The following is a 57,671-nucleotide window of genomic DNA, read 5'->3' on the forward strand; positions in this document are numbered from 1 at the left end:
GCTAATCTCGGTTGGTCATCGCCACGACCAATAATTAAGTATTTGACATCGGGGAAAATTTGCAAAATTTGCGGTAATGCCCGAATTGTCACATCAACACCTTTATATATATCTCCCGACCACAGTCTAGCTACTGTCAGCAAAACTCTGGCATTATCTAAGCCATACTTGGCTATTAATTCTGGCTGTTTGGTTCCTGGTGTAAATTTATCGCCATCAATAGCACAGGGTAGTATTTTTACTTTGTTTGTATCGATAAAATTAGCCGCACAGCAGCGATCGCGACTGTAACGGCTAATTGTCCAGATCCCTGATGCCGATCTGAGTGCCTGACGTTCTCTATCGGGTAACGGTTCCCAAACTTCTTTGCCGTAAGTTAAGACTGTGTAAGGAATTCCTAAAGGTTGGCAAAGAGTTTGCACTAGTTTGGCTAAATTGATGTGACCGCAAAAAACATGCTGAGGACGTTGTAGCAGCAGACACTTCAATAGCGCCAATGTCATTTTTAATCTACCCAGCTGGGGGGATTGGTTTTGAAAACCATGAAATCGCAGTTTTTCATCCCAACCATGTGCAGAGTCTGGGCGATCGCGTAGCACGAATACCTCTGCTTGATAGGTGGGATTCAATTTTTCATAGGCACGGAAAATATCTTTAACGTAGGACTGAATACCACCCTCATGTACAAAAATTTCTAAAAACACAAATACATGATTGGCTTGGCGATTAACTTGAGTATTTAAATTAAAGTTTGCGCTCACTTTAGCGATCGGCATTATTAAGTAGTATTTTTTAACCAGAATTTTAGTGATGGAAAATCCAAAACTAAAACCATCCCACCCTCAAAAAGGATGGGATTTGGCGTCAACGGTCAACCGTCAACCATCAACAATTCTAGTTGACTACTATTTTTACTTAGAAGTGGTATTAATGGCGACAGTAAGATTAGGGGTTAGTCTCAGCCAGATAATTGCTGCGGAATTAATTAATAAGCAAGTAATTGCTAAAGCTAACAAGATATAAGTCGGTAGCATGACTACACCGACGAGAAACCAGCTATAGACATGCATTACCATTACTAAAGCAAAAATACTGGCAATTCCCGCCGATAGCCATAGGTGATGTGATGGGCGACGGAATGCAGCCAGAAACATTGTCAGAATTGTGGTTAGTAAGTTGGCTGGCACCAAAAATGCGCAAATACTGATGCAGTTGGCGCGGGAGAACTCAGCTAAGGTATGGAAATCGAGCATCAATGTGTGGGGATAATGTTCGCATATACTAACAAATTTAATATATTTAAATTTAATATATTTATAAATAATTGAACTTACCTTAGCATCATAATGCAGTGAATACATCAAATATGTTACATAATTTAAATTAATCTCTGCAATTGTGAATAGTTAATCAGGGGTATGGTGGGTAATGCCCACCATCGTGAAATTAACCCATTAAAATCACTGTATCGATGACATGAATTACGCCATTATCTGCTTCGATATCGGCTGCTAAGACGGTGGCGTTTTTCACTTCAAAACCATCAGAACAGTCAATTTTAATTGGTGAACCTTCGACGGAAGTTACTGTTCCTAATTTCTCTAAGTCAGCCTTGAAGAGCTTTCCAGGCACTACATGAAATGTCAAAATCCGTGCTAATTGGGGAATGTTTTGCACGAGAGTTTGAATAGTTCCTGGTGGTAACTTAGCAAAAGCATCATCATTTGGTGCAAAGACTGTGAAGGGGCCAGGACTTTTTAATGTTTCTACTAAACCTGCAACTTGGACAGCAGTTACTAGGGTTTTAAAAGAGTCAGCCGAAACAGCAATATCAACAATATCAGCCATATTTTTCACCTGAATATGCGTATGTTATCTTAAAGGATAGTAAACTATTTTTAAGCTATATTAAATAAATTTAGCGGTAAATAGGGCTGTAAGTATATAGTGCGATCGCCCTATGATTGTCATAGATGAATCTCTGTGTAAGCAAAATGTCCGAGCGTAGTTACGCCATTCTAGGAACTGGTGCATTAGGTGGCTTTTATGGTGCGAAATTGCAAAAAGCTGGTTTAGATGTCCACTTTTTGCTTAAGAGTGATTATGAATATGTCAAAGATTCTGGTTTGGTGGTGGAATCTGTAGATGGTGATTTCACCCTACCCCAAGTTAATGCTTATAATGATGTGACAAAAATGCCTCAGTGCGATGTGGTAGTTGTGGCACTGAAGACGACACAAAATCATTTATTACCACAGATGTTACCACCCGTTGTCAAAGCGGGTGGGGTGGTGTTGATATTGCAAAACGGGTTAGCTGTGGAAGAAGAAGTTGCAGCGATAGTTAGCAATGTGACTATAATCGGTGGCTTGTGTTTCCTTTGTTCTAATAAAGTCGGTGCTGGACATATTCGCCACCTAGATTATGGACAAATTACCTTAGGAGAATATACGTCAGGTTATCAGGCTTGCGGAATTACCGAGAAGATGCAGCAAGTAGCTGATGATTTTATTCATGCGGGTATTTCTATAGAATTAACGGAAGATTTATTATTAGGGCGATGGAAAAAGCTGGTGTGGAATATTCCTTATAATGGGCTATCTGTGATTCTTAACGCCAGAACTGATGAATTAATGGCTTATGAGCATACGCGCAAATTAGCGGAACAGTTGATGTATGAAGTTGCTGCTGGGGCGAAAAGTTGCGATCGCATTATTCCCGAAAGCTTTATTCAATTGATGCTCGATTATACTGTGAAGATGAAGCCTTATCGTACCAGCATGAAAATTGACGCTGATGAAGGGCGTCCTTTAGAAGTAGAAGCAATTTTTGGTACTCCATTACGCAAAGCTCAAGCTGCGGGTGTATATTTACCGCAGATTAACTGTTTATATCAGCAGCTTAAGTTTTTGGATGGGCGGTTGATGGTTGATGGTTGATGGTTGATGGTTGACGGTTGACTGTTGATGGTTGATGGTTGATGGTTGACGGTTGACGGTTGACGGTTGACGGTTGACGGTTGACGGTTGACGGTTGACGGTTGACGGTTGATGGTTGATGGATAAAAAAATCTCTCGCATACCCGAAATAACGCCCGCAGGCTCAAAGCCACTGGCTCACGCTACAAAGCCCACCTTTGTGGGCTAAATTTTCTTAGTCCACAAAGGTGGGCTTTGTTCAATTAGCCGCACCCTTCCAGGGTGACGGCGGTTTATTGGGTAAGTGAGGGGTTGGGAGTGAGGATAAATAGGGATTAAGGGTAATTGCAATTTGTCCAGGTTGTATTCCAAGGGGTTTTCTCAAGGTTTCAATCCCTAATAGGGATTAAGGGTAATTGCAATGACCTACAAGTAGCACCAGGCGCGAATACTTCACCATGTTTCAATCCCTAATAGGGATTAAGGGTAATTGCAATTCTTAGTGATTTTTACATCACGCTTTGGGTTTCTGGGGTTTCAATCCCTAATAGGGATTAAGGGTAATTGCAATGGCTGCATTCTCTCGAACTGGAGACAGCCCCACTTGTTTCAATCCCTAATAGGGATTAAGGGTAATTGCAATGCTGCGCATTTCGCTTAAACCTTGAAAAATTTTCCGTTTCAATCCCTAATAGGGATTAAGGGTAATTGCAATATACTGACTTGCTGAAGATTTTGAAAGCTACTAGTTTCAATCCCTAATAGGGATTAAGGGTAATTGCAATGCGTTTTTGTAATTTTTAGAAATTGTAGTCTACAAAGTTTCAATCCCTAATAGGGATTAAGGGTAATTGCAATATTGCTTTTTTAAATCTTTTACCCGTATATTAGAGTTTCAATCCCTAATAGGGATTAAGGGTAATTGCAATATGGTCTTAAAAGCTGAGGGTTACAATCAGGATTCCTGTTTCAATCCCTAATAGGGATTAAGGGTAATTGCAATTTGCTCAACTCGTCATAATCGCCGCTTTGTTTGATTGTTTCAATCCCTAATAGGGATTAAGGGTAATTGCAATATAAAGAAGGGTAATAGAAATCACTCACCGCAAGTTTCAATCCCTAATAGGGATTAAGGGTAATTGCAATATCAGAGGCAGAAAGCCTGTTACTCATGTTGTCGGGTTTCAATCCCTAATAGGGATTAAGGGTAATTGCAATCTGATTGAGTAGTAATAATATAGCTGCGTTCTAAGTTTCAATCCCTAATAGGGATTAAGGGTAATTGCAATTTCAAATCTCCAGCAAGCTTTGAGTTGTGCTGGAAAGTGTGTTTCAATCCCTAATAGGGATTAAGGGTAATTGCAATGCCTAACTCAAACCAGTGGCTACGGTCAACATAGTGTTTCAATCCCTAATAGGGATTAAGGGTAATTGCAATGTTAGCTCTGTTGCTAAATCTGGGTTTGAGCCGCGTTTCAATCCCTAATAGGGATTAAGGGTAATTGCAATCGCGGAAGCCTAAAAGCTAAGTGATATGAGGTTTTCAAGGTTCTGTTGCGCGGATAGGTGAATCATAACATACACCAGAGTAAAAAAGCAAAGCCAAAAATTCTCAAAGCCATACTGTGTAAGCCGCGCGGCTGACGAAATAGCAATTAACACTTGAAAGTCTTACACAAAAAGAATTTCGGTCATTTTTGTGGAAACTGTTTTTGCAACACCTACCCAGTCGCGCAAATTTTGTAAAAGGAATTATGCGATCGCTTCAGATGATTTAATTCTTGTTCCAGGCCATATCATCGTGAGCTTGGTTTTTTGTGGTCAGGCTTGCTGATTATCCCCATTTTCTCAAACCTAAGCACAAATTTCAATTGTGGTTATTGATTATGCGATCGCATTTGCTGCTTTTGATACTACAATTGCCATTTTCGATAATACAATTGCTGCTTTTGATACTACAATTGCCATTTTCGATAATACAATTGCTGCTTTTGATACTACAATTGCCATTTTTGATAATACAATTGCTGCTTTTGATACTACAATTGCCATTTTTGATAATACAATTGCTGCTTTTGATACTACAATTGCCATTTTCGATAATACAATTGCGATTTCCAATAATACAATTGCTATTTCTGCGATATCTCAAGCAGGCTAATACCAATTTCATGTGAAGTTGCACATATTTAGATCCCCCTAAATCCCCCTTGAAAAGGGGGACTTTGATAAATTTCTTCCGGTTCCCCCCTTTTTTCAAGGGGGGCTAGGGGGGATCGAATTCTATGCAGCTTCATAAAGAATTGGTATAAGCTGACTCAATTAGCGATCGCTGTTAAAGCATAATCCCAAAAAGACTAATAAATGAGTAAAAACACCGATAAATTGGGAAATATTGCTTTTTAGGTGAAATTAATTCCCAAAATCTACCCATCTCAGCTATAAGGTCATTCTCTTATCTTAAAAGAGTACCTTATATAAAGAGAATCTAAAATGCCTTTGAGAACTCGCGGTTCTGCTGCTGTTGACAAAGCCCAACGTCGTCTCGCCCTGCTAAAATCCATTGATAAAAATCTCGATTTAGGACATGGATTAACCATTGAAGCTTATAGCCGCTTAATTGATAATACCCGTGCTGCATTGGAGTCTCATAATACACTCCTGTCCAATCTTGAAGAATCGCGTAACACTGTGACTCAGATGGATAAAGCACTCTCGGAACTATCAGAACGGATGCTCAGTGGAATTGCGAGTGTATATGGTAAAAAAAGCATGGAGTATTCCAAAGCTGGTGGATCTAGTCGCAAGCGGGGGAAAACCGCTGCTTTACCAGTTCCCGTTGTTGTTGAGACACCAGAATTTCAACCAGTACCAACTGCACTTATCTCGAAACCAACTAACGGGCGAGTGAAGAATTAGGGATTTCCAAATAAAAAAAATATACAACTTTTCTTGTTGGGTGGGGCGTTTCACCCTGCCCATAGACTTACTCTTGTTTTCCTCCATAATACCAATTCTTCAAAATGCAGCAACAGATTCAAACTCAAAGACCCTTGCTACATATGGCTTTATTGATTTTGAATTTTGAATTTTGAATTGGTATAAGGCGATCGCTCTCAGTGCAGATTCACGATAAAATTTGACAATCTTGTCACAACAGCATCAAAAAACCACTTTTTCTGAATCAATAATAATTACTAATTTATCATTCCGGCTTCCTCCGTAAAACTAGCAGCGAAAAATAGTAAAATACTCTCAGCAGCCATTTTCACCTTAAACAGGTATTTTTCGTGGAATTTTGGGAAAATATACGTTTCTTAATGGTCAGCAGTCTGACTTACTTGACTCTGGCTCACTTTAGCTTGGCTAAGGCACAAATAATTCCCGATAATACCCTTGGCACTGAAAGCTCAGTTGTCAACCCGGATACAATTAAAGGCATTCCCAGTGACAGAATAGATGGGGGTGCAATTCGTGGTAGTAATCTCTTCCACAGTTTCAGTGAATTTAATATTGACTCAGGAAGAGGAGCATACTTTACCAATCCCAGTGGAATTGAGAACATTTTGACAAGGGTGACGGGAAATAATGCTTCTCAAATTCTGGGAACTCTGGGGGTATTGGGTAACGCCAATCTATTTTTGATCAATCCCAATGGCATAATTTTTGGGAAAGATGCAGTTATAGATATTCGTGGTTCTTTTACTGCTACTACTGCCGATGGCATTAGATTAGGTGAAAATGGGTTATTTAGTGCTACTAATCCTCAAAGTAGTAACTTATTGACAGTCAAACCAGGGGCGTTATTTAGCAATGCATTAAGTAATCAGCAAGCGACGATTAATAATCAAGGTAATTTAACAGTAGATGCTGGTAAGAATATAAATTTATTTGCGGCAAATGTGATTAATACAGGCACATTAACAGCACCATTCGGGGTAGTACAATTAACAGGTACAGAAAATTTAATCACTAGAGGAAATATCGCTACAGCTACATTATTCCTCAATACTAAAAACCTGACTATTGGTGAAAACAATAATGCCACAATCGATAAAACTACCTTAGAGGGTTTGTCTGGAAATACAAATCTGATATTGCAAGGAACTAATGATATTACAGTTGATTCTCTGACTAATAGCACTTTAAATTTAGCTGATGGTAGCGGTAAAATCGCATTTATTGCTGATGCCGATCGCGATGGAATTGGTAATTTTCAAATGAATGCTGCCGATACTATCAAAACCAATGGTAGAGATATTAGCATTTCGGGAGCGAATTTAACATTAGGCAATATTGATACCTCCTTGATGAAAGGCGGAGATATTGCAGTTGATGTAGATGCTGGGGGTGATATTCCTGCGAGTGGAACTGAAGGAACCGCTATTTTTACCTTCACAGTATCAGATTCACAACCAATAGAAGATTTAGATGTACAGTTTTCCGCATCACATACTTGGGATAGTGACCTAGGCGTTAATCTCACTTCACCATCTGGGACAACATTGGAGTTATTTAATCGTATAGGAAATGATGGCGATCACTTTCAAGATACTGTATTAGATGATAGTGCAGATACGAATATTAATAATGCTTCACCTCCCTTTCAAGGGAGATTTAAACCAACAGGGGTAGGGGGTTTAGCATCTTTTAATAGTGAAAATACTACAGGAATTTGGCAATTAACAGTTAGAGATTGTTGTGCAGGAGATTCAGGTATTTTGTACAAAGCAGGGGAAACTGCACCTTGGGGAACTGCTGAGGGGACAAAATTAATGTTTCGCACTCCAGTTATATCTGGTAATAGCGGTGCAATTACTCTCAATGCTACAAATGGTAGTCTTAATGTTGGCAATATTAATGCTGGAAATTCGACTACTGGTGGTGAAGTTAATCTATCAGCGACGGAAAATATTAGTCTAAATGGCAGTTTGACTGCTGTGAATAATCTGAAAATTTTGGCAGATATTGATGCTAATAAAATCGGTAATTTTCAGATGGATGCTGCCGATACTATCAAAACAAATGGACGAAATGCTGAGATTGCAGGTGTGAGTTTAACTGTAGGTAACATTGATAGTAGTTCCCAACAGGGTGGAGGTAATATAACTTTAACTGCTACAGGAGGTGATATCACTACAGGAAGCCTTAAATCCTCCTCATCTTCATATTCAGGAAACGCAGGCTTTGGCGGAGCCATCACTGTGACTACCTCACAGGGTAATATCTCTACACAAGTAATTGACTCCTCCTCATCTTCATATTCAGGAAACGCAGGTGATGGGGGCGCGATCGCCCTGACTACTACACTGGGTAATATCTCTACACAAGTAATTGACTCCTCCTCATTGTCACCTTTCGGAAACGCAGGTTCCGGGGGTGCGATCGCCCTGACTACTACACTGGGTAATATCTCTACGCAAAACCTGAACTCCTCTTCATTTTCAGTTTCAGGAAACGCGGGATCTGGGAGTGCCATCACTGTGACTACCACCATAAAAGGAGATATCTCTACACAAGTAATTGACTCATCCTCATTTTCGGTTTCAGGAAACGCAGGTTCTGGAGGTGAGATCGCCCTAACTAGCACACAAGGTGATATATCTACACAAGACCTGAAGTCCTCCTCATTTTCAGTTTCAGGAAACGCAGGTGATGGGGGTGCAATCACCCTCACTACTACACAGGGTAATATCTCTACAGGATACCTTGACTCCTCCTCAAAATCAGAGTCACCAAACGCGGGTGATGGGGGTGCAATCACCCTCACTACTACACAGGGTAATATCTCTACAGGATACCTGAACTCGTCCTCAAAATTACTTTCATCAAACTTAAGTGATGCGGGTGCGTTAGTCGCAGGCTTTGGCGGAGCCATCACCCTCACTACTACACAGGGTAATATCTCTACAGGATACCTTGACTCCCAATCATATTCATTGTCACCAAACGCAGGTGATGGAGGTGCGATCGCTCTGACGACCACACAGGGTAATATCTCTACAGGATACCTTGACTCCAAGTCATTTTCACGTTTAGGAAACGCAGGTGATGGGGGTGCGATCGCTGTGACGACCACACAGGGTAATATCTCTACAGGATACCTTGACTCCTCCTCATATTCACGTTTAAGAACCGCAGGTGATGGAGGTGTGATCGCTATGATTACCTCAGGGGGCGATATCTCTACACAAAACCTGAACTCCTCCTCATCTTCAATTTCAGGAAACGCGGGTGATGGGGGTGCGATTGCTATGACTACCTCAGGAGGCGAGATCTCTACACAAAACCTGAACTCCTCCTCATCTTCAATTTCAGGAGACGCGGGTGATGGGGGTGCGATCGCTATGACTACCTCAGGAGGCGATATCTCTACACAAAACCTGAACTCCTCCTCATCTTCAATTTCACGTTATCTAAATGGAGGTTCCAAAGGTGCGTTAGCCGCAGGCTTTGGCGGAGCCATCACCCTGACGACCACACAGGGTAATATCTCTACACAAGACCTTGACTCCTATTCATATTCAAGTTCAACAAACGCAGGTGATGGGGGTGCATTTGCCGCAGGCTTTGGCGGAGCCATCGCCCTGACTACCACACAGGGTAATATCTCTACAGGAAACCTTGACTCCCAATCATATTCAATTTCAGGAAACGGAGGTGATGGGGGTGCGATCGCCCTGACTACCAGACAGGGTAATATCTCTACAGGAAACCTTGACTCTCAATCATATTCATTTTCAGAAAACGCGGGTGATGGGGGTGCGATCGCCCTGACTACTATACTGGGTGATATCTCTACAGGAAGCCTGAGTTCCCCGTCATTTTCATTTTCAGGAAACGCGGGTGATGGAGGTGCGATCGCCCTGACTACTACACAGGGTAATATCTCTACAGGCGACCTTAACTCCTTCTCAATTTCAGTTTCAGGAAACGCGGGTGATGGAGGTGCGTTAGCCGCAGGCTTTGGCGGAGCCATCGCTCTTTCTACCACACAGGGTAATATCTCTACACAAACACTTAACTCCTTCTCATTTTCAGAATCAGGAAACTCGGGAACTGGTGGAATAATTACTCTCAGCGCCAGAGATGGGAATATAATAAATGATAATTTTAATACTGCAACATTGAATTCCTTTTCTGTTTCCACAAACGGAAATTCCGGAAAGGGTGGTAACGTTACTTTAGAAGCTAAAAATAACATTACAGATTTAGATATCTTAACTCTATCTTCTGCTGACAAATCTGGAGATGTTCAAGTTAACGGTTTTGGAGATTTATCTTTGACCAATACTAACATCATCACCAGTAAACAGGTGACAATCAAGCTTCCAATTGGAGAAATTACCCTAGATGTTGGTGGAGTAGGTCAATCAGGAAATGTAAATATTACCAGCACAGGTAATCTCACATTTCAAGATACTCGCATCGAAAGCGACACCAAAGGCGACAACCCCGCAGGAAACGTCAACATCTTTAGTCCTGGTACTGTCGCCTTCAATAATAGTAAAATCGCCAGTAACACCAGCAGCATAGGCAACGCTGGCAATATTCAAATTAATGCTAACAACTTAACCCTCACAGATTCCTCAGAAATCTCTGCTAACACCACAGCAGAAGGTTTTGCTGGAGACATCACTCTCAATACTCCCACTTTAACAGTAGCCAATGGCGGCAAAATCTTCGCCACAACTTCAGGTAACGGTAATGGCGGTAAAATTACTGTCAATGCACCAAATGAAGTTAATCTCGGTATCGGTGTGCAAGACTTCGCCCCCATCCTCTCGGTTGAAACTAGCGGCGCAGGTAAAGCTGGAAATATCATTGTCAACACTCCTAGCCTCACCATATCCGACACCGCCCGCATCACCGCCACCGCCACTGCAACAGCTACCAACATCCAAGGCGGTGGCAGCATCTCCTTAAACGCCTCTAAATTAGACCTAGCAGGCATTGTGGGAATTTTTGCCGAAACCAAAGGACAAGCCCCCGCAGGGACATTAGAACTTAATCCCTACGCAAATCAGCCTAATTTAGATATTACCCTGTTCCCCAATTCAAAAATATCTGCTTCCACATCTGGTATTGGTAATGGCGGCGATTTAATTGTCAAAGCCCCCGAAACAATTAATATTAGCGGACAAGGAACATTAGCTGTAGAAACTTTTAGCACTGGGAAGGCAGGTAATATTGAAATTACCACTCAAAACCTGAATTTAACAGATGGTGTCACCCTTTCCGCCGCCACTTCTGGTATTGGTAATGCAGGGGATATTGTACTCAATACCCCAACTTTAAACCTGACTAATGGTGGTAAAATCTTCGCCTCAACTTCTGGTACTGGCGATGGCGGTACAATTAGCGTTAACGCCCTAAATTCTGTAAATATAGGTAAAGGTGTCCAAGACTTTGCGCCAATCATTTCTGTAGAAACCACTGGCGCAGGTAAAGCCGGGGATATTATTTTCAATACTCCTAGCCTGACAGTATCCGACACCGCCCGCATCACTGCAACAGCCACTGCAACAGCTACCAACACCCAAGGCGGTGGCAGTATCACCTTAAACGCCTCCAAATTAAACTTAGCAGGCATTGTAGGAATTTTTGCCGAAACCCAAGGACAAGCCCCCGCAGGGACATTAAAACTCAATCCCTACGCAAATCAACCCAATTTAGATATTACCCTGTTCCCCAATTCTAATATTTCTGCTTCTACTTCTGGCAGTGGTAAAGGTGGTGACTTAATTCTCACCGCACCGGAAAATATTAACATTACTGGTAAAGGAAAATTAGCAGTTGAAAGTACAGGTATAGGCGATGCAGGTAATATTCTTATTACTACCCAAAACTTAAATATTAATGATGGCGTGAAAATCTCCGCTTCAACAATGAATGGTCAAGGCGGTAATATCAACATTAATGCTCATACCTTAACTGCTAATAACGGTGGACAATTTCTCACCACTACATCTGGTACAGCCAAAGCCGGAAATATTAACGTCCAAGTCCGGGATAATATCACCTTAGATGGCACAAATACCGGACTATTTGCCAATACAGAAAAAACTGCAACAGGCGATAGTGGCAATATTACCATTGACCCAGAAATTTTTACTATTAAAAACGGTGCAGGTATCGGCGTCAATAGTAATGGTAGCGGTAAAGGCGGCAATATTTCCCTGACTGCTGGGACTTTAATTTTAGACAATAAAGCCTTTATTAATGCCGCTACTACTAGTAATAATGGCGGCGAAATTAAATTAGATATTCAAGATTTCTTATTTCTGCGGCGTAATAGCAACATTACCGCCACAGCCGGCACAGATTTTGCAGGCGGTAATGGTGGTAACATTACCATTAATAGTCCTTTCATTGTTGCCGTTACCCAAGAAAACAGCGATATTACAGCCAACGCTTTTAGCGGTCAAGGTGGCAATATTAACATATCTACTCAAGGAATCTTCGGTATAGGATTCCAAGCACAACAGACAGCACAAAGCGATATCACTGCTAGTTCGGAATTGGGCATTAGCGGTAATGTAACTATCAATACACCAGAAGTAGATCCCAGTAAAGGCTTAGTGCAACTCAGCGCCAATCTGCTGGATGCTTCTAGACAAATTGATAACTCTTGTCAGCCTGATAGTAAACAAAGCGCCAGTTCATTTACGATTACGGGAAGAGGTGGTTTACCTTCTAATCCCTATGAATATCTGCAAACAGATTCGGTAGTCAAAAAATGGGTGAGTGTAGATAATAATCCAAATTCTCCGGGCAATAGTCAGGGTAGTATGAATGAAAATCCTTCCCCACCGGAGATTGTGGAAGCGCAGGGATTAATTAAGGGTGACAACGGCGATATCTATTTAGTTGCACAAGCTTCTCAAGTTATACCCCATAGTCCGACGTTAACAGCTGCTGCTTGCGCGAGTTCTCGGTAACGGGTTGAAAGTGCGATCGCTTTTGATAGTTTCAATTAAAGCATTAAATTTCTTGGTTAGTTTATTGAGGGTGGAAATTTAAACGCAAAGGCTCGCAAAGTTAAGCGCAAAGGTACGCAGAGAATGAGCTATGAATTGATGAAATATTGTACTAAGTTTGCTTTGAATTGTCTTTTAAACTGCAATGAAATTTAAAAATAAACTATACTCTTTTTTGGCGCTGGTGGTAGCAACTACGATAATATGCACCCATGTTTCACCAGCTATGGGTAAATTTGTTGCTAATAATCCCATAAATGCACAAACATCAATCTCTGTCGCTAACTCTAATTTAGAACAGGGGAAAAAATTATATGATGCTGGCAGATTTGCTGAAGCTGTGAAATTTTTACAGCAAGCAGTCAAGGAATATCAACAGCAGGGCGATATCCTCAGACAAGCGGCAACTTTGAGTAATTTATCTCTAGCTTATCAAGAACTGGGGGATTGGAATCAAGCCCAACAAGCAATTACAGCCAGTCTCAATTTATTAACAGCGAATTCAGAAAAGACGGCAAATTTAGGAGTTTTCGCTCAATCGCTAGATGTGCAAGCTAGTCTGCAATTAGCTAGAAGACAAACAGATTTAGCTTTGAAGAATTGGCAACAGGCAGCAGAGATATATACCAAAATTAAAGATAATAGTGGCGTAGTGCGATCGCAAATCAATCAAGCCCAAGTTTTACGCATCCAAGGTTTTTATCAAAAATCCATAAAATTACTGAATCAAGTACAGCAGCAGTTACAATCGCAACCAGATAGTTTAGAAAAAGTTGTCAGTTTGCGATCGCTTGGTGATAGTCTGCAATTAGTCGGTAATTTATCAGCAGCGCAAAAGGCTTTACAGCAAAGTCTCGAAATTGCCCAACGGTTACAATCTGTCGAGCATGTAGCAGCCAGTTTATTAAGCTTGGGGAATAATGCTCATGCTGAAGGTAAAATCACAGAAGCGCTTGCTTTATACCAACAAGTAGTTAAAATATCTCCCTCACCCCTAACTAAAGTCCAAGCACAGCTCAACCAACTGAAATTAATGATTGAAGATGGTAAATTGGCTGAGGCACAAACTTTATTACCAGAAATTCAATCGCAAATCGCCCAACTTCCCACCAGCAGTTTAGCCATCTATGCGCGGATTAACTTTGTCCAAAATCTGCTGAAATTAGGGGGAGAAAATTTAACACTTAAGAATTCCCAACTCATAGCTAGCGCCATTCAACAAGCACGCGATTTAGGCGATAAACGCGCAGAAGCTTATGGAATCGGTACTTTAGGACATTTCTACGAACAAACACAACAGTGGAATGAAGCACAAAAACTCACCCAGCAGGCTTTATTTTTAACCCAAACTCACAACGCACCAGAAATAGCTTATCGCTGGCAATGGCAATTAGGTAGGATATTCAAAGCACAAGGAAATATTCAAGATGCAATTATTGCCTATGATGCGAGTTTAGCAACCTTAGATACTCTCCGCAGTGACTTAGTAACTGTTAACCAAGATGTGCAATTATCCTTTCGTGATAGTGTCGAACCAGTATATCGAGAATCAGTAGAAATACTACTACGCTCTCAAGCTGATAAACCGGATGAAAAAATTCTAGAAAAAGCCCGCCAACGCATTGAAGCCTTACAATTAGCCGAATTAGATAACTTTTTCCGCGAAGCTTGTTTACAAGGTAAAACAGTATTACTAGATAAATTAGTAGACGAAGATAATCCCACCGCCGCTATTTTTTACCCGATAATTCTGCCAGAATCACTCCAAGTAATCGTCAAAATTCCTAAACAACCCCTGCGACATTATGCCACCAAAATACCTCAAGCAGAAGTCGAGACAATAGCAAATCAACTACGATTTAATCTCAATCAACAATATACTAGCAAAGCTACAAAACAACAGTTACAGCAGCTTTACAGTTGGCTAATTCAACCGATTGAGTCAGAATTACAAACTGCTGGCGTCAAAACTCTAGTGTTTTTGCTAGATGGAGCTTTACGTAATGTGCCAATGGCAGCTTTGCATGATGGTAAAAAATATTTATTAGAGAAATACGCTGTTTCTCTTAATCTGGGTTTGCAACTCCTCGATCCTCAACCCTTAGCTAACCAAAAACTCAGAGTTATTACCGCCGGATTAATCAATTCTCCCCCAGGATTTTCTCAATATCCACCCTTACCTGCCATTGAACAGGAGTTTGAGTTAATTGCTAAAACCGGAGTAGAAACAACCAAGCTTCTAGAACAGCAATTTACCAGTAAAGCCTTAGAAAGCAAAATTAACTCTGCTAACTTTAACATAGTGCATATAGCCACCCACGGTGAATTTAGTTCCAGGGCTGAAGATACCTTTATTTTGGCTGCCGATGGTCTCATTAATGTTACCCAATTCGATAAAATTTTGCGCAGTCGCGAAGGTAGTAAATCTAACAGCATGGAACTATTATTTTTAAGTGCTTGCCAAACAGCTACCGGTGATAATCGCGCCGTACTCGGTTTAGCTGGGGTTGCAGTTCGCGCTGGGGCAAAAAGTACGATCGCTTCTCTGTGGGATATTAATGATGAAGCGACAGCTAAATTTGTTGGTCTTTTTTATCAAGAACTTCAGCAAGGTAAAGTTAGCAAAGCTGAAGCCTTGCGCCTTGCCCAGCTAAAGTTATTGAAAGATCCCCAATACAAAGCACCCCGCTTTTGGTCTGCTTATGTACTTATTGGTAATTGGCTGTGAACTACTGCATGGGGTTAATCTAAAATCCAAATTCCAAAATTGATTCACCTAACGCCCACCTAAAATTTCCGAGATGGCGCTGACAATATCTAAATAAAAATTACCACTGACAGCGCGGAATAACTCAAATTTAGAACCAGGTGCGCCAAAAAATGGTCTTAAAAACCATCCTAATTGTACGCCGACAAACCCATATAAAAATAACCAGGATCTTAAAATAGTTGTGCGGGTTTTCTTTCCGACTTCATCTTGTTTAGAAAGTAACTGCATCCCTTCATAGAGAAACTTAATCCCAAAAATACCTGTGATACCAAAAATTAAGACATTTAACAGTTTAAAAAATTGGTAAGAATTGGGCGCAGTAATCATAAAAAATAGCGTCACGGGAGCCAAGCTAAATAACAGCACGCTAATTACTGATACAGCCGTGAGCAATACGACAAAATGCTGTTGGAAACTACTGCGAGAACCAAAAAGAACATTAAAAAAGAAGAGAGTAGGAAAACAAATTATCAGCGTTAATAAATAAAAAGCGGGAAGCTTGATTGCACTAGATAAAGCTTGTCCCCAACTGTGAGATGCGCCGATAATTGCGCCGTAAATTGCAAAACAAATAGAACTGGAAACAAACAAGGCGCTGGTTTTACTTTGTAACCTAATTCCCTGGCTAATTTCCTCTAAGAAACCTTGGCGATCGCGCAGTAAACTGATGAGAATCGCAAACTGTTGATTTTTGTAAGATGGCTTCTCAAGCATGTTGATAAATTTATTAAGTAAGTTGGTGTTAAAATTTGTCTTGAGGAGAAGGTAGATGGCAGCACTTCGACAAGCTCAGTGACTTGGCAGATGGTGAGAATATTGAGGTACTAAAGAAAAATACTCAATTATTCATCCCTAGCCCCTAACCCCTAACCCCTAGCCCCTAACGAATTCCTAAGAGATAACCGATAGCTTGTAAAACGCTGAGGTAAAAACTACCTTCTCTATCTCTAAATAGTTGAAATACAGAACCAGGTGTACCAAAAAAAGGCCTGAGAGTCCATCCTAATTGACTACCAACGAAAGCATACAAAAATAGCCAGGAAAAGATAATCTTCCGGCGTGTTTTGGTACTTTCATCATCATTTTGTTCTAATACCACGCTTGTAGCTTGATATAAAGAAGAAATGCCGATAAATCCAGTAAAGGAAAATATCACAACATTGAGTAAGATTAAAAATTGATAATTATTGGTAGTGATTAAGAAAAACAGCGTAATCGGTGCAAAGCTAAATAACAAGACACTCGTTACAGATACTGCTGTTAATACTAGGGCGAAATGCTGCCCGAAAGTGCGCTTGGAACCGAAAATAATATTAGAAAAATACAGCGTGGGTAAACAAATCAGCAGGGTAATTAAATAAAGCGCTGGTAGTTTTACTGCTGAAGATAAAGCTTGCATCCAGCTATGATATGCGCCAATAATACCGCCATAAATAGCGAGAAATAGGGAACTGCAAACCAACAGCGAAATGATTTTATTTGGTAATCTAATCCCTTGAGTAATTTCTTCTAAAAAATTTTGGCGATCGCGTAATAAGCCAATCAGGACTGTAAAGTATTTTATCCCTGAAGATTGTCGTTCAATCATCTTAATCCTCACACCAGTTTCTTGAGAAAAACGCGAGCGATCTTTCAGCAGATCGTCGCGTTATTAGTTTTGTTAAGTTAGCTGTTAACTTAATTTTCTTGATAATCCTTACCAGAGCCATATTTCCAGCCATCAACCAAACGACGCCAATAATATTGTTGTTGTTTTGGTAGAGACTTCACCCATGTTTCTAACATTGTACTCAAGGAAAACAAGGCAGTATAAACACTTAAATTAATGTAATGCACCAGCCAATCTAATAAATTTAGCAGACCGACTTGGGGAATTATTTTGGCAATTAATCCCGGATTTGCCAAAGCTGTTTTTACAAGTGTTTGAGTTAAGGCTTTAAACTGCACGATATCTTGCAAAAATGGCTTGAGTACGGGTGTACCTAACTTTTGCATTTCTGCAAACACAACTGCAAGCAGTTGGTTAATTTGCTCTGGCGGAATATTTTGATTTACACCTACACTCATCGCTTTTTGAAATAGCCAGGTAACAGCTAAACTTGGCTGATAAGGTTGGAGTAAACTCAACGCATTTGCAGATAATTGATCGGTTTGTAATGCTGCTTCAATCCCCAAAGTTAACCGTTTGAGGTGACGCACCATCGCCCCAAAACCACCAAAACTTAAAGGTGATTGACTACCGCTACTATCACCTACTGGGAGAATGCGATTCCAAGGAGTTTTGAGGGGACTTTGGCGATATGTAGGAAAGAAGCCATACAGTGCCCGTTGAAACTTTAACTGATTTAATTCCACACCCTGATATTCTGGTAAAAGGCGGAGATATTCGGCAAATAAATCTTCTAAACCTATACGTTGTGGGTGCGCATCCATGTAGGTAAACAAGTAAGTTGTTCTTCCATCCCTAGCGGGAAAAGCTTCCCAGAAGTACTGGCACTGATTCTGCAAGGATGTAAATGATAACAACAAGTCACCGGAGTTATTTTCCAGAAAACCTTGAGCGCAACTTCCCACAACTAAGCATAAAGCATCGGGTTTTTCTCCTTGACGGGCTTGCTGGGCAATTGGCGAAAAATGTCCCATCGCATCGATTAATAACCGAGTTTTCAGTTTGTTATTTACCATCACCCCATTGGGATGAACCACAGCTTCAGTTAACGGGGTGTTTTCCCACAATTCACCCCCAGCAACTAAAAATTTGCTTTTTAATGTGTCTAATAGATAAACAGGATCGACACCTATATTGAGAACATCCTCTACCCAAATTTCCGTACCACCTGGAAAGCTAACTCTAGCTGGGTTATATTCAGTAGCGATCGCTGTTTCTAATTCTTCATGAGTTAGCAGATTTAATTCTACAAACACCTCTAACTCTTGACGCGAGATATTCCACTCCTGTTCTCTACCCCGCAGCATCCCCCGTTCAATTAATCCGACTTTCACACCCCCAACAGCTAAAGCGCAGCCAATTAAAATTCCTAAAGTTCCACCGCAGACAATTACATCCCAGTCTACGCTATCTAAAAGTTGATTATTCTCCTTAACTACCGATGGGATTGGTGCTTTATCTGCTCTTAGGGATGCTAGAATGCGATCGCTTTTACGTAAACCAGCCATCACATCCCCTGGTAATTGGGAAAGAATATCTTCAGTGATGCTCATAAACCCTCTGTAATGCTTAACTTCAGCATAGAGGGTAAATGAAAAACTCCACCCACAAGGGGATGGAGTTTTTGGGCATTGGGAATTGGGCATGGGAAAGAACATACCAATGCCCTAGCGGCGGGGCGGCTATCCCTTTCCACCCACAAGGGGATGGAGTTTCCCGCCGCTTTCAATGGAATCTTCTTATATCTTTGCCAGATCAAAAGTCAACAGTCAAAAGTCCAATGAATCATGACAAATGACTAATGACTAATAACTAATGTTCTATCTTCAGTAGGGTTAAACCACGGATGTAACTTTGTTACCGTTATTTGTGACATAAAACAAAGAAAAATCACAAGCGGAGTTTGTAATGACATACACCCAAACTGGCGATCCAACTATCAAAGAACATGTTCAAGCTTGGCGACAATTAGATGTAGATCAACAACTGGCGTTGTTTTGGTTCATCTACAAAGAAATGGGTAAAGCAATCACACCAGCAGCACCCGGCGCTAGCACAGTTTCTCCAGAAATTGCTGAAGGTTTGTTTAATCAAGTTAAAGAACTATCTCACGAAGAACAACTACAAGTTCAACGGGATTTAATTAACAAAGTTGATACCCAACTTTCCCGCCAATATGGTTCTCTTGGCGAAACTACCAAGTTACTATTTTGGTATCGTTTATCTCAAGGTATGGATAACGGTACTATCATTCCCATACCTGATGATTATCAACTTCCCTCACAAGCTAAATCTTTGTTAGATAGAATTAAAAATCTAGCTTTTGAGCAACAAATTACCCTTTTCCGCGATTATGTTGCACCAATGGGTGCTGAAGCCAAAGCTGGCGCTGGGCTGTAAAATTAATTTTTTACTTCTGCTTTAGTACTTAACACAAAACAAGCTTCCTATAGCTTTACTATAGGAAGCTTATTATATATCGACTTACTTAAATAACGAATAGAAATAAGTCCACAGAAATTTTTTGCTCTCAATGGCGATCGCCATTTTTTTAATTGAAAAATTCTCACTCTATCTTAAATATTAAATTCCTCCATAACCTTGCTAAATTTAGGTTATATATCAATACAGTTCAGTTAGCGCCAAAAACATTAAGCTGCGTAGGTTGGGTTGAGGAACGAAACCCAACATTTCCAGGAGTTTGTTGGGTTTCACTTCGTTCAACCCAACCTACAATTATCCTTAACTGAACCGTATTGGGTTATATATTGGTTAAATTCCGTAAGAAATTGAATGAAATCTTGCTCAATAAATATACTCAAACAATTTAATAAATACCAATTTGAAAAAGAATGCGACAGATAAACAGACTTAAAATCTTGTCCAGTCTGAATTCTTAATTTTGAATTAATATAAGTATTTTTTCCTAAAAAATAAAATCCCCACATAATTGAATGTGAGGAAATACGTGTGAGTCGTTACATAAGTGTCCTACCAAACATGAGTTTAAAATTAGTCAATCAATTCAATATCTACCTAAAGCATTAATTAAAAAAATTGAAAGATTGGATTTACTTCTATTGTTTTAGCTGACAGACTAAGCCCGCATTTCTCACAAACAGTAGGGGCGGGTTCACAGATATGCTCGAATCATTCACGAATATTTCGCTCAACCCGCCCCTACTCTGGACTCTGAACTGAGGTTGCAATAATTGGTGAGAAATCCGGTTAAGGATTGATTAATAAGATAGGAGATATCAGAGTCAATATTTTTATGTACTAATTGTTACATATATATGATACTGACTATTTAAGCCTTTAGATAGATAGTTAAATATACCAAATGGACGAATCGAATTTACGGTTAGCAGGACAATAATATATATTGCTGGTATATTACTTTTTAGCCTACCCTGGGGTAACTCAGGGTTTTATATTGCCTAAAAGTAGATTCATGTAAGTGTAAAGAAATATTACAGAATCTCGCTAAATATTTGCTTCAGGTTGGGGTGCGTTTCCAAAGCGTCAGCATATTTCTTAACACAAGCTTTGTTAGTTTCAGTAGCATCACGGGAAAGATAATACCAGTCTGGCCAAGGTATATATTATGATTACGTTTTTTTACCTACTCCAGGCTGGCGATCGCTAATTCTGGAGATTAGGTATGATAGAAAATTTAATCCACTTAACTAAGCAAAATACAGATGCAATGGTAGACATAGTATTTGGATTTTACTTGGATGGAGACGCTATCGACAGGCAACAAATCGAACGAGAATTAATAGACTTAGGGACTAAACATAAGCTAGAGAATGGCAGAGAATTAGTCCAGAAGTTGCGAAAATTAGCAGCAGATAGAGGATTATAGCAGGGCATTGGCAGAGGAATAATAAACAATCGGTGTAGATAACCTACACCGATTGCTAATACATTTGAATTAAACATTCTATGTGTCTTATGCCAATGCTGAAGCCTGTGGTTTTGCAAAAATCATGCGTCCTGCTGTAGTTTGCAAAGCACTGGTGACTACAACTCTTAGTTCACCGCCTACATAACTACTACCTTCTTCCACAACTACCATTGTGCCATCATCTAAGTAGCCAATTCCTTGGCTTGGTTCTTTCCCTTCCTTGAGAATTTTCAAGTCTAGGTTATCACCAGGTAAATAGGTGGGACGGACAGCGTTAACTAAATCGTTGACATTCAATACTGGGACTTTCTGCACGCTAGCGACTTTTGATAAATTGTAGTCGTTAGTTAGCAGTGTGGCATTGATTTCTTGGGCAAATCGCACCAGCTTGGCATCTACTGTGGGAATATCTTCGTAATCTGCTGGGTTAATCAGAATGCGATCGGGATAAGCTTCTTTAATGCGGTTGAGAATTTCTAGTCCTCGTCTTCCCCGTACCCGCTTTTGGTCTTTGCTAGCATCGGCTACTTGTTGCAGTTCTTGCAAAACAAACTGTGGGACAATAATTTGTCCTTCCAGAAAGCCGGTTTCTAAAAGTGCTTCAATCCGACCATCAATAATGCAGCTAGTGTCCAAAACTTTCGTATTGGCAGGTTTGAGAGTTCCTTCCGCTACCATAGTTTCTACGGTGTTGGGATTAATAAATCGCAACAAACCTCGCCCGTGAGTATCAGCCAAATTCATCCCGGTCACAGACAGAATAATACTGCCGACCACTGCCACTAAAGGCTTAATAAAACTAAAATCCGTAGGGATAGGTAACAAAAATAGCGGGGCTAGCATGAGGTTGGCTAACAATAGCCCGATTACCAAACCGATCGCTCGCGTTAAAATCATTTCCAGAGGCATTTCTCTGACTTGTGCTTCTAAGCGACGATATGTAGTTTGGAAACTCAGCCCCACTGCACCGCCAATAATAGAGGCAAAAACGGCAACAACTAAGCGTAAAGCTTCGAGATTTGTTACCCGGTCTAGCGAACCATTAGGTAGTAGTTCAATGCTATAGAACCCTATTCCTGCTGCTGCTAGGATAAATGAGAGAATAATAATTGCATCTAGCATGGTTGTATGGTTTTCCTGCAACTGTATTAACCGACAGAGTGTAAGTAATTTTTATTTCATCGGCAAATTAGATTGATAAATGTTTACTTAACTCTAGGGGTTTAAGCAGGCAATATCTGCAAATATTATAACGAAATAGTTTTACCTTCATATTCTTAATTGTTTTGTTGTAAAACGATAAAACTTGTAAATAAACTACTAATTTTTATTGTCGGTAATTCTTTGGATGATTAATTTTAATATTTTTGACAATGGATAAAAAACTTAATTTGTATAGTATTGCCAGTTCTGCTTACGTGCATATTCCTTTTTGCAGACGCAGGTGCTTTTATTGTGATTTTCCGATATTTGTTGTGGGCGATCGCGCGCGTGGGGAAACATCGGGTACTATCTCTCAATATGTGGAACTGCTAATTCAAGAAATCAGCATCACCCAGTCGTTTGGTCAACCTTTAAAGACAATTTTCTTTGGTGGTGGTACTCCTTCCTTATTGGCGGTAGACCAGTTACAGCAAATATTAGCAGCACTTGAAAGGCGTTTTGGGATTTTACCAGGGGCGGAGATTTCAATGGAAATCGATCCTGGGACGTTTGATTTAGCACATATAGCTGGTTATCGCAGTTTGGGGGTAAATCGAGTCAGTTTAGGCGTACAGGCGTTTCAAGCAGAGTTACTCAAAGTAGCAGGGCGATCGCATACAATTGCAGATATTTTTGCAGCTGTAGAGTTAGTCCGCAAAGTCGAGATACCCGAATTGAGTTTAGACTTAATCTCTGGGTTACCGCATCAGTCTTTAGGAGATTGGCAAGATTCATTAACAAAAGTAGTGGCGATCGCGCCTACCCACATCTCAATTTATGACCTTACCATTGAGCCTGGTACAGCTTTTGGGCGTTACTACCAACCCGGTGCGAGTCCCTTACCCACAGATGAAACCACAGTCCAAATGTACCAAATGGCACAGCAAGCTTTAACATCTGCTGGTTACGAACATTACGAAATCTCTAACTACGCTCAACCAGGTCATCAATGCCAACATAATCGAGTTTATTGGGAAAACCGTCCTTATTATGGTTTTGGTATGGGTGCGGCTAGCTACATTGACGGAAAACGCTTCACTCGTCCCCGGAAGACTAAAGAATATTACCAATGGGTAGAAGCAGGTTGCGTAGTCGATTGTGAAGTCACAGCAACTAATGAAGTTTTATTGGAAACTTTTATGTTGGGACTACGTCTAGCAGAAGGGATGAGTTTAGCAGCCTTAGCCGTGGAATTTGGAACCGAGAAAGTAGAACAGATATATCAATTTTTACAACCCTATTTTGATAAAGGTTGGGTAGAAATTGTTAATGGCAGATTGCGTTTAACCGATCCTCAAGGCTTTTTATTTTCTAACGTAGTTTTAGCAGAATTATTTGCCGAATTTGGTGAATGAACAGCGAAGCTCATGAGCAAAATAAACCTATTAATCGCTGCAATTACATAGGTAAATATCATAGTTAAAAAGCTCATGAACATAGTTCATATTTAGCTTTTTCTCAGTTCAATATATTGTTTTTTAATCGACATATTCAGCCGTTGAATGATTATATTCAATGGCTCTTTTTAATTGCTGATAAGCTGCACTGCGATCGCTATTTTTTTGACATTTTCATGAGAATTTACTCATATTTCCTTAATTATATTATCATCAATTACTGTTTAAAATTAATTTAAGGTAAAGTTAATAAAAAGTTCGCAATCGCTTTTTTTACTAGGATGCAAACCAAGTAAAAAAAATGAACCAAATAGAGCATAAAAAAGCAATGAAAATAGATGGCAATGAGCTTAATGGCACCACAATTAAACAACAATTAGCTAAATTTTTACAATATTTTCGCCGCGCAAATCCTGGGCACAAGAAATCACTAATGGCACTGTTTTTAACATCTATATCTAGTGTTATAGTATTTTTTCCTGATGACTTATCTATCAAAGGACGGGTGACTGTATTTGTATTTCTGCTGACTGTAATTTTGTGGTCAACAACTTCAATTAATGCTGGTTACATCGCCCTATTTTCAGTACTTTCACTGCTGTTAACTGGATGTATTTCCCAAGAACAATTTTTTGCATCTTTGGGTTCAGACGTTATCTGGTTAATGATAGGTGCATTTATTTTGGGAAGCGCAGTTAAGCAAACTGGTTTAGCCACCAGACTAACTCAAGCAGTCGCAGCTAAAGCCCACAATATTAGTAGTTTATTTTGGTTGCTAACTACAGTCTTAATTCCCCTATCTTTTTTGATTCCCTCTACCTCTGGACGTGCTGCTGTCACCCATCCAATTTTTCGCAGCATCGCCAATACCATAGAGGATAGACGTACCCGTCGCGCTCTAGCATTGTTGATGCCTTCGATTATCTTAGTATCTACAATTGCTTCCTTAACTGGTGCCGGTTCTCATTTAGTGGCTAAAGATTTATTAGCAGAAATTTCTGGAAAAGATATATCTTTTAGCCAGTGGTTAATTTACGGCTTACCCTTTGGAATTGTCGCCAGTTATGCGTCTTGTTGGGTAATCATGGGCTTATTTCTCGACAAAAAACGCTGTCAACAAAAGTTAAATGTTGAATGTTTACAACCAACACCTCTATCTCTACCCGAACGCAAAACATTATTCATTGTTTTATTCATGTTGCTGCTGTGGATTACCGAACAATGGCATGGTTTAGAAATTGCTACCGTCACCATCATCGGAGCCATGATTCTTACTGCACCTAATCTTGGTGTCATTAAGTGGAAAGATGCAGTCAAAGATGTTTCTTGGAATCTGATTATTTTTGTCGGTGCAACCTTGGTTTTAGGACGTGCATTAATTAGTTCTGGTGCATCGGAATGGATTATTGAGCATGTCTTTCGCTTCAGTGAAATCAACAACGCCAATTCTCAGTTTCTCATTCTGCTACTGCTCACGATCATTAGTCTAACTTCTCACATTTATATGACTTCCCATACAGCCAGAGCCGCAGCTTTAGTTCCTCCCCTGCTGTACCTCGCTAGCAGTCTCGATATCAATCCCGTTGCTGTCTTATTTCTTAGCACCTTAGGAATGGACTATTGTCTCACCTTCCCTGTCAGTTCCAAAGCGCTGATGGTTTATCAAGACGCAGACACAGATGGTTTTAAACCAACAGATTTACTCCGGCTAAGTTCAGTGATGATTGTCATTCACCTCGCTTTAGTTCTCTTATTTTATTACACCTGGTGGCGTTGGGTAGGTTTATCCTTCTAAGTCAACAATTGTGGAATTTTCAATTATGAATTGCTGACTCCCTACTCCCGATTTAATAACAAAAAAAGCGGCTGGATTGCCGCAGGAAATTATAATGACACTAAACATTCTCATCGCTCCTTCTGGATTTAAAGAAAGTCTTGATGCAGAACAAGTAGCTGATTGCATAGCTACAGGTATCGCTAGAGTTTTACCCGATGTGAATATTTACAAAGCACCCCTAGTAGATGGCGGTGAAGGCTTTACCAAAACCTTAGTAGCTGCTACAGGCGGGACATTACATCATCTACAAGTAACTGGCCCTGTGGGACAACAAGTACCATCTCACTTTGGCTTTTTGGGTGGAACCACGAAAAAAACTGCTGTCTTAGAAATGGCTGCTGCGGCTGGGTTGCGCCTTGTACCCGCCGATATGCGTAATCCTATGATGACAACTACCTACGGTGTAGGGGAGTTAATCAAAGCAGCCTTAGATGCTGGTGCAGAACGCATTTTAGTTGGTTGCGGTGATTCTGGGACTAATGATGGTGGTGCGGGAATGGCTCAAGCCTTGGGTGTCAAGCTATTGGATGAAAATGGCGAGGAGTTAGGTTTGGGTTGTGGAGAATTAATTAAACTCAAACACATTGATTTTTCTGAGCGCGATTCGCGTTTAAATCAAGTCCAAATAGATGTGGCTTGTAACTGGCATAATGTCCTTTGTGGTGACAAGGGTGTAGCCAGAGTTTTCGGCCCGCAAAAAGGCGCATCTCCAGCCACAGTAGAAGCAATGGCTTCAGCACTAGAACATTACGCCGCAGTCATCAAAACAGATTTAAATATGGACGTGCGACTCATCTCAGGTGGTGGTGCTTCCGGTGGTTTAGGTGCAGGTTTACATGCTTTAATTGGCGCTAAATTACACTCACGCTATGATATCGTCATGCAGTATTTGGAATTAGATAATCTGATTCCCAACGCTGATTTAGTGATTACAGCAGAAGGCTGCATTGATTTTCAGACCCCACGCGGTAAAATTCCTGCTGAAGTAGCCAAGCGTGCCAAGCGTTATAATTTACCTGTAATTGCCCTAGTGGGAACTATTGGTGAAGGTGCAGAAATTAATTTCCAACAAGGAATTGATTATTTTAATAGTATTTTGACTCATCCTTGTCAATTGAGTGAAGCTCTTTCTCAAACTGCAACCTTGTTAACAAATGCTGCTGAACAGGTAGGACGGTTGCTATTAGTTGGTCGGCAAATTAGCAGTTTTAAAAATCCAAAATTCAATATGCCATACCAAAAACCAGCAACAAAATTCAAAACTAGAGCTAGTTACCTGGCTAGTTGCAATAATCTGTAATTAGAAGTTTTAGCAAGTTTTATTTTACTTTGAATATACCTGCTTCCAAGTAATCCATATAGGTAGGGGCACAATAATATTGTGCCCTTATAATAATATCTAATCGAATCACAAAATTTTCATTGGCTGTAAACACTAACAGCTAACAAATGACAAGACCAGCACAGTTAAAATTATGCATAACCAACCAGAACAATTTGCTAGTGATAATAACTCGGGAATTTGTCCAGAAGCTTTAGAATACATGCTGCAAGCCAATCAAGGGAGCGCTCCTGCTTATGGTAACGATGTATGGACGCAAAAAGCTACGGATTATTTTCGCGAACTTTTTGAAATAGATTGCGAAGTATTTTTTGTTTTTAATGGTACAGCTGCAAATTCCCTCTCTTTAGCTGCACTTTGTCAGTCATACCACAGCGTTATCTGTCATGAAACATCCCATATAGAAACAGATGAATGTGGCGCACCAGAGTTTGCTTCTAACGGTTCTAAGTTACTATTAGCTAAAGGTGAAAATGGCAAATTAACGCCAGAAGCGATAGCGGCGTTAGTTACCAAACGTACTGATATTCATTATCCCAAACCCAAAGTAATTAGTATTACTCAAGCAACTGAATTAGGTACTTTGTATACAAAAGAAGAACTTTTAAGTATTAAAGAAACTGCCCGTAAATATAACTTAAAGATTCACATGGATGGCGCGCGTTTTGCCAATGCAGTCGCTGCTATGAATCAAAGTCCTGCTGATATTACTTGGAAAAGTGGTGTCGATGTGCTGTGTTTTTGTGGCACAAAAAATGGTATGGCTTTAGGCGAAGCGATTATTTTTTTTAACAAAGCTTTGGCAGAAGATTTTGATTATCGGAGCAAACAAGCAGGGCAATTAGCTTCCAAAATGCGGTTTATTTCTGCGCCTTGGTTGGGATTATTAGAAACTGGGGCATGGCTAAAAAATGCTCGCCATGCAAATCAATGTGCTGCCTATTTAGAAGAAAAATTATTAAATATAGATGGCGTTGAGATGATGTTTCCCAGAGAAGCTAATGCTGTTTTTGCGAAATTACCAGAACAGGTAATTCAAATTTTAAAAGATAAGGGTTGGCAGTTTTATACATTTATTGGTGTCGGAGGAGTCCGTTTTATGTGTTCTTGGAATACTACATTAGCGAGAATTGATGAATTAGTGAATGATATTAATTTGGCGTTGAGCAAATAGGTTTATTAATTTATGATTATTGGTCTTACTTATCTGGCTTTTTTTGGTGTCATGGACGAGGTGATCATAATAATTGTCTGACTTCGGTAGGATAACTATGGTAGGTATCGAAAAATTATCATGAAGGTTGACTGTAGGGAAGAAATTATATTTGCTAGCTAGAGTGAAGCTTTCCTATGCCAAAATGAAAGTAACTAATACCTTAAGGTGAGCGATCGCTCTGAAAGCTAGATAAAGGATTGACCTGAGCAATGGCAGACGAAACCAATCAAAATCAAGCGGGAGAGGTAGCTCCCACCACCGATGAACCAGTAGCGACAAGCCTCCCTACTGCCAACACGCCAGATCCCAAAGCAGCAAACCCAGAAACTAACCCTAATGCTGCTAAAACCACCACTGCACCCAAGCGCGAGAAACCCGCCGCTAAAGCAGATGGAGAAGAAAAACCCGCTGCTAAAGCCGCTGCTAAAAAAGAAAAAGCCCCAACAGTGGAAGATAAGCCGTTTGTAGAGTTCATCCAGCAAGAATACTTACCTGCTGTGCAAAAGGCGATTACACAGCAAGGTGTCTCAGATTTACAGCTATCTTTTGCGAAACAAAAAGTACCCATCACTGGCTTTGAATCCGCAGAAGAATGCTGGCAATTGGTAGGTAGTTGGCAAAATGGTTTTCGCCAATTTAACCTTTATTTTCCTGATGAAGATATTCAAGGGAAAAAAGGATTTTCTTGTAATGAAGGCAAGAAACCTAGCACTCTTGAATCCTTCTTAATTGATGAACGGAAAATCACTCTTGACTTGTTGGTATTTGGTTTAGTACAACGCTTAAATGGTCAAAAATGGCTAGGTAGAAATTAGTCATTTATTGGGCATTGGGCGTTGGGCATTGGGCATTGGGCATTGGGCATTGGTCAATGGTCATTTAGTATTTAGACAACTGACAACTGACAACTGACAACTAAATTTAAAGCTCATGAAAATGATAGGTAACGGCTCCAGTGATGGGGTCGTTATCTATTCTGACGTACCCTGATTTAAACATTTCCTTGAGGCTCTTTTCTACTTCCGCAAAGCTGACTCCTGTTGCTTTCACACCTTGGGTAACAGTGAGAGTACCTCCATTTTTTTCTGCGGCTTCGATGAGTTTCACCATGAGTTGGTTAGCAGTAGGACGATAAGTTGATGTTGAAACTACTGGCTGGTTTAGCGGTACGCCATAGGGAGATACTCCGGCTTTGAGTCTGAGTTTCTGTTCGTATTCGTCTACCATCCGCGGAATGAGAAACAAATCCACGAACTGTCCCACACCACATAAACCACCGCTAAATAACCACAAAAAACCGGTTAAGATTTTGCCATTGTATAAACGGTGCAGTCCTCCGATGCCTAAAAAACCTACTGCACATAATAGGTAAGAAGTAATTAGAGGATTATTGTTACTACGATTAATTTCGTTTCTGAAGATTTCAGCTAAATTATTTAACTGAAATGTATTGGTCTGGCTATAGCTGCGAGGGTTATTTTTGGGTAAAGACGCTGCATAGGGATTAGCAATTTGTTTTTGCACAAATTTGCCATAGTCTTCTACATCGGCGCGCGTTCCTTGGAAGGGATTACCGTGATTAACCTCCTGACACAACCTGTTAGCATTGTTGATCCGAAACCGCGCCTCGTAGCTGAGATTGCCATACTTTTGCATCAAATCGATTAATTCTTGCCAGTTTAGCGCTTGTCGGTCTTGCAGTTTGCTATAAGTTTCCGCCTCAATTGCAGAATTTGCTGCTAGCCATTGCCGAAAATAGTCTGCCAAAGCACCGTGAAAACTAACCAAAGCATAACCCAGTAATTCCGGGTCGTTGCCAGCTTTTTGGAGTCGCTCCCAGCCTATGCGCAGCTTATCCGAATAATTACTCATTTATAATTTTTTACTATGGTTGTCCTACAAAAATTTTACTGTTTCGCTCAGGTGGATTTGTGCCATTGCACTAGGGGGTCGGATCGTGTCTTTACCTATGACATAGACTAGCGATCGCCAATTCTGGGTTCCGGTAAGATTGAAGTATTGTTGCAACTCTTAACGTTTCTTCTACCTGTTTTGATCCAGCAGCTTGGTAGACTGAATTTTATACGAATGGTTTATCGAAAAATTGCGTCAAAACCCCGTCCTAAAAGGATGAGTTTGATGTGGTACATTTTGGATTAAGAATACCGCAGGGCTTGCGGGAAGGTAAAACCTAAAGTCTGTGGAGCGAACATAAGACCGAAAAACGCTTCGAGCGTTGAGGCAGTTGCGAAATACCCGTAAGGCTTGCCTTGAGCGTAGTCGAAAGGGAAAGAAGCAGAAACCTAAGTCGTGAGTCTTAGGAATCACCGTTGCTTAAGCCACGGTGAGGATGTCAATGTCATCTAGTTGCGCCTTAAGAAAGCCAAATCCTTGGCTTTCTGGTGTACTCAAGATAATAAAGACAAAAGAGAAATTAAGACATGGTAGATTCCCTCAAAAAACCAGGCTTTGACGAATTGCGACCAGGGATTAAAGTCCCCGCAAAAGAAACACTTTTAACACCCCGGTTTTATACCACCGACTTTGATGAAATGGCGCGGATGGACATCTCCGTCAATGAAGACGAGTTAATAGCCATTCTCGAAGAGTTTCGTGCAGACTACAACCGCCATCATTTTGTTCGGGATGCCGAATTTGAACAATCCTGGGATCATATTGATGGGGAAACTCGCCGTTTATTTGTTGAATTTCTAGAACGTTCCTGTACAGCCGAGTTCTCCGGCTTTTTGCTGTACAAAGAACTGGGACGGCGCTTAAAAGATAAAAGCCCTGTTTTGGCTGAATGCTTCAACTTGATGTCACGGGATGAAGCGCGTCATGCTGGCTTTTTGAACAAAGCAATGTCAGACTTTAATCTCTCTTTAGATTTAGGGTTTTTGACAAAAAGTCGCGCTTATACCTTCTTTAAGCCGAAATTTATTTTCTACGCTACTTATCTTTCAGAAAAAATTGGTTACTGGCGCTATATCACCATTTACCGCCATTTAGAAGCGCATCCAGAAGACCGGATTTATCCAATTTTCCGCTTCTTTGAAAACTGGTGTCAGGATGAAAACCGTCATGGTGATTTCTTCGATGCAATCATGAAATCCCAGCCGCAAATGCTCAACGATTGGAAAGCTAAGCTATGGAGTCGCTTCTTCCTATTGTCAGTATTTGTCACCATGTACCTCAATGACATCCAGCGCCAGGACTTTTATGCGTCTATTGGCTTGGATGCGCGGGAATACGACATCTATGTCATCAAGAAGACTAATGAAACAGCAGGAAGAGTCTTCCCGTTGATGTTGGATGTAGATCATCCAGAATTTTATCAGCGCTTGGATGATTGTGTAGAGAAGATGGCAAAATTAAATGCGATCGCTAACTCCAACACTCCGAAATTCCTGCAATTTTTCCAAAAGTTGCCCGTTTTTGCCTCCCTTGGTTGGCAGATGCTAAAGTTATACCTGATTAAACCGATTGATGCGGTTTCTGCTCAAGGTATGGCTCGTTAATTGATAACGGTTTTGCTAGTTTTTTAGTGGTTCTGTGGGAACACAGAGCCACTTTTTTTGTGCGGATACCTGACTTCTCAAAAAATTGGGGATCTATTGAATAAGTACTTAGAAGTGTAGCAATCCCAAAACCCTTGCGATTGCTACGCTTCGACAACGCTCCGCGAATGCGTCTACACTTCACTTCGTTCTGTACTCTGCGAGAAGGCGTTCCGCCAATGCAATGACAAATGTATATTTAATTTTGCATGACTAATTACCGGTTTAATTGTCGCCAAAGGGGAAATCCCGCCCGTACATTTAAAATTTGTATATTTATTTGGAATTCCTAAATTACCCTCAAGGGTAATATTCGGATTTGGGTAAAAATAGTTAAGTTAAAAAGTAGGGAAAATGTCAATAATAAAAATATTTATGGGTCAAATATATAGATAAAAAACTATGTCTAATATCAATAAACCTTATCTAGGATGGGTAATCACAATCGCCTTATTATTAGGTAGTGGTATAGCAATTTTTGCTAACCGGACATTATTTTTGAATTCATCCAACCAGGAACTAACAGCCGCTAGGAAAAAGTGGGAAGCACAAAGTATTAATCATTATCAAGTAACTCTCAATTATCCTAACCATAATTGTCAGCAAGAGGTAGAAATTAAAGATAACACAGTAATTGCTGTGAAGAAAAATACTTGCCAAACAATTCCTTTGAAAACAATTACCCATTTATTCACAGAGATAGAATCGGCAGTTAATGCGGAAAAATGCGGCCCCAATGGCTGCGCTTGCGACGGGCCAGTGGGTATAGATGCTAACTACGATCATAAATATGGATATCCAATTAAATTTGAATTTAAACTCAAGCCTGAACAGCGCTGGCAATATTTTGATTACTGGAAAAATCAATTGTCTGGGGGTTATTGTACCTTAGTTGGCTTTGTGGGTCACAAAGTTGAGGTGAGCAGCTTGACAACGATTAGATAATGAGAAGAAATCACAAATAACACTCTTAATAGTAACAATAAAGTAGTAGGATTAATTTTGAGAAATAAGCGTAAGGGGGAAAGTATATGCTCCAAAAAATCGTTATTATTGGAGCAGGCCCGGCTGGACTTTTACTTGCCCATTATTTGTTGCGTCGGGGCAAGTATGACGTTGAAATTTACGAGCAACGTTCCGATCCGGGTTTGGTGAATGGTTCGCCAGAACGTACTTTTCCCATCTCACTTCAGGAACGGGGGAGAAAAGCCATCCGCTCAATTGCAGGTTTAGAAGAGGCGATCGCAGCTGCTAGCGTATTCTGCAATGGAACTAAAATGTATCGCCAGTCAGGTAAAACTCGTGAGATCCCTCGTTCAGTACCAATTCTCACTATCGATCGCAATCGTCTGGCGACAATTCTCTTGGAGCATTTGACTAAAACCTACTCTGGCGAAAAACTCAAGGTTAAATTTGGTTGTCAATGCTTGCAAGTGGATCGGAAAGCTAAAACTGTGATGTTGCAGCCAGCACAGGGCGAGGCTTTTACTCTAACTTATGATCGCTTGGTAGCAGCAGATGGGGCGCGATCGCGGATTCGAGAATATTTAGCCCAAGATGCAGGTTTGCATTGCGAACAAAGCTATGTATCTGATGCCTATAAAACAGTAATGCTACCGCGATTTAATCCGGCACTGGGTTTAGAGTTGGAAGCCGACAAACTCCATGCATGGAATCTCAACAAAACTCGGATGATGATGGTACCCCAACCAGGCGATCGCCTCAATGGAGTGATTATTTTTGATGCCCAGCAAAATCCTCTAGCAGAATTATCTAGTAAAGAGGAGGTATTAGCATTTTTTAAAGCTAAATTTCCCCTTGTGGGGCAATTAATGTCACTAGATGAGGCAGAAGCCTTATTACAGCGTCCGGTGGCGCGGTTGGTAACCGTAAGTTGCGATCGCTTTTATGAGGGCGATAGTATTTTGGTCATTGGTGATGCGGCTCATGCAGTATCCCCATCAATTGGGCAAGGCTGCAATGCTGCTTTAGAGGATGTACTAATTTTTGAGCAGTTTTTGGCACAGTATCAAGATGATTGGGCGCAAGCTTTACCTGCCTTTTCTGCGCAACGAGTTCCTGAAGCCCATGCATTGAGGGAATTGTCTGATTACTCGTTACCACCCACCAAAATTTTAAGAATTGAGTTTATCTTCCGGTTGATGACGGGTAAACTCCTCCATAAATGGTTTCCGCAGTGGGTGACGCCATCTATATTCGATTTGCTACAAGATGAAAATTTATCTTATTCCCAGGTGTTGAGTCTGAGCCAGGGTTGGATTAACAAAGTCAAGCGATCGCGCTCGCAAATCTCATGATAATTCGCCATTTGCAATTAATACATTTTAGATTAGATGTAGCAAAACTATGAACAATTTATATTAATATGACCCATGATTATGCCAATAAAGACATAGAATCATTAGTCATTGGTAAATGGCAATATGAATATGAAGGTTTTTCCTATTATGAAGAATATAAGAAAGATTTTACTTATGAAATAACGGTAAAAGGACAAAACTTAATTACCATGTCAGCCCTCGGTATATTAGGTTCAAAGTTTACGGGACGCTGGTATTTAAAAGATAGGACATTGCATCTCAGGCATAAGCGCCAGCCCAATTCATCCTTAAGTTCAGATTTCCTAAGCTTCAAAACCCCATTTGCTGATATTTTCCACAAAATTCCTCTGCTTCCCAATATCGATAAACGGGAGATATTTTCTATCGATAAAAAACATATGTCTATTCAAGTTAAGCGTAATTCATACATAATTATCTTTCGTGAAAGTTGAAAGCAATTAAACGAATTTGACTGAAAGAAACGCCAAAAAATACAATTGTGAGTTGTCGGTACGAGGTTTTCCCATCTCTACAAGTTTCAGCGCGTTCTCCATACCAGGCTCATCGGGAGCAAAATCCGGAAAATTAGCGTCATTTACAGAAATAGTTACCAATATTGTAGATATATAGAAATGAAGAAGGCCTTATTACATAAGCTGCCATTGTTATTGACATTCTGCCTATTTACTAGCTTATTACCTGCTTCTGGATCGGTTTTCTGTTCTGCATCTGCCTATGACGACTACAAAAGAACAGGTAGAGATTATGGCACAGATGGTAGTAAAGGTAGCGATGGGCGACCTGGTAGAACTGGTCGCAACGGTGAAAACCAAACTATTTTTGTGGATGGTTCGCCTGTCAATCTTGATTTATCAGGTCAAAATGGTGAGGATGGTGAAGACGGTCAACGAGGCGATCGCCCTTACTGTCGTAATCAACCAGATGATGTATCCCACGATATCCATGCACCGGATGGCGGTGATGGTGGTAGAGGTGGTAGAGGCGGTGATGGGGGAAATGGTGGTTCCCTGACTGTCTATTACAATAACTTGGAAGATTTACGCAAAATTTCTATCCGTGCAACTGGCGGTGAAGCTGGACGCGGTGGGCGGGGTGCTAACGGCGGTCAAGGTTGTAATTGTCGCCGCCGTAGATGGGAAATTAAAACTTGTACGGGAACTCCTGGTAGCTCTGATTACAAGTGTACGGAAAAAACCTATAGATGCCATGACGGTCAAGATGGGCGTACTGGCGATGATGGTAGCGATGGTAATAGAGGTAGCTTAGGAACTTTAAGTATTATCAAAGGTAAAGAATCCTTAGCTGGTGATACTCCCACTTTAAAAGTAGCAGTTGCGGAATTGCCAACAAAGCAATTCAACCTTTCTAAGAATAAGTGGAATATCAAGACAGGGGCTACTGCTTTACTTGCGCCTGGTTCGGCGATCGCGGATCAATACCGAGAATTTGACCAACGCTTGGAAGGAACTTTTCAACTAGTTTGGCAAGATAGGCAACCAATCGCCAGCTTTGCTAATCAAGTTGCCACTTTGACTTTAAATGATAATAAACAAGTTGAAGTTATTTTTGCAGAAGATTTATGGGTTGACGGTAGCAGTAAAACTGAGGCGAACTTGACTACCTTTACAGTGAATAATGCAATTGCTAAAAAGGATGTGACACGTTTAGCAGTAGCAGAATTTGCTGGTGCAGAACAAAATTTAAATTTAAAAATAGTAGATTTAGCCGCCAAATCTCATGCCCTGCAAACTCAGTTTCGCGTTAAATTCCGGGCACAAGATAATTCTTCCGGTTTATCTGATTTCCGCACTGTATATGAAGGCGATATCCCCGCCGAATTTGTGACTCGCGATTATAATCGTTTTATTCTCGCCTTAGGTAAACTACCAATTCCCGCAGCTGCCCTCAATCCTGGGGTCAACGTTGATATTGAAGTCGTCGCCACTCGTTCCTTAGGAGGACGTTCAGCCAAGCAAAGCATTAATTGGCAAGGTCAGATTCGTAGAAGATAGGATTTGTTGACGGTTGACAACTAACAACTGACCACCGAGCACTGACTAATTATTGAAATATTTTATATATATGGCTCAGAAATATTACCAAATCTAAATTATGATTTTAGTTATTAATTATTTATTTAGATTTGTATGTCGCTTCCTGTTCTGACTCAGCGCGTTCGCAGTCTGTGGCAGCCAAGAAGAGGTTTAGCGATCGCCGAAGCATCTGTTATCGGTCTTGTTGCTGCCTTATCGGCGGTATTTCTGAAAGTGGGATCGGGATGGTTGGGTACGTGGCGAGTCCATAGTACCCAAATGTTACCAGCATGGGTGGCTTTACCATTGGTGGGTATGGGTTTTGGGTTTCTCTCTGGCTGGTTGGTGCAGCGCTTAGCACCGGAAGCTTCCGGGAGTGGGATTCCCCAAGTAAAGGCAACCCTGGCTAATGTACCGATGACGCTGTCTTGGCGCGTGGCGGCGGTGAAGTTAATCAGCGCCATTATTGCTTTAGGTTCGGGGATCACCTTAGGGCGACAAGGCCCGACTGTTCATGTCGGTGCAGGTTTGGCGGCCGGTATGAGTCGTTGGGTTCCCACCTCCCCAGATCACCGCCGACAGATGATTGCTGCGGGTGCGGGTGCAGGTTTGGCGGCTGCGTTTAATGCGCCTATCGCTGGTGTATTGTTTATTGTCGAAGAGTTACTCCAAGATTTATCAGGAATCACTCTCGGTACTGCTATTATTGCCTCGTTTATTGGTGGGGTAATATCTCGGTTGTTGGGCGGACGCAGTCTAGATTTGAATTTGCCTTTAACCGAATCCATTAGTCAATTTTCCCTGCCGGAAATTCCCTTTTTCTTACTTTTAGGTGTCTTAGCAGGGTTATTAGCTGCCTTATTTAATCAAGGTCTAGTTTTTAGTATTAAAATTTACCGGAGATTACATGTCAGTTTACCGCTACGAGTCGCCTTAGCTGGTTTTATCTCTGGCTGCGTCGTGGCAATGCTGCCACCATCTTTCCGTGATAATACAGGGCTGAGAGAATATTTAATTACTGGACAAGCTAATGCTTTATTAGCGGCGATCGCCTTTGTCTCCCAATTCGTTCTCACCTTGGTAGCATTTGGTTCTGGCGCGCCGGGAGGGTTGTTTGCGCCCAGCCTCATCTTGGGTTCCTGTTTAGGCCATATTATCGGTGTGTTTGAGTCCCAACTTTTGGGCGGAGGTTCACACACGACCTACGCCTTAGCGGGAATGGGGGGATTTTTTAGCGCTGTTTCTAAAGTCCCAATTACGGCAATTGTGATTGTCTTTGAAATGACTACAGATTTTAACCTGGTGCTACCTTTGATGATCGTCTCTGTAACTTCTTACTTAGTAGCAGAGAAGGTTGTACCAGGTTCGCTGTATGAAAAACTTTTAAAGTTAAACGGTATTACCTTAGCTGCAAACGTTCCTGTCGAAGGCATCATGACCACCTTAACAGCTAACGAGGTGATGCAACAACGAGTAGAAACTCTTGATGTGGAAATGACTAGTGATGAAGCCATCCAAGCATTTTCTCGTTCCCACCATCGGGGTTTTCCCGTAGTTGAAGAAGGTAAATTAGTCGGAATTATTACCCAATCGGATTTACTCAAAATCCGCGATCGCAACTTACCCAACGATACTGCGATTAGAGAAGTGATGACCCCCAAACCAATCACAGTGACACCACAACACAATCTGCGGAACGTGTTGTATTTACTCGATCGCTATCAAATTAGCCGCTTACCAGTAGTAGAAGGACGAAAACTCATTGGGATTATTACCCGTGCAGATATTATCCGCGCGGAAGCCGACCATCTCAATTGCGAGAATGCGACTATGGGGCCGCAACCTGAACCTTCTTATGTAGTTTATCAAACGCGATCGCCCAATATTGGCAGAGGCAGATTATTAGTTACAGTTGCAAATCCGGAAACAGCCGGGACTTTATTACAAATGGCCGCAGCCATTGCCCGCGATCGCCATTATGAAATAGAGTGTGTCCAAGTTATCTTAGTATCGCGCCACAGTTCGCCCACAGAAACCGAAGTCAGAACTGCAAAAAGTCGCCGCTTACTCAGACAAGCCGAAGTCTTAGCGAAAAAGTGGAAAATTCCCCTACATACACAAATTCGTGTTGCTCACGATGTCGCCCAAGCAATTTTAGAAACAATCAACGAACGACACATTGATTTAATTTTGATGGGTTGGAAAGGTAACACATCTACCCCAGGGCGGATTTTTGGCACAGTCGTCGATACTATTATTCGCCAAGCTACCTGCGATGTTGTCTTAGTCAAATTAGGTCAACAGTCAACAGTCAACCATCAGTATACTTTTAACCGTTGGTTAGTACCAATGGCTGGCGGCCCCAATGCAACGATGGCGATTAAATTACTCCCCGCTTTGGTGACATTAGGGAACGATCCGCAAATTCGCCTCACGCGGGTATTTAAACCATCGGAGTTAGCACCAGACATGACAGTTTTAGAACAAGCTATTCGTCAGCTAATTCGCCGTCGTAAGTTATCTAGTACTGTAGTTGCTTCCCCAGTTAAAGCTGATTCTGTTTCCCAAGGTGTAATTAACCTCGTGAAAACCGAAGGCTATGATGTAGTAGTTTTAGGTGCTTCGCGAGAAGGATTACTACAACAAGCAATTCAAGGTAACATTCCCGAAGCGATCGCTTCTGGTGTAGAAAGTACAGTAATTTTGGTGCGAGGTGCAGTGAATAGTTAGTGCATAGTGCGTAAATTTGAGCCTTTCAGGCTGACACTTGCACCTTTTCACAAGAAATATCTCTAAATAGCTAAGCTAATGCGCGTCTAAATTGCATAACTACTCATAAGGGCTGTCAACTGTCAACAACCCTCACGATGGATTGTGCAACTTAAAAACAGAATAGCCTATCATGAACTGCGTAAAACTTTCTTCCCCGTTAACCGTCAACATTCTACTGTTGGTTGCACATTGCGAATTTTTGTGTAGAATGATAATCGTTATCAAAAAGCCTATAGCATTAACCAGCAACCATGACTAACATAGCCACAAATATAGCAACCGACACCGAAATAGTTGCTATTCCTAAGCGAGGAATGCCAGTTACAATTATTACAGGATTCCTCGGTAGTGGAAAAACAACGCTGCTTAACCAAATTCTCAAAAATAAGCACGATTTAAAAGTAGCTGTCCTGGTTAACGAATTTGGTGATATTAACATTGATAGTCAGTTGCTCGTATCGATGGATGAAGATATGGTAGAACTGAGCAACGGCTGTATTTGTTGTACCATTAACGATGGATTAGTTGATGCTGTTTATCGCGTTCTCGAAAGAGAAGAACGTATAGATTATCTAGTAATTGAAACTACTGGTATTGCCGATCCTCTGCCAATCATCCTGACATTTTTAGGTACAGAACTGAGAGATTTAACGCAGCTAGATTCTATCATCACCGTAGTAGATTCTGAGGCATTTACCCCCGAACATTATGACAGCGATGCGGCATTAAAACAAATTACTTATGCCGATGTTATTTTGTTAAATAAAACTGACTTAGCAACAACAGAAAAGGTAGAAGATTTAGAAGCTTACATTAAGCAACAAAAACCCCAAGCCAGAATTCTACACACTCAATTTGGTGAAGTAGCATTACCCTTAATTTTAGATGTTGATTTAACGCCAGTAAATGAGTATACTGCCCAACTAGTAGACGAAAGCGAACATCATCATCATCATCACGACCATGACGACCATGACGACCATCATCACGAGCACAAACATCACTCTCACCACATAGAAAATGAGGGATTTGTAGCCATATCTTTTCAGAGCGATCGCCCCTTTGATGTCCACAAATTTGAAGATTTTCTCACAGAAAAGCTACCAGAAAATATTTTGCGCTCTAAAGGTTTACTTTGGTTTAATGATAGTGACTTAAGGCATATTTTCCAACTCAGTGGAGCGCGTTATCAATTACATGCAGATGAATGGACATCTCCACCGAAAAATCAGTTAGTTGTCATTGGTAGAGAGTTAGATAGGAGCCACATTAACTCTCTCCTAAATGCATGTTTAGCGTGAGCATTTTAGAACCCCAACTTCTTTAAGAATCCGGGGTTCTGGAAGAAAATCAGAATTTTGTAACAACCAGCAATCAATTTATCAACAATGACTTTATCAATTCCTCCCGAACTAATCTCCGCTTCTCAAGAAATGCTAGCTTTACGCAATCAGCAATTACCCAATGTTACAGAATCAGAAATGATTCAAGCCGTGCGTACCTTGTTGATTGGTTTAGGAGAAAATCCCGACCGTGAAGGGTTAAAAGATACGCCCAAAAGAGTTGTCAAAGCCTTACAATTTCTCACCAAAGGATATCATGAATCCTTAGATGAACTGTTAAATGGGGCAGTGTTTACCGAAGATGCTAACGAAATGGTGTTAGTCAGAGACATCGATATTTTTAGCTCTTGCGAACACCATATATTACCAATAATTGGTCGCGCCCATGTAGCATACATTCCTAATGGTAAAGTCATCGGATTATCAAAAATCGCCCGTATTTGTGAAATGTATGCACGCCGTTTACAAGTTCAAGAACGTCTAACTTTACAAATTGCAGATGCATTACAAGGTTTACTCCAACCCCGTGGTGTAGCAGTGGTAATCGAAGCAACCCACATGTGTATGGTGATGCGTGGTGTACAAAAACCTGGTTCTTGGACTGTTACCAGTGCGATGCGCGGAGTATTTGCAGAAGATCCTCGCACTCGTCAAGAATTTATGAATTTGGTACAACACAATCCGAAGTTTTAAGTTGACTGTTGACTGTTGACTGTGAACTGTCAACAAACTGTAGGGGCGGGTTTTGTGAAATTTTCATACCGAAAACAGATATGTCGGTTAAACCCGCCCGTACAACAATAGTCATGGAATATTTTTTTACTTGTAAGACCTTAACTCGTCATCAATCATGAATTACTTTAAACTATTATGATAATCATTATCATAATTTAAAAAAACAAATGCAAGATACTCCACCATCCATACCCCAAACAATTGACCTAGCAATTATTGGTGCTGGCCCTCACGCTTTAACGTTGGTAACGCACCTGTTACAAAAACGCCAAAATATCAGGGGTAAATTTTTGGTATTTGACCCTAGTGGTACATGGATGACTAATTGGGAACGCCAATTTGCAGCTTTAGAAATTCCTCATTTACGTTCCCCCGCAGTTCATCATCCTGACCCCAATCCTTTCGCGTTGCGGAAATTCGCAGAATCTCGTCCTTGTGAATTATTCCCTCCCTATGATTTACCAGGAACTAAGTTATTTGGGGATTTTTGTCAGGATGTAATTTCCCGCTTTTCCTTACCACACCAAGTAATTCCTTTGAAGGTGATGCGCATTGAACCGCTGCGTCATCTGATTCGTCCCCGCTTGCGTTTGTGGTTGCAAAATGGACAATCAATTGTGGCGCGACGGGTAGTATTAGCAACAGGTACCGCTAAATTAAACTTCCCCGACTGGGTGAAGGAAATTGAGCAATTGTATCCTCAAGATAGGCTTTGTCATTCCCAAACCGTAGATTTACGTAAATTACGCTTCATGGGAGAGAAAGTCTTAATTATTGGTGGTGGTTTAACCAGCGGACATTTAGCCGTGGGTGCAATTTCCCGTGGTGCAAAAGTTGATTTAATGATGCGCAGACAGTTACAAGAAAAATTATTTGATGCGGAACCAGGGTGGTTAGGGCCGAAGTATCTCAAGGGATTTTTTGCAGAACCAGATTATGCACAGCGCTTTACCATGATTAAACAAGCGCGTAATGGTGGTTCTATGACACCAGCAATGGGAATGCAATTGCGGCGACAGGTGCGTCATGGTAACCTCAAACTTGATGAAAATTGTCAAGTAGTTAAAGCTGAGTGGTTGGGTGAGAATTGGCTAGTTAAATGTAGTGATGGTAGTCAGCAAGAATATAGTAGAATTTGGCTTTCTACTGGTACTCACTTTGATGCTACATCTGAGCCATTATTACAAGAAGTTTTGCAAGCTTATCCAACTCCGATAGTTAAGGGTTTACCAGTTTTAGATGAATATTTGCGTATTCCCGGTTCAGAATTATTTATCATGGGTGGGTTAGCAGCTTTACAAGTAGGCCCAACCGCGAGAAATTTGTCAGGCGCAAGAATGGCGAGTGAAAAGATTGTTCCCGCAATTGTCAAGCCGAGTCTGGCGCTGTCTCACTTGAAAAGTGCTTAATTTTTTTAAACCAATAAAAACGATTATCATTCTGGTATGATACCTTTAATTACCGTTGTTGCTGGGCCTGTTGGCTGTGGAAAAACCACTTGGATTGAGCAACAGTTGAGATTACAACAGAGAGACAAAGTATTGTATTTTAGTCCAGGTACGGGGGCTGTTCCAATAGATCAAACTCGCCTTGCGGCTGAATTTCCCACGGTGAAGGTTTTTAATGATAGCGAAAGAGTTGAGTTTTTGAATCAACTAGTCTTAGCTGATGCGGTTTATCTAGAATTGGGGTTTTACTTGGAATTAAGCGCAGTTACCCAGATTTTAGATAATTTACATTATCAGGCGATCGCAATTCTACCCCCAAACCTACAAGATTCAGAATGGCATGAATGGGCTAACAAAATTATACCAGGAACAAATATCTCCAATACTGCAACACAAGCTAGACTCTGGCGCGCGTCAAGCACTGGCGAAGTTTTGGATGAAAGCAGTTTAGAAGAGTTTTGGTATGAACTGACACATGGTGCTTATGGTCAAGTCACCCGTGCAAAAGGCATTTTTAATATTGCAGATGGGCGGTATTTATATGCAGATTATGTTGCTGATGTTTCCACAAAAGATTTTCTAGAATTAGACTTACCTCGTCATTTAGAAGGGAGACCACAACGTTTTAGTGGGATAGAAGTTTTTGCTCAAGACTTAGATGAAGGTACTGTAGCTCAAACATTGGGAGATTGCTGTCTATCTGACATGGCAATTTTAAATTACCAAGAACAAACTAAACAATTACTGGCAGAGGAAATAGAAGCGTGAAAATAGCGGTAATATCATGTATTCATGGTAACTATGAAGCCTTAGATGCTGTTTTATTAGATATAGAAAAACACAAAGTTGAGCAAATTTATTGTGTTGGTGATTTAGTCGGATATGGCCCCCATCCAAATGCAGTTGTAGCACAAATTCGTTCTTTAGATATTCCCACTTGTGCTGGTTGTTGGGATGACGATATTGTGGAAGGCTTGAACGCTTGTGAGTGCAGTTATCCCTCATTATTAGCTGAGAAACGCGGACATTTAGCTCATGAGTGGACTAACAAAGAAATTCATCCAGAAAACCGCGAATTTCTTGCCCAATTACCTTACAGTTTGCGTTACGAAAACCTAGTTTTTGTACATGGGAGTCCTCACAGTAATCATGAATATTTATTACCAGAACTTGATGCTTTTGTGGCGTTAGAAAGGGTACTATCTGTCAATGCAGATGTGCTATTTTGCGGTCATACTCATGTCCCTTATATCCGCAATTTGGATGCAGGTAAATTACAAATTTGCGTCCAAACTGAAGGCGAAAAAGCCCAAGACAAGAGTTTTAATACATCCTTAAAACGAATTATTAATGTTGGTTCAGTAGGAGAACCAAGACATGGGCGACCCAATGCAACTTATATAATTTATGACACAGATACTCAAGCCGTAATCTTGCGTGAAGTCCCTTACGATTATCAAAAAACTTGTGCGGCGATTATTGAAAAAGGGTTACCAGCAATTTTTGCTTGGCGTTTAGCGCGGGGTTTAGAGTTTGCGGAACGAGCTGACGACCCGACCCATGTGTGTACGCGGTGAGGGGGATAAGGGAAGGGAAGGGGGACAAGGGAAGGAGGACAAGGGAAGGAGGACAAGGGGGACAAGTAATTTAAAATCTAAAATCTAAAATCTAAAATTGTATGAAATGGGCTATTTTGAGTGGAATTGAGGGTAATTTGGCGGCTTATGAGGCTGTGATGGCTGATATTAAACGTCAAAGTCGGTTAATAGAGGCGTTGTATATTCTGGGTGATTTAGTCGGGCCGACAGCAGAATCGGAACAGTTGGTAGAACGGGTGCGTAAACCTCGCCGTGGTGAGTTAGCACCTCTGGTTTGTAAGGGATGGTGGGAGGAACAATGTTTGATTTTGCATGGTTTGGCTGGGACGGGAGAACCTACGGAGTTAATGGCTAAATATGGTGGAGATACAGCCAAATTACTTTGGGATAGTGTTTCTCGCCAAACTATTCAATGGATGAGAAACTTGGATTTTGGTTTTTTTGAACTGGATTGTTTGCTAATTCACGGAACAACGGTATCTGTAGAGGAGGAATTGACACCAGATACTTCTCCGATTGTAATGTGCGATCGCCTGTCACGAATACAAGCCCATAATTTATTCTGTGGTCGTTCTGGTTTAGCTTTTCAATACGAGTTACAAGCAGGTTCCATCACCACAGGGGTTACTACCCTTGATAATTCCCCTGTTTCCCAAACTGTCAACATTACCCCCAGCCAAGTTATAGGTGTAGGTAATGTCGGACGCAATCCAGGGAAAGCCATCTACACTCTCTACAATTCCAGCACCAACATCGTGGAATTTAAAACTATCCGCTATGGTGTTAGTAAGGGGTTTGATAGAACTTTTCACACTACAAAAGGTAGTGCACATTAACCCCCATAAAAAAAGGAGCCAACTTGTGGCTCCTCAATCAACAACAGGTTTTGAAAACTTGATTACTTCACAGTTACCTTACCGCCAGCTTCTTCGATGCGCTTCTTAGCATCTTCAGCAGCTTCCTTAGCAATACCTTCCTTAACCGGCTTGGGTGCAGCTTCCACCAAATCTTTGGCTTCTTTCAAACCTAAACCAGTGATTTCACGAACAATCTTCAGTACAGCAATCTTCTTGTCAGCAGGTACAGATTCGAGAATTACGTCAAATTCGGTCTTCTCTTCAACTGCTTCAGCAGCAGGTGCAGCACCAGGAGCTGCCATCATCATCATACCGCCAGCAGGTGCAGCTGCACTGACGCCAAAAGCTTCTTCGATTTGCTTAACTAATTCAGCAGCTTCTAGCAAGGTCAAAGATTTCAACTGTTCTAAAATGTTATCGGTTGTAGCAGACATCGATATAACTCCTATGATGTTTGATTTAGTTATTTGTCAATAGTCAATAGTCAATGGTCAATAGTTAAAAACCACTTTACTTTGGACTGTGACTGCGACGCACTGAGTGCAGTCGAAGTGTTGACTGTCTATTCGCCAGCACTATCGGCACTATCGCCTTTCTCTGCATCAGCAACTGCTTGCAATGCACGCGCCAGTGAACCAGGAACTTCGTTGATACCCACAGCAATCTTGGTAGCCAAAGCGTTGATGGCTCCAGCAATTTGACCCATGAGTTGTTCCTTAGATGGCAAGTCTCCTAGAGCCTTAACATCAGGTTCTTTCAGCAAGCGACCTTCCATTACACCACCACGAAGTTCTGTCTTCTTGGTGGCTTTTTGGAAATCTTGGTAAGCCTTAATCGCTGAAGAGAAATCTTCTTTAACTAGCAAAAAGGCAGAAGACCCATTGAGCAGTTCTGACAGTGGTTGCCATTGCTCTTGATCTTGAATGGCAATACCCATCAGGGTGTTCTTTGTCACCTTACACACAGTACCGCTGGGACGCAGCCGCCGCCGTAAGTCTGTGATTTCAGCAACAGTTAACCCCTGATAATTAATTACCAGTGCCAGAGTTGACTGACTCAAAGTTTCTTTGAGGTCAGCTACTATTTCTTGTTTATTTTCTAGCGTTCTACCCATCTTTATTTCACCTCCTAAGGCAAAATCATCGATTTTCCCTACTTTTGCGTTTTGTTTTGACCAACCGAAACAATAAACCCCAGCTGTGACAGCCGGGGTTTATTAGCAAGTCTCTTGCTGCCATAGTCATCACACTATCACTAGCGGTACTTGAGGCAATTTAGAGCTGCAACCTCGGCAGGATATTAAGCCTTAGGCCCCTGCTGTCTTTGGCTGTGTTTATTTAATTGGGCATTGCGCATTGGGCATTGGGCTTTGATTTCCTAGCCCCTAATCTCTAGACCCTATTATGCTGCTTCGGTCAGTTTCAAATCCCGTAGGGCACCGATATCGACTTTAATAGAGGGCCCCATTGTGGAAGACACATACACTGTGCGCCAATAACGACCTTTGGCTCCTGAAGGACGGTTACGGTCAATTGTCTCTTGCAACGCCTTCAGGTTGACTAACAAATCTTCTGGCGAGAACGATGCCTTACCAAACATAACATGGACGATGCCTGTTCTGTCAGCCCGGAATTCTAATTTACCAGCTTTGAATTCTGCGATCGCACTGGCTACATCAAATGTCACGGTACCACCTTTGGGTGATGGCATCAAGCCTCTAGGCCCAAGCAATTTACCCAGCTTCGCTACCTGTGGCATGACATCTGGTGTCGCAATTAGCTTGTCAAAGTCCATTCTGCCTTTTTGGATCTCGTCAATCAGCTCTTCTGAACCAACGACATCCGCACCAGCAGTACTTGCTTCGTTAACTTTTTCACCCCTAGCAATTACTGCCACACGTACTTCTTGTCCTGTACCTTTGGGCAGTGCTACAGTTGTCCGCAATTGTTGGTCTGTATACTTTGGATCTATCCCTAAGCGAATGTGCGCTTCCGCAGCTTCGGGAAATTTTGCTGTTGCTGTTTCTTTCAGCAGCGCTAGCGCCTCTAAAGGTGCGTAATCTCTATCTTCTACTTTGTCTTGCAATGCCTGCAAGCGCCGTGATATTTTTTTTCCCATTCTTCTCTCCTGGGGTACTTCCGAAGCTTCGCCTCTCCCCCGATAAATTTTTGTCAATTGTCAGTTGTCAGTTGTCAGTTGTATTTTCTTCTACTCATGACCAATGACTAATGACTAGTCTGCTATAGTTACGCCCATATTCTTGGCAGTACCTTCCACAATCTTCATCGCCGCTTCGATATCGTTGGCGTTGAGGTCGGGTAGTTTAGTTTGAGCTATTTCTTGTAATTGCGCTCTGGTAATGTTCCCAACTTTCTTTTTGTTGGGTTCATTGGAGCCACGCTCGATTTTCGCTGCCTTGCGAATTAGTACTGATGCGGGTGGGGTTTTAAGTACAAATGTAAAACTCCGGTCTTCATAAACCGAGATTTCTACAGGAATTACCATCCCAGCTTGGTCTGCTGTTTTGGCATTGTACTCTTTGCAGAACATCATGATGTTGACGCCATGCTGACCCAAAGCTGGGCCTACTGGCGGTGCTGGGTTGGCTTTTCCAGCATTCAGGGCCAATTTAATGACCGCTACTACTTTCTTTGCCATTTTTATTTAGCTCTGTTTCTCTACCTGATTAAATTCCAACTCTACTGGTGTATCTCGTCCAAAAATCGATAGCAAGGCTTTGAGCTTACTCCGTTCGGGAGAAACTTCAATCACCTCGCCTTCAAAGTCTTTAAACGGCCCAGAAAGCACAACTATCTTATCACCAGTCGCCATATCAATTTTCAGAACTGGCTCCTGTTCGCTGGTTTGTTTGAAGATGCGCTCAACTTCTGAATGACCTAGGGGTACTGGCTTAACGTGACCGCGACCTTTACCAGTGCCGCGTTTTTGTTCTGCTCCCACAAAATTAATTACATGGGAAGTGTTGCGCACTACCTGCCAAGTATCATCATTCATCACCATACGCACCAATACATAACCAGGGAATACTTTTTCCTCTGTTGTTTGGCGACTGCCATCTTTACGGATTTTCACCGCTGGCGTGTGCGGAATCTCGACTTGGATAATTTTATCAGCCACATCAAAAGTTTGAATGCGCTGTTCCAAGTTTGTCTTGACACGTTTTTCACAGCCTGAGGCTACTTGCACCGCATACCACCGTGCTTCTTTGAGCGCTGCTTCTGCGGCTTCCTCTGACTGCAACGTCTGGTCATGTGGTTCGTCTGTTGCAAAAGTCATCAGAACACCTGTTTTGCTGCCCACCCAAACAATCCATCGACCAAATAGATCAAAGATGCGGATAATGTCACCATCAATAAAACAGCTGCTGATTCGCTCACCAGTTGTTTCCGACTAGGCCAGACAACTTTCTCAAGTTCTTCTTTGGTTCCTTGAAAAAAGTTAGCTAAGGCTGACCCATTTGTGTTTTCTGGGATTTCCGCTTCATTTTTTTTGGCCACAGCCGTTTATCCCCCCGTTGTCTCTAGAGCTAGAAGCTACTAATTTTGATTCAGGTTTACAGCTTGAGTCAATCCCAACTTAAATCTGGAAGCAAAAAAGCTGCAAAATAATTATACCCGAAATCACAACTACTAGCTGCTATATTAGCAGCTGTATTGATATTTCGGGCTGTGTTTTTTGCTTTTGAGCGCGCCCTGGAGGACTTGAACCCCCGACATCAGGTTTTGGAGACCTGCGTTCTACCAACTGAACTAAGAGCGCACAAGCTGTCTTTGAGTCAGTTATTGCGTTGAACTTATTTATTTAGTTTAACGCAATTCCGGATCTAATCATACCTTACTTTTATCTGGAACGCAAGTGAGCGGCAGATGCCGCTTTTTGATGCTCACTTCTCCCATACTTCGTATACTTCGTAATTATAAATTACAAAGCGCGATCGAAGCGTTGCTTGATCCGAGTGGCTTTACCAACACGTTGACGGAGATAGTAAAGTTTAGCACGACGTACTTTACCACGGCGCATGACTTTAATACTATCAATCCGGGGAGAATGTAGCAGGAATACCCGCTCAACGCCTACCCCTTGAAATACCCGACGGACTGTAATTGTCTCGTTGATACCACCATTACGTTTGGCAATGACTACGCCTTCATAAGGTTGGACGCGGTATTTCTCGCCTTCTTTAATCTTGACACCGACTTTAACTGTATCGCCCACATAAATATCGGGCAGATTAGATTTTAGCTGTTCCCCTTCAATGGAACGGATGATTTCTTGAGCGTTCATTGCCTATCTGCTTTAAAAAACTCACGATCATCAATCATAAATCTATTCCAGCCTGAGAGTCCAGTAGTTGGCAATGGATGATTTTTTCTTTTGTTAATAGTACAGATAACAATTATTACATAAATGTTATAACTGATTAAATTATACAAAAGTGATATAAGTTACATGGTTTTACTCGTAATTAAGCGATTGACAAAGTGAGGAAATGACGAATAAGCAAGATATTAGTAGTGATATTTCTTCTACTGACCACTGACCACTGACTATTAATTATTGACAAAATTATGAAATTTAGTGTCGTTATAACTACTTATAATCGCTTAAATTTACTCAAACGAGCCATTGCATCAGCTCTCAACCAAACTATTCCTTGTGAGGTTGTGGTTGCTGATGACTGCTCCTCTGATGAAACTGAAAATTATGTTAAAAGCTTAGGTAACTCTATTGTTTATCATCGGAATACAGTAAATCAAGGTCATGCAGCAACGGTAAATGCTGGTGTGGAAAAAGCTAGCGGCGAATGGATCAAGTTTTTAGATGATGATGATTATCTCGCGCCTAATTGTCTAGAAGAAATGGCAAAGGCTATTTCACTCCATCCTACAGCAGTTATTTGTTCTTGTATTGCGGCTCAAGTAGATAGTAATGGTGTAGAAATTAGCCGTACCCCAAAATTTGGTACAGGGTTAGCTTTATCTATTCCCCAAGCTGATATTCATTACGGTATGCTTTTGGAATTGGTACCTTTTGGTACACCAGTGCAAGTAGCTTGCTCGCGGAATGCGTTTTTACAATCTGGTGGCTGGGATTCTCAACTTGATGCGAATTGTGATGACATTGATTCTTGGATTCGGATTGCGCAGTTTGGCGATGCTATATTCCTAAATCAAAGTCTTGCTTACCGGACAATTTGGCCTGGTGCTTATAATCAAAAATTTTCTCTGTTTAAACGCTTAGAGACAAATATTTTGATGAAAGAAAAGATTTATGCTTTCATCGATCAAAAGCATCGCTCCCATGTACCTAAGCTGGAGAATACGAAAAATTATCTCATACTACATTGGTCTATCGTGGCTTTGAAGCAGAGACAGCTAAAGGTATTTTTCTCGATGGTATATCCAGCGATTTTTTCGCCTATGGCTTGGTGGATGTTGTTAACTGCTGTCGTATCGCGGCGTTTAAATCGTTCTAATTCTCGTTTGCAAAAGTTGGTGTTAGGGACTAGGGGCTAGGGGCTAGGTGTGAGAAGAGAGATTTTCTGATAATGGCTGTCTTGGCTAACTTCTTACCTCTGTGTCTCTGTCTTTTCGCTGTGTCCTCTGTGGTTAAATCAATTATTTGAACCGCAGAGGACGCAGAGCGCGCAGAGAGAATATTAGCAATTAGTGAGATTTAGGAGAATTTTTTCCGCAATAAACGCAACCGCATGATAATTGGTTTTGTCCAGCGCCAATCAAGAATATCGTGGAGTAGTGTATAGAAGCAGGGAATGATAAACAGGGTCAATACTGTTGCTAAAGACAAACCAGAAAATACTACTACTCCTAATGGTTGCAAAAATTCTGAACCTTCGCCAATGCCTAAGGCTAGGGGAAACATACCCAAGACGGTGGTAATTGTTGTCATTAATACTGGACGCAAGCGTTGGGGTGCTGCTTTTAAAATTGCTGTTTTGCGGTCAACTTCTTCCCGTTCGAGTATTTGGTTTGCTAGTTCTACCATGATGATGGCGTTGTTAACTACAATACCTACTAGCAACACAGCACCTACTATCACAGTCGCACCAATGGCTGTTTTGGTGATGTAAAGTCCGAAAATACCCCCAGCTAACGCTAAGGGAATGGTAAACATAATTACTAACGGGTCAATGAGAGAATTGTATTGTACCGCCATCACCACAAATACTAAAAAGCTAGCTAATCCGCCTAATAGCTGTAATGAACTTTGAAGTTGTCGATTAGATTCAGCAGCTGTACTTGGTAATAAACTAACGCCCTCAGGTAAATCTATGCTATCGACTACAGTATTAACTTGGGCAAGAGCGTCACTTAGGCTAGCTCCTTCGGCTAAGTTTCCGGCTATTAAGAATACCTGACGTTGATTAATGCGTTGTACTTCTCCAGGTGCTTGAGCTTCTACGATTTTGGCAACATCTCGCAAGCGAATTTGGCGATTATTATCGACAAATAAAGGTAGCCTTTCTAATTGGGAAGGTGCTTGTACTGATGTTTCATTTAACTGTACGCGAACATCTACTAAGCGGTTACCGCGTTGTAGTTGAGTGGGTACGCTACCTTCAAGGGCTGTTTGAATGGTGTCGCCAATGTCTTGAGTTGTCAGTCCTAAAGCTGCGACTCGTTCCCAGTCGGGAAGAATTTGAATTTCTGGTTGACGGTCGTCTGCATCAGGACGAAATCTTGCAAGGGTGGCTTGCTCTTCTAAGGCGGCTAATACTTGACGACCAGCTTGTTCTAAGGTTTCTGTGTTATTTCCCTGAAGAATTAAATCAATGTCAGCACCTCTGATAGGTGAGTTGTTGAGAATTAAACCTCGGACTTGACCGGGGGAAAGGCGCAGGCGAATTCCAACTAAATTCAGCTTGTTAAATTGCTGGGTAACTCTTTCTACAAAAGCTTCTACATTAGTACCCGGTTTGAGGGTAATGTTACTAGTACCGCGTAGGGGATTAGCATTAGTAGTGTTACCAAAGAGCGCACCTCCAATTGTGGTGAATACATATTCGGTTTCTGGTTGACTGTGGAGAATTTTGTTCACCGCATTCATGACTTTTTGATTGGTTTCTAGAGGAGTACCGGGGGGAAATTGAGCATTTAAGTTGGCTTGTCCGGTGTTGATGCGGGGGAGAATTTCTTGGGGAATTTGTGGAGCCATCCACAAACTACCACCACCAAAAAACAGCAGTGCTAAAGCGACTGCAACTAACCGCCAGCGCAATATACCCGCTAAAAACCGAGCATATCCGCCTGTAGCTGCATCAAATCTGCGGTTAAATTGTTTGAGTAGCCAAAATTCGCTCAATCTACTGGAAAATCGCCATCCCAACATCCGCGAAGAGAGCATGGGGACAACGGTAATGGCGATTAAAATTGAAGCGGCGACGGAAAAGCTAATGGTGAGAATTAATTCATTGAATAGTAAGGCGATAAAGCCACCGATGAGCAAAAACGGTAACACCGCCACTAAGTTGGTACTGGTGGAAGCAATCAGGGCTGATTCTACTTCTTGGCTACTTTGTTCGGCTTGGGAAATGAGTTGACTTTGACTTAAGCGGGTTTTGTTATCTTTACCCGGAGTCATTCCCGCACCTTCGGCGATGTTCTCCAACATAACGATGGAGTTATCGACGACAATACCGACACCAAGGGCTAAACCACCTAAACTAAAAACGTTGAGGGATAAACCAAAGATTCCCATTAAGATAATTGCGGCGAGAGTAGCTAGGGGAATAGCAATGACGATGATAAATGTTTGTCTGAGGGAACCAAGAAAGAGTAAAACTGCGATCGCAGCCAATGCTGTCCCGATCAAACCAGAACTGGTAACATTGGAAATAGAATTACGGATAAACCGCGATTCATCTAGGGTAGATGTCAAAATTGTCCCTTCGGGAATCACCCCAGATTGGCGCAGTTCTTCTAAACGTTTTTTCACACCATCAACAACGTCAATGGTATTCGCATCTGGTTGCTTTTGAATACTGACTTTAACCGCTTCTTCCCCATTCAAAAGAACATAAACCCGTTGTAGTTCTGAGCCATCAATAATTTCGGCAAAGTCCCGCAAGTAAACGCGGCGTGCTGGAATTGTGGTTTGGGAATTGCTGGCTGAGTTAGCCGGATTTGAAGCTACCTCAAAAGATAAATTTCTCAGTTCCTGAGCATTTTTGAACCTTCCCACAGTCCGGGTTAAGGGTTCGGAATTTTGCCCTAAAATCCGACCGCCAGAGACATCGACGTTACGGTCTCTCAGCTCATCTAAGACATCGGTTAAACCTACACCTAAGGCTTGTAACCTGTCTAAATCAATATTCACCCTAACTTCTTCTTGTACGCCCCCCGATACATCTACCCCGGCGACTCCGGGAACTACACCGAGTTCGCGAGCTAATTCTTCTTCGGCGAAAACCCGCAAATCCACACCCGCTAAGGATGGTGAGGTTAACGCCAACTCATACACTGGTAATTGAGAAGGATCGACTTTAAATAAGCGCGGTTCTTCAATGGTATCCGGTAAGGTGCTTCTGGCTCTGTTAAAAGCTGCTGTTGCATCATTCAAGGCTTGGTCAATATTTCCCCCCGGTTGGAAGAACAAATCTAAGCTGACTTGTCCCTCACGAGTTTGGGAAAAAACCTGTAATACTCCCTCTGTGGCGGAAAAGGCTTCTTCTAGGGGCTTGGTGACTTCATCAACCGCGACTTCTGGAGAAACACCGGGAGCTTGTATCCGCACCCCAATCCGAGGATAGGTAATTGATGGTAGTAAATCTACTGGCAGCTTGATGATAAAAAATACACCTAAAACTATCACTGCCAGGGTAAGCATGAGTGTGCCAATGTGTTGGCGGATGGAGATAGCGCTGATACTAAAACCGCTACTTTGTTTGACCTGTTGCATCTTTCTGTTTGATTATTCAAAAATTACTGTTTATTCCCTTTCGGGGTTGACTGAGATTTTTCTGAAATAATTGAAAGACGCACGGCGTCCCCATCTTTTAGTGGTCTCCCACTGCGCACAACATAGCTTTCTCCTGGTTGTAACCCAGATAAAATTTCGACTTTCGCATCAGCCCTTTTTCCGAGAGTGACAGAACGGGCTGTTACTTTGGCTTTCCCTTCAGTATTTGTAATGATAAACAAAGTACCTGTTTGCTCATCAGACTCTTGTTTACTTACTGTGGCTTGGGAAGCAGCTTGATTTCTAGCGACTTTCTGAATTGCTGTTTGCGGTACTACTACTCGCTGTGCGGCTTGAGTAGCAAAATTAACTCTTGCTAACAATCCACTACCAATTTTGCTTTCGCTGTTGGGAATGACTACTTCTACCGGGATTAACCTAGCTGTCGCATCCGCTGCGGGGGAAATGCGGGCGACTCTCCCCACTAATGTTTGGTCGGGAAAGGCATCTAAACTAACTTCTACAGATTGCCCAACCCGGATTTGTGCAAGTTCTAATTCGGAAACTTGGACGATGACTTTGACACGATTAAAGTCGGCAATTTTTAATACTTCGCCGCCTGCTTGCAGTAGGTTACCTGGTTCTGTCACTTTCTCAGTAATTACACCAGTGATGGGAGATGTTATGCGGGTATAGGAACGGCGTTCCTTAGCCTGGGCAACTACAGCTTTTTGGGCAGTTACTCGACCTTGGGCGGCGGCGACTGCTTGCTGTTCAGTGCGTACTTGCTCGGTGGCAGACCGTAAGGCTTGGGCGGCTGTTTGGGCTTCGGTGCGGGCTTGTTGGGCTGTTTGCTCGGCGATCGCGCCTTGTTCAACTAGTTGCTGTTGGCGTTGGGAATCGGCTTGAGCTTGTACTAATTGCAACCTAGCACTTTCTACTTGGGCGCGGGCATTACTTACTTGATTTGTAGCTCTAGCTACTTCTGATTCCAGGGAGGCTAATTCTGCTTCTGCTTGCTTGAGGTCTGTTAACAGCAGGACATCATCTAATTGTCCGATGTTTTGCCCTTGTCTAACTCGATCGCCAACATCGACATTTAAGCCTAATAATCGCCCTTCAACTTGCGATCGCAGTGACACTGTACGGTAGGGAATGGTACTACCAGTATACTCTGGTTGTGTTTGCAGACTTTCTGTGCGGGCGATCGCTACATCTACAGGTGTAGCCCCACCCCCTTGTCTACCTGCACCAGGCCCTTGAGATTGAGCATCGGCTGATTCTTTAGGAGATGAAGCACAACTCGTTGTCATCAAGCTCAAGCCCAGGAAGCAAGCGATAACTAACCTAGATCTTTGCTTATGTTCTTGATGAGTTTTGTGATGTAACCGAGAGTTAATTATTTGGGATGCAGCTATAGTATTTGGCATGTTAAAGAGTTTGTGCGGCTTATTTCCGTCCAAAAAAATCATTGATTTCCTCACAGGGCGGCGCTGGCTGAAAACAGCCGTCTACAAAGACAAAAGCAGATAAATTCTCTTTGCTGTACTGCTGTCACCAATTCTTTGTAAATTTGCATTGAATCAGCTTTTTCCCTGAGGGGTTGAAGCTAGATCTCAAGCCTGCATTTTGCAGAAGGAAGAATTAGTTGTAGACAGTGCCAGAGAATTTAATGGTACTGAACTCCTCATGTAAATTTAGTATACGTATTTTTAGCATTTCTAAGATCTGCCGCAAGATATAAGACAAAGCGAGATGATCAAAGTAATTATTTAATTTTTGGCTTCTATCCCCAGGCAGAAAGAAAGTAAAAATTTGGTTGTTTAGCATTGTAGCCAAACTATCAGTAATAGTTTCAATATCTAGTTTAGATTAAAAATAGTAAAGAAATTTGGTATTAGGGACAGATGTAATGTAGAGAGTTTCCGAGCCAAAATATCTATACTATCTATATTATTTGTGCTGAGGAAGGAAAGCAGTGAAATCACCACTCAAACTGACAAAAACCACTGAAGAATCACAGATTGCAGAATTTTTTCAGGAATCAGTGGGTAAGTGGCGATCGGAACGGCGTTATTACACCCTATCATCAGGAACTATCAAAGAAATAGTCAGTGCGATCGCAATTCGGTTTTTAGAGCCGGGATGCGAAGAACTGCAAAAGCTAGCGCAATTACACGAATTACCAGATGCAGTCAGTTTGGTATGTGGTACAGAAGTCACCTGGGATAGTACAGATGTAGTCACAGGTAAGCAAGAATCTCAAGGTTCCACGTTATTTGGTGCATTAGGAAATATTTTGTATCGCGATCGCGGTTTCGCCACATCTAAACCAATCACCGCCGAATATTATTTACCCAATCCCAAAATATTATGTTTGCGCACAGAGTACAATGGCTCTGTATTTGAGGAAGAATTAAAGCTCATCGGTACTAAATACCGTACTCGCCAGACGATTATCTCTCGTGCTGGCGAACAGTTGATGATTGGTCAGTATTTAGAGAAGAGATTAGGGTGAAGGTAGGAAGGTAGGAAGGGGGACAAGGAGGACAAGGAATTTTAGATTTTAGATTTTAGATTTTAGATTCAAACCCAATCCAAAAGACGCTCGCGGACTCGCTAACGCTGCGCTATCGCAAATCCAAAATCCAAAATTGAATTGCCCAATGCCCTATGCCCTAATTACGCATTCACCACTTCGCCGCCGTTGGGGTGGAGAATTTGACCGGACATATAAGAAGAGTCATCGGATGCCAGAAATACATAACTAGGTGCGACTTCTTCCGGTTGTCCGGCGCGCTGCATTGGTACTTGAGTGCCAAAGCTCTTGACTTTTTCCTCTGGGAAAGTAGAAGGAATTAGGGGAGTCCAAATCGGGCCAGGAGCTACACCATTCACCCGAATTCCTTTCTCTACCAGAGATTGGGAGAGAGAACGGGTAAAAGCCACAATCGCCCCTTTCGTTGCTGAGTAATCGAGCAGTTGGGGGCTACCTTTGTAAGCAGTCACAGAGGTAGTGTTGATAATTACGCTACCTTTTTTGAGGTGGGGTAAAGCGGCTTTGGTGAGAAAAAACATACTAAAGATATTGGTGCGGAAAGTTCGCTCCAATTGTTCAGCTGTAATATTTTCAATACTTTCTTGGGGATGCTGTTCGGCGGCGTTGTTCACCAAAATATCCAAGTGTCCCAACTCCTTGACAACTTGCTGCACAGCTTGTTGATCGAATTGTTCGTCACCAATATCACCTGCAATTGTTAAGCAACGTCTGCCTTCTTTTTCTACCAGGCGTTTTGTCTCTTCCGCGTCTTTATGCTCATTTTTATACATAATCGCCACATCTGCGCCTTCTTTGGCATAGAAAATAGCAACAGATTTACCAATACCGCTATCACCGCCAGTAATTAAAGCTACTTTACCTTGTAATTTGCCACTTCCCCGGTATTTGGAATCATCAGACTGAGGTTTGGGCGTCATTTGCGCCTCAGTACCAGGAGCATTTTGCTGTTGCGGTGGTTGTAGTTCTTTGGCTTGAGTCATAAACTTGCTTCTCCACAGTAATCTATTGGTTGCGTGTTTTGGAAAGGCGATCGCATTTCAAAGGATGTTGTCAAAGCCTCAATCTTTTCCCAACACCCTTTTTGGCGTTTCCTTACTTCACAACACTGTGACTCAACTTTAGAAAACTAAGATAATTACTTTCTCTTTCATTGGTAAGGAAAGTCTATATATATAGGGTAGATTTGTGTGCTGCTATTAATGTGGTAAATATAACAGTTATCG

General features: G+C 41.5%; 46 protein-coding genes, 1 tRNA gene, 1 CRISPR repeat array and 1 other annotated feature (1 of these 49 only partly in view). Of the genes, 26 read left to right on the forward strand and 21 right to left on the reverse strand.

The genetic code is table 11. The annotated features are described in order from the left end of the window. From H6G41_RS10145 to H6G41_RS10155, 3 genes are all read right to left on the reverse strand, one after another. Window positions 1-776 carry the 5' portion of a glycosyltransferase family 4 protein gene (locus H6G41_RS10145; RefSeq protein WP_190746062.1) on the reverse strand. The gene continues 379 nt to the left of window position 1, outside the view, so only the first 776 of its 1,155 coding nucleotides appear in the window; the start codon lies at window positions 774-776; its stop codon lies beyond the left edge, outside the window. 135 nt (window positions 777-911) lie between these two features. Beyond that, window positions 912-1,253 carry a hypothetical protein gene (locus H6G41_RS10150; protein WP_190746065.1) on the reverse strand — a complete coding sequence of 114 codons (342 nt, stop codon included), beginning with the start codon at window positions 1,251-1,253 and terminating at the stop codon, window positions 912-914. 193 nt (window positions 1,254-1,446) lie between these two features. Further along, on the reverse strand, window positions 1,447-1,848 hold the full coding sequence (locus H6G41_RS10155) for a fasciclin domain-containing protein (protein ID WP_190746066.1): 402 nt from the start codon (window positions 1,846-1,848) through the stop codon (window positions 1,447-1,449). 146 nt (window positions 1,849-1,994) lie between these two features. Between H6G41_RS10155 and H6G41_RS10160 the strand changes: the two genes are divergently transcribed. Next, complete coding sequence (locus H6G41_RS10160) at window positions 1,995-2,939, forward strand: putative 2-dehydropantoate 2-reductase (protein WP_190746069.1); 945 nt, start codon at window positions 1,995-1,997, stop codon at window positions 2,937-2,939. Here the strand turns inward: H6G41_RS10160 and H6G41_RS10165 are convergent. Continuing rightward, complete coding sequence (locus H6G41_RS10165; protein ID WP_190746071.1) at window positions 2,889-3,080, reverse strand: hypothetical protein; 192 nt, start codon at window positions 3,078-3,080, stop codon at window positions 2,889-2,891. The genes H6G41_RS10160 and H6G41_RS10165 overlap by 51 nt on opposite strands. A gap of 153 nt (window positions 3,081-3,233) precedes the next feature. Further along, window positions 3,234-4,427: direct repeats of the CRISPR family, unit length 37 nt; unit sequence GTTTCAATCCCTAATAGGGATTAAGGGTAATTGCAAT. Between the two features lie 364 nt (window positions 4,428-4,791). Between H6G41_RS10165 and H6G41_RS10170 the strand changes: the two genes are divergently transcribed. From H6G41_RS10170 to H6G41_RS10185, 4 genes are all read left to right on the forward strand, one after another. Next, window positions 4,792-5,079: a hypothetical protein gene (locus H6G41_RS10170; RefSeq protein ID WP_190746073.1), complete on the forward strand. Its 288-nt coding sequence runs from the start codon at window positions 4,792-4,794 to the stop codon at window positions 5,077-5,079. A gap of 332 nt (window positions 5,080-5,411) precedes the next feature. Continuing rightward, a complete protein-coding gene (locus tag H6G41_RS10175) occupies window positions 5,412-5,837 on the forward strand; it encodes a hypothetical protein (protein WP_242037868.1) in 426 nt (141 codons plus the stop codon). Window positions 5,838-6,208: 371 nt separating this feature from the next. Next, the gene (locus H6G41_RS10180) at window positions 6,209-12,859 is read left to right on the forward strand and encodes a filamentous hemagglutinin N-terminal domain-containing protein (protein WP_190746075.1); all 6,651 of its coding nucleotides are present in this window, start codon (window positions 6,209-6,211) and stop codon (window positions 12,857-12,859) included. A gap of 184 nt (window positions 12,860-13,043) precedes the next feature. Continuing rightward, the gene (locus tag H6G41_RS10185) at window positions 13,044-15,626 is read left to right on the forward strand and encodes a CHAT domain-containing protein (protein ID WP_190746077.1); all 2,583 of its coding nucleotides are present in this window, start codon (window positions 13,044-13,046) and stop codon (window positions 15,624-15,626) included. Between the two features lie 48 nt (window positions 15,627-15,674). Here the strand turns inward: H6G41_RS10185 and H6G41_RS10190 are convergent, their stop codons facing one another. The 4 genes from H6G41_RS10190 to H6G41_RS10205 form a co-directional block, all read right to left on the reverse strand. Beyond that, on the reverse strand, window positions 15,675-16,382 hold the full coding sequence (locus H6G41_RS10190; protein WP_190746079.1) for an actin-binding WH2 domain-containing protein: 708 nt from the start codon (window positions 16,380-16,382) through the stop codon (window positions 15,675-15,677). Between the two features lie 166 nt (window positions 16,383-16,548). Beyond that, window positions 16,549-17,256, reverse strand: a complete 708-nt coding sequence (locus tag H6G41_RS10195; protein ID WP_096643113.1) for an actin-binding WH2 domain-containing protein — start codon at window positions 17,254-17,256, stop codon at window positions 16,549-16,551. Between the two features lie 89 nt (window positions 17,257-17,345). After that, window positions 17,346-18,890, reverse strand: a complete 1,545-nt coding sequence (locus tag H6G41_RS10200; RefSeq protein ID WP_190746081.1) for an FAD-dependent oxidoreductase — start codon at window positions 18,888-18,890, stop codon at window positions 17,346-17,348. After that, complete coding sequence (locus H6G41_RS10205; protein ID WP_190746083.1) at window positions 18,887-19,096, reverse strand: hypothetical protein; 210 nt, start codon at window positions 19,094-19,096, stop codon at window positions 18,887-18,889. Before H6G41_RS10205 ends, H6G41_RS10200 begins: the two co-directional genes overlap by 4 nt. A gap of 149 nt (window positions 19,097-19,245) precedes the next feature. Here H6G41_RS10205 and H6G41_RS10210 point away from each other — a divergent pair, with 149 nt between their 5' ends. Then, entirely contained in the window at window positions 19,246-19,737 is a 492-nt protein-coding gene (locus tag H6G41_RS10210) for an orange carotenoid protein N-terminal domain-containing protein (RefSeq protein ID WP_190746085.1), read from the forward strand. Between the two features lie 1,264 nt (window positions 19,738-21,001). Further along, entirely contained in the window at window positions 21,002-21,205 is a 204-nt protein-coding gene (locus tag H6G41_RS10215) for a hypothetical protein (RefSeq protein WP_190746087.1), read from the forward strand. 87 nt (window positions 21,206-21,292) lie between these two features. Here H6G41_RS10215 and H6G41_RS10220 read toward each other — a convergent pair whose 3' ends face one another. Further along, window positions 21,293-22,369, reverse strand: a complete 1,077-nt coding sequence (locus tag H6G41_RS10220; RefSeq protein ID WP_190746089.1) for a PIN/TRAM domain-containing protein — start codon at window positions 22,367-22,369, stop codon at window positions 21,293-21,295. A 251-nt stretch (window positions 22,370-22,620) separates the two neighbouring features. On the opposite strand from H6G41_RS10220, the gene hemW reads away from it, so the two are divergent. The 5 genes from hemW to H6G41_RS10245 all read left to right on the forward strand — a co-directional run bounded on the left by hemW (window position 22,621) and on the right by H6G41_RS10245 (window position 29,057). Continuing rightward, the gene (gene hemW / locus H6G41_RS10225) at window positions 22,621-23,805 is read left to right on the forward strand and encodes a radical SAM family heme chaperone HemW (RefSeq protein WP_190746092.1); all 1,185 of its coding nucleotides are present in this window, start codon (window positions 22,621-22,623) and stop codon (window positions 23,803-23,805) included. A 343-nt stretch (window positions 23,806-24,148) separates the two neighbouring features. After that, window positions 24,149-25,642, forward strand: coding sequence for an SLC13 family permease (locus H6G41_RS10230; protein WP_242037870.1), 1,494 nt, complete (start codon window positions 24,149-24,151; stop codon window positions 25,640-25,642). 94 nt (window positions 25,643-25,736) lie between these two features. Next, window positions 25,737-26,984: a glycerate kinase gene (locus tag H6G41_RS10235; protein WP_242037871.1), complete on the forward strand. Its 1,248-nt coding sequence runs from the start codon at window positions 25,737-25,739 to the stop codon at window positions 26,982-26,984. 175 nt (window positions 26,985-27,159) lie between these two features. Further along, the gene (locus H6G41_RS10240; RefSeq protein WP_190746093.1) at window positions 27,160-28,200 is read left to right on the forward strand and encodes a low specificity L-threonine aldolase; all 1,041 of its coding nucleotides are present in this window, start codon (window positions 27,160-27,162) and stop codon (window positions 28,198-28,200) included. 251 nt (window positions 28,201-28,451) lie between these two features. Next, window positions 28,452-29,057 carry a DUF2996 domain-containing protein gene (locus tag H6G41_RS10245; RefSeq protein WP_190746094.1) on the forward strand — a complete coding sequence of 202 codons (606 nt, stop codon included), beginning with the start codon at window positions 28,452-28,454 and terminating at the stop codon, window positions 29,055-29,057. Window positions 29,058-29,163: 106 nt separating this feature from the next. Here H6G41_RS10245 and H6G41_RS35040 read toward each other — a convergent pair whose 3' ends face one another. Further along, entirely contained in the window at window positions 29,164-29,649 is a 486-nt protein-coding gene (locus H6G41_RS35040; protein ID WP_374939419.1) for a TM2 domain-containing protein, read from the reverse strand. A gap of 1,034 nt (window positions 29,650-30,683) precedes the next feature. Between H6G41_RS35040 and acsF the strand changes: the two genes are divergently transcribed. The 12 genes from acsF (at window position 30,684) to H6G41_RS10310 (ending at window position 44,927) form a co-directional block, all read left to right on the forward strand. Continuing rightward, window positions 30,684-31,760, forward strand: a complete 1,077-nt coding sequence (acsF, locus tag H6G41_RS10255) for a magnesium-protoporphyrin IX monomethyl ester (oxidative) cyclase (protein WP_190746095.1) — start codon at window positions 30,684-30,686, stop codon at window positions 31,758-31,760. A gap of 441 nt (window positions 31,761-32,201) precedes the next feature. Continuing rightward, entirely contained in the window at window positions 32,202-32,744 is a 543-nt protein-coding gene (locus tag H6G41_RS10260) for a DUF6174 domain-containing protein (RefSeq protein ID WP_190746096.1), read from the forward strand. 86 nt (window positions 32,745-32,830) lie between these two features. After that, window positions 32,831-34,117 carry an NAD(P)/FAD-dependent oxidoreductase gene (locus tag H6G41_RS10265; RefSeq protein ID WP_190746097.1) on the forward strand — a complete coding sequence of 429 codons (1,287 nt, stop codon included), beginning with the start codon at window positions 32,831-32,833 and terminating at the stop codon, window positions 34,115-34,117. Between the two features lie 68 nt (window positions 34,118-34,185). Continuing rightward, window positions 34,186-34,593, forward strand: a complete 408-nt coding sequence (locus H6G41_RS10270; RefSeq protein WP_190746098.1) for a hypothetical protein — start codon at window positions 34,186-34,188, stop codon at window positions 34,591-34,593. Window positions 34,594-34,773: 180 nt separating this feature from the next. After that, on the forward strand, window positions 34,774-36,174 hold the full coding sequence (locus H6G41_RS10275) for a collagen-like protein (RefSeq protein ID WP_190746099.1): 1,401 nt from the start codon (window positions 34,774-34,776) through the stop codon (window positions 36,172-36,174). A 135-nt stretch (window positions 36,175-36,309) separates the two neighbouring features. Further along, complete coding sequence (locus tag H6G41_RS10280; protein WP_190746100.1) at window positions 36,310-38,925, forward strand: chloride channel protein; 2,616 nt, start codon at window positions 36,310-36,312, stop codon at window positions 38,923-38,925. Window positions 38,926-39,218: 293 nt separating this feature from the next. Further along, a complete protein-coding gene (locus tag H6G41_RS10285) occupies window positions 39,219-40,268 on the forward strand; it encodes a GTP-binding protein (RefSeq protein WP_190746101.1) in 1,050 nt (349 codons plus the stop codon). A gap of 87 nt (window positions 40,269-40,355) precedes the next feature. Next, a complete protein-coding gene (folE, locus tag H6G41_RS10290; RefSeq protein WP_190746102.1) occupies window positions 40,356-41,003 on the forward strand; it encodes a GTP cyclohydrolase I FolE in 648 nt (215 codons plus the stop codon). Window positions 41,004-41,212: 209 nt separating this feature from the next. Further along, entirely contained in the window at window positions 41,213-42,454 is a 1,242-nt protein-coding gene (locus H6G41_RS10295; protein ID WP_190746103.1) for an FAD/NAD(P)-binding protein, read from the forward strand. A gap of 36 nt (window positions 42,455-42,490) precedes the next feature. Further along, window positions 42,491-43,261, forward strand: a complete 771-nt coding sequence (locus H6G41_RS10300; RefSeq protein ID WP_190746104.1) for a GTP-binding protein — start codon at window positions 42,491-42,493, stop codon at window positions 43,259-43,261. After that, a complete protein-coding gene (locus H6G41_RS10305) occupies window positions 43,258-44,070 on the forward strand; it encodes a metallophosphoesterase (protein ID WP_190746105.1) in 813 nt (270 codons plus the stop codon). Before H6G41_RS10300 ends, H6G41_RS10305 begins: the two co-directional genes overlap by 4 nt. A gap of 101 nt (window positions 44,071-44,171) precedes the next feature. Next, entirely contained in the window at window positions 44,172-44,927 is a 756-nt protein-coding gene (locus tag H6G41_RS10310; RefSeq protein WP_190746106.1) for a metallophosphatase, read from the forward strand. Window positions 44,928-44,989: 62 nt separating this feature from the next. Here the strand turns inward: H6G41_RS10310 and rplL are convergent, their stop codons facing one another. The 8 genes from rplL to rplS all read right to left on the reverse strand — a co-directional run bounded on the left by rplL (window position 44,990) and on the right by rplS (window position 49,253). Beyond that, the gene (gene rplL, locus H6G41_RS10315) at window positions 44,990-45,382 is read right to left on the reverse strand and encodes a 50S ribosomal protein L7/L12 (RefSeq protein WP_190544063.1); all 393 of its coding nucleotides are present in this window, start codon (window positions 45,380-45,382) and stop codon (window positions 44,990-44,992) included. A gap of 128 nt (window positions 45,383-45,510) precedes the next feature. Beyond that, window positions 45,511-46,062, reverse strand: a complete 552-nt coding sequence (gene rplJ / locus H6G41_RS10320) for a 50S ribosomal protein L10 (RefSeq protein ID WP_190746107.1) — start codon at window positions 46,060-46,062, stop codon at window positions 45,511-45,513. Between the two features lie 62 nt (window positions 46,063-46,124). After that, window positions 46,125-46,293, reverse strand: a sequence feature (ribosomal protein L10 leader region). Window positions 46,294-46,349: 56 nt separating this feature from the next. Further along, window positions 46,350-47,066, reverse strand: a complete 717-nt coding sequence (rplA, locus tag H6G41_RS10325) for a 50S ribosomal protein L1 (RefSeq protein ID WP_190746153.1) — start codon at window positions 47,064-47,066, stop codon at window positions 46,350-46,352. Between the two features lie 114 nt (window positions 47,067-47,180). Beyond that, entirely contained in the window at window positions 47,181-47,606 is a 426-nt protein-coding gene (rplK, locus tag H6G41_RS10330; protein ID WP_190746108.1) for a 50S ribosomal protein L11, read from the reverse strand. 6 nt (window positions 47,607-47,612) lie between these two features. Beyond that, complete coding sequence (gene nusG, locus H6G41_RS10335) at window positions 47,613-48,245, reverse strand: transcription termination/antitermination protein NusG (protein ID WP_096646274.1); 633 nt, start codon at window positions 48,243-48,245, stop codon at window positions 47,613-47,615. Next, the gene (gene secE / locus H6G41_RS10340; protein ID WP_096598575.1) at window positions 48,245-48,466 is read right to left on the reverse strand and encodes a preprotein translocase subunit SecE; all 222 of its coding nucleotides are present in this window, start codon (window positions 48,464-48,466) and stop codon (window positions 48,245-48,247) included. Before secE ends, nusG begins: the two co-directional genes overlap by 1 nt. A gap of 189 nt (window positions 48,467-48,655) precedes the next feature. Next, window positions 48,656-48,728 (reverse strand) — tRNA-Trp (locus H6G41_RS10345). Window positions 48,729-48,890: 162 nt separating this feature from the next. Then, window positions 48,891-49,253: a 50S ribosomal protein L19 gene (gene rplS / locus H6G41_RS10350; RefSeq protein ID WP_190633811.1), complete on the reverse strand. Its 363-nt coding sequence runs from the start codon at window positions 49,251-49,253 to the stop codon at window positions 48,891-48,893. 284 nt (window positions 49,254-49,537) lie between these two features. Here rplS and H6G41_RS10355 point away from each other — a divergent pair, with 284 nt between their 5' ends. Next, window positions 49,538-50,485, forward strand: a complete 948-nt coding sequence (locus H6G41_RS10355; RefSeq protein ID WP_190746109.1) for a glycosyltransferase family 2 protein — start codon at window positions 49,538-49,540, stop codon at window positions 50,483-50,485. Between the two features lie 160 nt (window positions 50,486-50,645). Here H6G41_RS10355 and H6G41_RS10360 read toward each other — a convergent pair whose 3' ends face one another. Next, window positions 50,646-53,888, reverse strand: a complete 3,243-nt coding sequence (locus H6G41_RS10360) for an efflux RND transporter permease subunit (RefSeq protein ID WP_190746110.1) — start codon at window positions 53,886-53,888, stop codon at window positions 50,646-50,648. Window positions 53,889-53,911: 23 nt separating this feature from the next. After that, window positions 53,912-55,318: an efflux RND transporter periplasmic adaptor subunit gene (locus tag H6G41_RS10365; RefSeq protein ID WP_190746111.1), complete on the reverse strand. Its 1,407-nt coding sequence runs from the start codon at window positions 55,316-55,318 to the stop codon at window positions 53,912-53,914. A 548-nt stretch (window positions 55,319-55,866) separates the two neighbouring features. Here H6G41_RS10365 and H6G41_RS10370 point away from each other — a divergent pair. Then, window positions 55,867-56,406 (forward strand): phycobiliprotein lyase, encoded by a 540-nt coding sequence (locus tag H6G41_RS10370; protein ID WP_190746112.1) that lies wholly within the window; start codon window positions 55,867-55,869, stop codon window positions 56,404-56,406. A 164-nt stretch (window positions 56,407-56,570) separates the two neighbouring features. On the opposite strand, the gene H6G41_RS10375 is transcribed toward H6G41_RS10370, so the two are convergent. Next, window positions 56,571-57,428 (reverse strand): SDR family oxidoreductase, encoded by an 858-nt coding sequence (locus H6G41_RS10375; protein WP_190746113.1) that lies wholly within the window; start codon window positions 57,426-57,428, stop codon window positions 56,571-56,573. Between the last annotated feature and the right edge of the window lie 243 nt (window positions 57,429-57,671).

Source organism: Tolypothrix sp. FACHB-123, assembly GCF_014697075.1.
GTDB lineage: Bacteria > Cyanobacteriota > Cyanobacteriia > Cyanobacteriales > Nostocaceae > Aulosira.

What these genes read in the sequence shown, in the direction of transcription:
- H6G41_RS10275 (WP_190746099.1), top strand. Translation starts at nt 34,774, where the DNA reads ATGAAGAAGGCCTTATTACATAAGCTGCCATTGTTATTGACATTCTGC.
- rplS (WP_190633811.1), bottom strand. Translation starts at nt 49,253, where the DNA reads ATGAACGCTCAAGAAATCATCCGTTCCATTGAAGGGGAACAGCTAAAA.
- rplJ (WP_190746107.1), bottom strand. Translation starts at nt 46,062, where the DNA reads ATGGGTAGAACGCTAGAAAATAAACAAGAAATAGTAGCTGACCTCAAA.
- H6G41_RS10165 (WP_190746071.1), bottom strand. Translation starts at nt 3,080, where the DNA reads ATGCGAGAGATTTTTTTATCCATCAACCATCAACCGTCAACCGTCAAC.
- H6G41_RS10150 (WP_190746065.1), bottom strand. Translation starts at nt 1,253, where the DNA reads ATGCTCGATTTCCATACCTTAGCTGAGTTCTCCCGCGCCAACTGCATC.
- H6G41_RS10210 (WP_190746085.1), top strand. Translation starts at nt 19,246, where the DNA reads ATGACATACACCCAAACTGGCGATCCAACTATCAAAGAACATGTTCAA.
- H6G41_RS10185 (WP_190746077.1), top strand. Translation starts at nt 13,044, where the DNA reads ATGAAATTTAAAAATAAACTATACTCTTTTTTGGCGCTGGTGGTAGCA.
- folE (WP_190746102.1), top strand. Translation starts at nt 40,356, where the DNA reads ATGACTTTATCAATTCCTCCCGAACTAATCTCCGCTTCTCAAGAAATG.
- H6G41_RS10235 (WP_242037871.1), top strand. Translation starts at nt 25,737, where the DNA reads ATGACACTAAACATTCTCATCGCTCCTTCTGGATTTAAAGAAAGTCTT.
- H6G41_RS10195 (WP_096643113.1), bottom strand. Translation starts at nt 17,256, where the DNA reads ATGATTGAACGACAATCTTCAGGGATAAAATACTTTACAGTCCTGATT.
- H6G41_RS10260 (WP_190746096.1), top strand. Translation starts at nt 32,202, where the DNA reads ATGTCTAATATCAATAAACCTTATCTAGGATGGGTAATCACAATCGCC.
- H6G41_RS10280 (WP_190746100.1), top strand. Translation starts at nt 36,310, where the DNA reads ATGTCGCTTCCTGTTCTGACTCAGCGCGTTCGCAGTCTGTGGCAGCCA.
- acsF (WP_190746095.1), top strand. Translation starts at nt 30,684, where the DNA reads ATGGTAGATTCCCTCAAAAAACCAGGCTTTGACGAATTGCGACCAGGG.
- H6G41_RS10215 (WP_190746087.1), top strand. Translation starts at nt 21,002, where the DNA reads ATGATAGAAAATTTAATCCACTTAACTAAGCAAAATACAGATGCAATG.
- rplL (WP_190544063.1), bottom strand. Translation starts at nt 45,382, where the DNA reads ATGTCTGCTACAACCGATAACATTTTAGAACAGTTGAAATCTTTGACC.
- H6G41_RS10375 (WP_190746113.1), bottom strand. Translation starts at nt 57,428, where the DNA reads ATGACTCAAGCCAAAGAACTACAACCACCGCAACAGCAAAATGCTCCT.
- H6G41_RS10200 (WP_190746081.1), bottom strand. Translation starts at nt 18,890, where the DNA reads ATGAGCATCACTGAAGATATTCTTTCCCAATTACCAGGGGATGTGATG.
- H6G41_RS10155 (WP_190746066.1), bottom strand. Translation starts at nt 1,848, where the DNA reads ATGGCTGATATTGTTGATATTGCTGTTTCGGCTGACTCTTTTAAAACC.
- H6G41_RS10360 (WP_190746110.1), bottom strand. Translation starts at nt 53,888, where the DNA reads ATGCAACAGGTCAAACAAAGTAGCGGTTTTAGTATCAGCGCTATCTCC.
- H6G41_RS10230 (WP_242037870.1), top strand. Translation starts at nt 24,149, where the DNA reads ATGAACCAAATAGAGCATAAAAAAGCAATGAAAATAGATGGCAATGAG.
- H6G41_RS10190 (WP_190746079.1), bottom strand. Translation starts at nt 16,382, where the DNA reads ATGCTTGAGAAGCCATCTTACAAAAATCAACAGTTTGCGATTCTCATC.
- H6G41_RS10310 (WP_190746106.1), top strand. Translation starts at nt 44,172, where the DNA reads ATGAAATGGGCTATTTTGAGTGGAATTGAGGGTAATTTGGCGGCTTAT.
- H6G41_RS10240 (WP_190746093.1), top strand. Translation starts at nt 27,160, where the DNA reads ATGCATAACCAACCAGAACAATTTGCTAGTGATAATAACTCGGGAATT.
- H6G41_RS10365 (WP_190746111.1), bottom strand. Translation starts at nt 55,318, where the DNA reads ATGCCAAATACTATAGCTGCATCCCAAATAATTAACTCTCGGTTACAT.
- H6G41_RS10270 (WP_190746098.1), top strand. Translation starts at nt 34,186, where the DNA reads ATGACCCATGATTATGCCAATAAAGACATAGAATCATTAGTCATTGGT.
- H6G41_RS10245 (WP_190746094.1), top strand. Translation starts at nt 28,452, where the DNA reads ATGGCAGACGAAACCAATCAAAATCAAGCGGGAGAGGTAGCTCCCACC.
- rplK (WP_190746108.1), bottom strand. Translation starts at nt 47,606, where the DNA reads ATGGCAAAGAAAGTAGTAGCGGTCATTAAATTGGCCCTGAATGCTGGA.
- H6G41_RS10220 (WP_190746089.1), bottom strand. Translation starts at nt 22,369, where the DNA reads ATGCTAGATGCAATTATTATTCTCTCATTTATCCTAGCAGCAGCAGGA.
- hemW (WP_190746092.1), top strand. Translation starts at nt 22,621, where the DNA reads ATGGATAAAAAACTTAATTTGTATAGTATTGCCAGTTCTGCTTACGTG.
- rplA (WP_190746153.1), bottom strand. Translation starts at nt 47,066, where the DNA reads ATGGGAAAAAAAATATCACGGCGCTTGCAGGCATTGCAAGACAAAGTA.
- H6G41_RS10160 (WP_190746069.1), top strand. Translation starts at nt 1,995, where the DNA reads ATGTCCGAGCGTAGTTACGCCATTCTAGGAACTGGTGCATTAGGTGGC.
- H6G41_RS10300 (WP_190746104.1), top strand. Translation starts at nt 42,491, where the DNA reads ATGATACCTTTAATTACCGTTGTTGCTGGGCCTGTTGGCTGTGGAAAA.
- H6G41_RS10175 (WP_242037868.1), top strand. Translation starts at nt 5,412, where the DNA reads ATGCCTTTGAGAACTCGCGGTTCTGCTGCTGTTGACAAAGCCCAACGT.
- H6G41_RS10355 (WP_190746109.1), top strand. Translation starts at nt 49,538, where the DNA reads ATGAAATTTAGTGTCGTTATAACTACTTATAATCGCTTAAATTTACTC.
- nusG (WP_096646274.1), bottom strand. Translation starts at nt 48,245, where the DNA reads ATGACTTTTGCAACAGACGAACCACATGACCAGACGTTGCAGTCAGAG.
- H6G41_RS10265 (WP_190746097.1), top strand. Translation starts at nt 32,831, where the DNA reads ATGCTCCAAAAAATCGTTATTATTGGAGCAGGCCCGGCTGGACTTTTA.
- H6G41_RS10295 (WP_190746103.1), top strand. Translation starts at nt 41,213, where the DNA reads ATGCAAGATACTCCACCATCCATACCCCAAACAATTGACCTAGCAATT.
- H6G41_RS10285 (WP_190746101.1), top strand. Translation starts at nt 39,219, where the DNA reads ATGACTAACATAGCCACAAATATAGCAACCGACACCGAAATAGTTGCT.